Annotated in this window: 52 protein-coding genes and 7 tRNA genes (2 of these 59 cut by a window edge); 38 read left to right on the plus strand and 21 right to left on the minus strand. The window is 73.9% G+C overall.

Features of this window, described 5'->3' with window-relative positions:
• On the minus strand, window positions 1-56 hold the beginning of the coding sequence (locus HCC30_RS03105; RefSeq protein WP_169440374.1) for a DUF1905 domain-containing protein. It extends 250 nt beyond the left edge of the window; only the first 56 of its 306 coding nucleotides appear in the window; it begins with the start codon at window positions 54-56; its stop codon lies off the left edge, out of view.
• Between the two features lie 73 nt (window positions 57-129).
• Window positions 130-831 carry a TetR/AcrR family transcriptional regulator gene (locus tag HCC30_RS03110; RefSeq protein WP_169440375.1) on the minus strand — a complete coding sequence of 234 codons (702 nt, stop codon included), beginning with the start codon at window positions 829-831 and terminating at the stop codon, window positions 130-132.
• A 107-nt stretch (window positions 832-938) separates the two neighbouring features.
• On the opposite strand from HCC30_RS03110, the gene HCC30_RS03115 reads away from it, so the two are divergent.
• Both HCC30_RS03115 and HCC30_RS03120 read left to right on the plus strand, forming a co-directional pair.
• On the plus strand, window positions 939-1,847 hold the full coding sequence (locus HCC30_RS03115; protein ID WP_169440376.1) for an alpha/beta hydrolase: 909 nt from the start codon (window positions 939-941) through the stop codon (window positions 1,845-1,847).
• A gap of 241 nt (window positions 1,848-2,088) precedes the next feature.
• On the plus strand, window positions 2,089-2,481 hold the full coding sequence (locus HCC30_RS03120) for a DUF4345 domain-containing protein (protein WP_169440377.1): 393 nt from the start codon (window positions 2,089-2,091) through the stop codon (window positions 2,479-2,481).
• A 7-nt stretch (window positions 2,482-2,488) separates the two neighbouring features.
• On the opposite strand, the gene HCC30_RS03125 is transcribed toward HCC30_RS03120, so the two are convergent.
• On the minus strand, window positions 2,489-3,229 hold the full coding sequence (locus HCC30_RS03125) for a VOC family protein (RefSeq protein ID WP_169440378.1): 741 nt from the start codon (window positions 3,227-3,229) through the stop codon (window positions 2,489-2,491).
• Window positions 3,230-3,250: 21 nt separating this feature from the next.
• Window positions 3,251-3,856 carry a dihydrofolate reductase family protein gene (locus HCC30_RS03130; protein ID WP_169440379.1) on the minus strand — a complete coding sequence of 202 codons (606 nt, stop codon included), beginning with the start codon at window positions 3,854-3,856 and terminating at the stop codon, window positions 3,251-3,253.
• 162 nt (window positions 3,857-4,018) lie between these two features.
• Here HCC30_RS03130 and argC point away from each other — a divergent pair, with 162 nt between their 5' ends.
• The 5 genes from argC to HCC30_RS03155 all read left to right on the plus strand — a co-directional run bounded on the left by argC (window position 4,019) and on the right by HCC30_RS03155 (window position 9,001).
• A complete protein-coding gene (argC, locus tag HCC30_RS03135) occupies window positions 4,019-5,047 on the plus strand; it encodes an N-acetyl-gamma-glutamyl-phosphate reductase (RefSeq protein ID WP_169440380.1) in 1,029 nt (342 codons plus the stop codon).
• Window positions 5,044-6,198, plus strand: coding sequence for a bifunctional glutamate N-acetyltransferase/amino-acid acetyltransferase ArgJ (gene argJ, locus HCC30_RS03140; RefSeq protein ID WP_169440381.1), 1,155 nt, complete (start codon window positions 5,044-5,046; stop codon window positions 6,196-6,198). The genes argC and argJ overlap by 4 nt, the downstream gene beginning before the upstream one ends.
• Window positions 6,195-7,136 (plus strand): acetylglutamate kinase, encoded by a 942-nt coding sequence (gene argB / locus HCC30_RS03145; protein ID WP_169440382.1) that lies wholly within the window; start codon window positions 6,195-6,197, stop codon window positions 7,134-7,136. Before argJ ends, argB begins: the two co-directional genes overlap by 4 nt.
• Window positions 7,133-8,368, plus strand: a complete 1,236-nt coding sequence (locus tag HCC30_RS03150) for an acetylornithine transaminase (protein WP_169440383.1) — start codon at window positions 7,133-7,135, stop codon at window positions 8,366-8,368. The genes argB and HCC30_RS03150 overlap by 4 nt, the downstream gene beginning before the upstream one ends.
• Before the next feature lie 66 nt (window positions 8,369-8,434).
• A complete protein-coding gene (locus HCC30_RS03155; RefSeq protein ID WP_169440384.1) occupies window positions 8,435-9,001 on the plus strand; it encodes an arginine repressor in 567 nt (188 codons plus the stop codon).
• Between the two features lie 470 nt (window positions 9,002-9,471).
• On the opposite strand, the gene HCC30_RS03160 is transcribed toward HCC30_RS03155, so the two are convergent.
• Window positions 9,472-10,467: a bile acid:sodium symporter family protein gene (locus HCC30_RS03160; RefSeq protein WP_169440385.1), complete on the minus strand. Its 996-nt coding sequence runs from the start codon at window positions 10,465-10,467 to the stop codon at window positions 9,472-9,474.
• Window positions 10,468-10,591: 124 nt separating this feature from the next.
• Between HCC30_RS03160 and HCC30_RS03165 the strand changes: the two genes are divergently transcribed.
• The 6 genes from HCC30_RS03165 (at window position 10,592) to HCC30_RS03190 (ending at window position 17,344) form a co-directional block, all read left to right on the plus strand.
• Entirely contained in the window at window positions 10,592-10,969 is a 378-nt protein-coding gene (locus HCC30_RS03165) for a DUF488 family protein (protein ID WP_169440386.1), read from the plus strand.
• Window positions 10,970-11,062: 93 nt separating this feature from the next.
• Window positions 11,063-12,256 (plus strand): argininosuccinate synthase, encoded by a 1,194-nt coding sequence (locus tag HCC30_RS03170; protein WP_169440387.1) that lies wholly within the window; start codon window positions 11,063-11,065, stop codon window positions 12,254-12,256.
• A 96-nt stretch (window positions 12,257-12,352) separates the two neighbouring features.
• Window positions 12,353-13,780, plus strand: coding sequence for an argininosuccinate lyase (argH, locus tag HCC30_RS03175; protein WP_169440388.1), 1,428 nt, complete (start codon window positions 12,353-12,355; stop codon window positions 13,778-13,780).
• Between the two features lie 141 nt (window positions 13,781-13,921).
• Window positions 13,922-14,986 (plus strand): alpha/beta hydrolase, encoded by a 1,065-nt coding sequence (locus HCC30_RS03180; protein ID WP_169440389.1) that lies wholly within the window; start codon window positions 13,922-13,924, stop codon window positions 14,984-14,986.
• A 134-nt stretch (window positions 14,987-15,120) separates the two neighbouring features.
• On the plus strand, window positions 15,121-15,684 hold the full coding sequence (locus HCC30_RS03185) for a TetR/AcrR family transcriptional regulator (protein ID WP_206323235.1): 564 nt from the start codon (window positions 15,121-15,123) through the stop codon (window positions 15,682-15,684).
• Between the two features lie 73 nt (window positions 15,685-15,757).
• Window positions 15,758-17,344: an MFS transporter gene (locus HCC30_RS03190; protein WP_169440391.1), complete on the plus strand. Its 1,587-nt coding sequence runs from the start codon at window positions 15,758-15,760 to the stop codon at window positions 17,342-17,344.
• A gap of 223 nt (window positions 17,345-17,567) precedes the next feature.
• Here the strand turns inward: HCC30_RS03190 and HCC30_RS03195 are convergent, their stop codons facing one another.
• The 3 genes from HCC30_RS03195 to HCC30_RS03205 form a co-directional block, all read right to left on the minus strand.
• Window positions 17,568-18,758 (minus strand): FAD-dependent monooxygenase, encoded by a 1,191-nt coding sequence (locus tag HCC30_RS03195; RefSeq protein WP_169440392.1) that lies wholly within the window; start codon window positions 18,756-18,758, stop codon window positions 17,568-17,570.
• Window positions 18,755-19,348: a TetR/AcrR family transcriptional regulator gene (locus tag HCC30_RS03200; RefSeq protein WP_169440393.1), complete on the minus strand. Its 594-nt coding sequence runs from the start codon at window positions 19,346-19,348 to the stop codon at window positions 18,755-18,757. The genes HCC30_RS03195 and HCC30_RS03200 overlap by 4 nt, the downstream gene beginning before the upstream one ends.
• A gap of 223 nt (window positions 19,349-19,571) precedes the next feature.
• Complete coding sequence (locus HCC30_RS03205) at window positions 19,572-20,255, minus strand: lysophospholipid acyltransferase family protein (RefSeq protein WP_169440394.1); 684 nt, start codon at window positions 20,253-20,255, stop codon at window positions 19,572-19,574.
• A gap of 363 nt (window positions 20,256-20,618) precedes the next feature.
• Between HCC30_RS03205 and HCC30_RS03210 the strand changes: the two genes are divergently transcribed.
• Window positions 20,619-21,773: a glycerophosphodiester phosphodiesterase gene (locus HCC30_RS03210; RefSeq protein ID WP_206323236.1), complete on the plus strand. Its 1,155-nt coding sequence runs from the start codon at window positions 20,619-20,621 to the stop codon at window positions 21,771-21,773.
• 294 nt (window positions 21,774-22,067) lie between these two features.
• On the plus strand, window positions 22,068-22,586 hold the full coding sequence (locus tag HCC30_RS03215; RefSeq protein WP_169440395.1) for a GNAT family N-acetyltransferase: 519 nt from the start codon (window positions 22,068-22,070) through the stop codon (window positions 22,584-22,586).
• A 33-nt stretch (window positions 22,587-22,619) separates the two neighbouring features.
• Here HCC30_RS03215 and HCC30_RS03220 read toward each other — a convergent pair whose 3' ends face one another.
• Window positions 22,620-23,066, minus strand: coding sequence for a hypothetical protein (locus HCC30_RS03220; protein ID WP_169440534.1), 447 nt, complete (start codon window positions 23,064-23,066; stop codon window positions 22,620-22,622).
• Window positions 23,067-23,112: 46 nt separating this feature from the next.
• The gene (locus HCC30_RS03225) at window positions 23,113-23,484 is read right to left on the minus strand and encodes a hypothetical protein (protein ID WP_169440396.1); all 372 of its coding nucleotides are present in this window, start codon (window positions 23,482-23,484) and stop codon (window positions 23,113-23,115) included.
• A gap of 147 nt (window positions 23,485-23,631) precedes the next feature.
• Here HCC30_RS03225 and HCC30_RS03230 point away from each other — a divergent pair, with 147 nt between their 5' ends.
• The 9 genes from HCC30_RS03230 (at window position 23,632) to HCC30_RS03270 (ending at window position 36,193) form a co-directional block, all read left to right on the plus strand.
• Window positions 23,632-24,282, plus strand: coding sequence for an HAD family hydrolase (locus tag HCC30_RS03230; protein WP_169440397.1), 651 nt, complete (start codon window positions 23,632-23,634; stop codon window positions 24,280-24,282).
• Between the two features lie 447 nt (window positions 24,283-24,729).
• A complete protein-coding gene (locus HCC30_RS03235; protein WP_169440398.1) occupies window positions 24,730-25,785 on the plus strand; it encodes an ATP-binding cassette domain-containing protein in 1,056 nt (351 codons plus the stop codon).
• Window positions 25,782-26,453: a methionine ABC transporter permease gene (locus HCC30_RS03240; protein WP_169440399.1), complete on the plus strand. Its 672-nt coding sequence runs from the start codon at window positions 25,782-25,784 to the stop codon at window positions 26,451-26,453. Before HCC30_RS03235 ends, HCC30_RS03240 begins: the two co-directional genes overlap by 4 nt.
• A gap of 108 nt (window positions 26,454-26,561) precedes the next feature.
• On the plus strand, window positions 26,562-27,419 hold the full coding sequence (locus HCC30_RS03245; protein ID WP_169440400.1) for a MetQ/NlpA family ABC transporter substrate-binding protein: 858 nt from the start codon (window positions 26,562-26,564) through the stop codon (window positions 27,417-27,419).
• Between the two features lie 212 nt (window positions 27,420-27,631).
• A complete protein-coding gene (locus tag HCC30_RS03250) occupies window positions 27,632-28,300 on the plus strand; it encodes a GNAT family N-acetyltransferase (RefSeq protein WP_169440401.1) in 669 nt (222 codons plus the stop codon).
• Between the two features lie 118 nt (window positions 28,301-28,418).
• Window positions 28,419-29,687, plus strand: a complete 1,269-nt coding sequence (gene cbiE, locus HCC30_RS03255) for a precorrin-6y C5,15-methyltransferase (decarboxylating) subunit CbiE (RefSeq protein ID WP_169440402.1) — start codon at window positions 28,419-28,421, stop codon at window positions 29,685-29,687.
• A gap of 268 nt (window positions 29,688-29,955) precedes the next feature.
• Window positions 29,956-33,807 carry a nicotinate-nucleotide--dimethylbenzimidazole phosphoribosyltransferase gene (gene cobT / locus HCC30_RS03260; protein WP_169440403.1) on the plus strand — a complete coding sequence of 1,284 codons (3,852 nt, stop codon included), beginning with the start codon at window positions 29,956-29,958 and terminating at the stop codon, window positions 33,805-33,807.
• Between the two features lie 270 nt (window positions 33,808-34,077).
• A complete protein-coding gene (cobA, locus tag HCC30_RS03265; RefSeq protein WP_169440404.1) occupies window positions 34,078-35,343 on the plus strand; it encodes a uroporphyrinogen-III C-methyltransferase in 1,266 nt (421 codons plus the stop codon).
• 46 nt (window positions 35,344-35,389) lie between these two features.
• Entirely contained in the window at window positions 35,390-36,193 is an 804-nt protein-coding gene (locus HCC30_RS03270) for an RNA methyltransferase (protein ID WP_169440405.1), read from the plus strand.
• 54 nt (window positions 36,194-36,247) lie between these two features.
• Here HCC30_RS03270 and HCC30_RS03275 read toward each other — a convergent pair whose 3' ends face one another.
• A complete protein-coding gene (locus HCC30_RS03275) occupies window positions 36,248-37,633 on the minus strand; it encodes a serine/threonine-protein kinase (RefSeq protein WP_169440406.1) in 1,386 nt (461 codons plus the stop codon).
• Between the two features lie 804 nt (window positions 37,634-38,437).
• Between HCC30_RS03275 and HCC30_RS03280 the strand changes: the two genes are divergently transcribed.
• The 3 genes from HCC30_RS03280 to HCC30_RS03290 all read left to right on the plus strand — a co-directional run bounded on the left by HCC30_RS03280 (window position 38,438) and on the right by HCC30_RS03290 (window position 40,397).
• Window positions 38,438-38,650, plus strand: a complete 213-nt coding sequence (locus HCC30_RS03280; RefSeq protein WP_169440407.1) for a hypothetical protein — start codon at window positions 38,438-38,440, stop codon at window positions 38,648-38,650.
• 320 nt (window positions 38,651-38,970) lie between these two features.
• Complete coding sequence (locus tag HCC30_RS03285; RefSeq protein WP_346776467.1) at window positions 38,971-40,065, plus strand: phosphotransferase; 1,095 nt, start codon at window positions 38,971-38,973, stop codon at window positions 40,063-40,065.
• 2 nt (window positions 40,066-40,067) lie between these two features.
• On the plus strand, window positions 40,068-40,397 hold the full coding sequence (locus tag HCC30_RS03290; RefSeq protein WP_169440409.1) for a zf-TFIIB domain-containing protein: 330 nt from the start codon (window positions 40,068-40,070) through the stop codon (window positions 40,395-40,397).
• Between the two features lie 155 nt (window positions 40,398-40,552).
• Here the strand turns inward: HCC30_RS03290 and HCC30_RS03295 are convergent.
• The 5 genes from HCC30_RS03295 to HCC30_RS03315 all read right to left on the minus strand — a co-directional run bounded on the left by HCC30_RS03295 (window position 40,553) and on the right by HCC30_RS03315 (window position 41,032).
• Window positions 40,553-40,624: transfer RNA gene (locus tag HCC30_RS03295), tRNA-Val, on the minus strand.
• 43 nt (window positions 40,625-40,667) lie between these two features.
• Window positions 40,668-40,739: transfer RNA gene (locus HCC30_RS03300), tRNA-Val, on the minus strand.
• Between the two features lie 43 nt (window positions 40,740-40,782).
• A tRNA-Val gene (locus HCC30_RS03305) sits at window positions 40,783-40,854 on the minus strand.
• Between the two features lies 1 nt (window position 40,855).
• Window positions 40,856-40,929, minus strand: a tRNA-Cys gene (locus HCC30_RS03310).
• A gap of 30 nt (window positions 40,930-40,959) precedes the next feature.
• Window positions 40,960-41,032 (minus strand) — tRNA-Gly (locus HCC30_RS03315).
• A gap of 190 nt (window positions 41,033-41,222) precedes the next feature.
• Between HCC30_RS03315 and HCC30_RS03320 the strand changes: the two genes are divergently transcribed.
• From HCC30_RS03320 to HCC30_RS03330, 3 genes are all read left to right on the plus strand, one after another.
• Entirely contained in the window at window positions 41,223-42,335 is a 1,113-nt protein-coding gene (locus HCC30_RS03320; protein ID WP_169440410.1) for a chorismate-binding protein, read from the plus strand.
• Window positions 42,332-43,153 carry an aminodeoxychorismate lyase gene (locus HCC30_RS03325; protein WP_169440411.1) on the plus strand — a complete coding sequence of 274 codons (822 nt, stop codon included), beginning with the start codon at window positions 42,332-42,334 and terminating at the stop codon, window positions 43,151-43,153. Before HCC30_RS03320 ends, HCC30_RS03325 begins: the two co-directional genes overlap by 4 nt.
• 106 nt (window positions 43,154-43,259) lie before the next feature.
• Entirely contained in the window at window positions 43,260-44,105 is an 846-nt protein-coding gene (locus HCC30_RS03330; protein WP_169440412.1) for a GNAT family N-acetyltransferase, read from the plus strand.
• Window positions 44,106-44,142: 37 nt separating this feature from the next.
• Here HCC30_RS03330 and HCC30_RS03335 read toward each other — a convergent pair whose 3' ends face one another.
• Window positions 44,143-44,685 (minus strand): DsbA family protein, encoded by a 543-nt coding sequence (locus tag HCC30_RS03335; protein WP_169440413.1) that lies wholly within the window; start codon window positions 44,683-44,685, stop codon window positions 44,143-44,145.
• 101 nt (window positions 44,686-44,786) lie between these two features.
• Here HCC30_RS03335 and HCC30_RS03340 point away from each other — a divergent pair, with 101 nt between their 5' ends.
• Entirely contained in the window at window positions 44,787-45,257 is a 471-nt protein-coding gene (locus HCC30_RS03340; protein ID WP_169440414.1) for a hypothetical protein, read from the plus strand.
• A gap of 136 nt (window positions 45,258-45,393) precedes the next feature.
• Entirely contained in the window at window positions 45,394-45,621 is a 228-nt protein-coding gene (locus HCC30_RS28185) for a hypothetical protein (protein ID WP_206323359.1), read from the plus strand.
• Window positions 45,622-45,633: 12 nt separating this feature from the next.
• Here the strand turns inward: HCC30_RS28185 and HCC30_RS03350 are convergent, their stop codons facing one another.
• Window positions 45,634-46,209 carry a CGNR zinc finger domain-containing protein gene (locus HCC30_RS03350; RefSeq protein ID WP_169440415.1) on the minus strand — a complete coding sequence of 192 codons (576 nt, stop codon included), beginning with the start codon at window positions 46,207-46,209 and terminating at the stop codon, window positions 45,634-45,636.
• 259 nt (window positions 46,210-46,468) lie between these two features.
• Window positions 46,469-46,882, minus strand: a complete 414-nt coding sequence (locus HCC30_RS03355) for an SsgA family sporulation/cell division regulator (RefSeq protein WP_169440416.1) — start codon at window positions 46,880-46,882, stop codon at window positions 46,469-46,471.
• Between the two features lie 190 nt (window positions 46,883-47,072).
• Between HCC30_RS03355 and HCC30_RS03360 the strand changes: the two genes are divergently transcribed.
• Entirely contained in the window at window positions 47,073-47,501 is a 429-nt protein-coding gene (locus HCC30_RS03360) for a TIGR02611 family protein (RefSeq protein ID WP_169440417.1), read from the plus strand.
• A gap of 36 nt (window positions 47,502-47,537) precedes the next feature.
• Window positions 47,538-47,609: transfer RNA gene (locus HCC30_RS03365), tRNA-Val, on the plus strand.
• 286 nt (window positions 47,610-47,895) lie between these two features.
• On the opposite strand, the gene HCC30_RS03370 is transcribed toward HCC30_RS03365, so the two are convergent.
• Window positions 47,896-49,614, minus strand: a complete 1,719-nt coding sequence (locus HCC30_RS03370; RefSeq protein ID WP_169440418.1) for a hypothetical protein — start codon at window positions 49,612-49,614, stop codon at window positions 47,896-47,898.
• 988 nt (window positions 49,615-50,602) lie between these two features.
• On the opposite strand from HCC30_RS03370, the gene HCC30_RS03375 reads away from it, so the two are divergent.
• From HCC30_RS03375 to HCC30_RS03390, 4 genes are all read left to right on the plus strand, one after another.
• Window positions 50,603-51,091 carry an SRPBCC family protein gene (locus HCC30_RS03375; protein ID WP_346776481.1) on the plus strand — a complete coding sequence of 163 codons (489 nt, stop codon included), beginning with the start codon at window positions 50,603-50,605 and terminating at the stop codon, window positions 51,089-51,091.
• 79 nt (window positions 51,092-51,170) lie between these two features.
• Window positions 51,171-51,245 (plus strand) — tRNA-Val (locus HCC30_RS03380).
• 166 nt (window positions 51,246-51,411) lie between these two features.
• On the plus strand, window positions 51,412-53,391 hold the full coding sequence (thrS, locus tag HCC30_RS03385; protein WP_169440419.1) for a threonine--tRNA ligase: 1,980 nt from the start codon (window positions 51,412-51,414) through the stop codon (window positions 53,389-53,391).
• Window positions 53,392-53,483: 92 nt separating this feature from the next.
• On the plus strand, window positions 53,484-54,041 hold the full coding sequence (locus HCC30_RS03390; RefSeq protein ID WP_169440420.1) for an HIT domain-containing protein: 558 nt from the start codon (window positions 53,484-53,486) through the stop codon (window positions 54,039-54,041).
• 118 nt (window positions 54,042-54,159) lie between these two features.
• On the opposite strand, the gene HCC30_RS03395 is transcribed toward HCC30_RS03390, so the two are convergent.
• Window positions 54,160-54,847 carry the 3' end of a hypothetical protein gene (locus HCC30_RS03395; RefSeq protein ID WP_169440421.1) on the minus strand. Its footprint extends 989 nt past the window's final position, so only the last 688 of its 1,677 coding nucleotides appear in the window; the start codon falls outside the window, past its right edge; its stop codon occupies window positions 54,160-54,162.

The following is a 54,847-nucleotide window of genomic DNA, read 5'->3' on the forward strand; positions in this document are numbered from 1 at the left end:
CGCAGCGTCGCGGTGAACTCCGCGTCCAGTGCCTCGCTGTGCGTCTGCGCGGACATGGCGGCCTCCTCCACGGATGACTGACTGCATACGTGGTGACCGCCCGGGGCGCCGGAACTCAGCGGGGCCGCGTCAGGAGGCCGGGGTCAGCAGTCCGGTGAGCATCCGGCGCAGCATGCCGGTGAACGGGTCCGGCTCCCCCGGGTGCTCCGGCGGCCGGTCGCTCAGGGCCGCGTGGGCGTGCGGGTGCCGGCCGTCGGCCGCCGCGGAGGTGAGCCAGGCGGCCTGCGCGGCGGCGCGCGCGGTCGGGGTGCGTCGGCTGTGCGCTTCGGTGCGCGCGAACTGGGTGACGAGGGTGCTGACCAGGGCGACGATCTCGGTCTTGGTCCGGCCCGGCAGCGGGACGCGGGCCATCGCGCCGAGCGCGTGGTCGAGGTAGTCGAGCCCGCGCGGCCCGATCCGCAGCCGCTCCGGCGGGACGTCGGCCAGCCAGGGGTGGCGCAGGTGGACCTCCTTGGCGCGGCGGGCCAGCGCGGTCAGGTCCTCCACCGGGTCCCCGGTGAGCGGGACGCGGAGGTCGATCTCGCCGGTCACCGCGTCCGTCATCAGGTCGACGAGGTCGTCCCGGCCGGAGACGTACCGGTAGACGGAGGCGGGCCCGGTGCCGAGCTCGCCCGCGACCCGGCGCATGGAGACGGCCGCGAGCCCGTGGGCGTCGGCGATCCGGACGGCGGCGGCGGTGAGTTCGGCCCGGCTGTACCCGGGCGCCGGGCCGCGCGCGCCGCGTTCGGGGCGCCCCCAGACGGTCGGCGCTTCCCCCTGCTCCTCGTCCATGCGGTGCGGCCCCTGCCTTCCGTTTCCGTTCGAGGAGGCCTATCGTAAAAGCCGAAACCGAGAACAGCGATCGCGGTTTTCTCGGTGAGGTGCGGAAGGGGTCTGTGATGGAGCAGTCGTCGCCGTGGGGTCCCCTCGGCCGGGCGCGGAGCGGCGTGGTGCGGCTGGCGTACGACCGGCTGCTCCAAGGTGCCGACGGGGAGCCGCTGTTGCTCGTCACGGGGCTGGGCGCGAGCCGCCGCTGGTTCCCCGACGGGCTGTGCCGGGAGCTCGCCGCGCACGGTTTCGCCGTCGCGCGGTACGACCAGCGCGACGGCGGCGAGTCGACGCACCTGCCGTCCGTCTCCCGCCGCTCCCCGCTCTCGGCGCTGCTCCGCGGGCGCGGCGAGGCGTACACCGCCGAGGACGTGGCCGACGACGCGATCGCCGTGCTGGACGCGCTCGGCTGGGAGTCGGCGCACCTGTTCGGGGTGTCGCTGGGCGGCGCGGTCGCCCAGCGCGTCGCGCTCCGGCACCCGGGCCGGGTCCGCAGCCTGACCTCGATGGCCGCGGTCCCCGGCGACGTCGCGGGGCTGCGCAGCCTCCGCTTCCTGCGCCCGGCGACGCTGGCCCGCTTCGCGCGGCTCCGCTTCCCGGACACCCCGGAGGGCGACGTCGAGGCGGGCGTCGCCGTCGCCCGCCTGCTGGCCTCGCCGGCCCGGCCGTTCGACGAGGCGGCGGCCCGGCGGACGGCGGCCCTCAACGCCGACGGCGGCCTCCGGAACGGGCAGACGCAGAGCCGCCAGATCGGCGCCCAGTGGCACGGCCCGGGCATGGAGCGCATCGCCGTCCCCACGCTCGTCCTGCACGGCGAGGACGATCCGCTGGTCCGGCCGTCCGCGGCCCGCGCCCTCGCGGCCCGTGTCCCCGGCGCCCGGCTGGCCCTCCTCCCGCGTACCGGCCACGAGCTGCCGGAGGAGGCGTGGCACCGCATCGCGGCCGAACTGCGCCGCACCGCCGACACGTCGGCGGCCTGACCGGCGACGCGGGGCCCGTCAGCTCCGCGGCCGGTGCCGGGTCCTCGTCCAGCCGGGGGCCGATGCGGGAGCGCGCCGAGCAACCGCTCGCGCACGGTGCCGAGTTGGCCGGCGGCAACGGTCCGGACGAGCGGGTCGCCCGCCGGTACCCGGTTCGCGGCCGGCACGGCGCATGGGGTTTGACACGTGTCCGACAGCGGCGGAGCCTGAGGCACACGTGTCCACTGGCGAGGGAGCCGGCATGGTCAGGGTGAAGATGCTCAGGGTGCTCGTCCCGACGATGGGGTATGCCTGCGTGGCGATCGGCCTCGTCCACGTCCTGCTGGGCAACCTGGCGATTCCGGGGGAGAGTTCGGCGGGTCCGACCGTCGACAGCCTGGGCCGGTTCCTCGGTGCGGCCTTCGCCGGTTACGGCCTCGCCTGGCTCTGGGCGGCCCGGCAGAAGCCGGTCCCGGCGAGCGCGGTGCGCTGGCTGGCCGGGGTGTTCGCGCTCGGGGCGCTGGGCCGCCTGCTCTCGCTCGCCGTGCACGGCTGGCCGCACGGGTTCCAGATCGCGCTGACGGTGCTTGAGGTGGTGCTGTCCCCGCTGCTCTTCTGGCTGGCCGACGCCGACGAGAAGGCCGACGCGGCCTGACGACCCGTCAGTGCGTCCCGAGGACGCAGAACTCGTGCCCCTCCGGGTCGGCCAGGCAGACCCACGGGACGTCACCCTGCCCCAGGTCGACGGGGGTGGCGCCGAGGTCCCGCAGCCGGGACACCTCCGCCGCCTGGTCGTCGCCGGGGTGCGGCAGCAGATCGAGGTGGAGCCGGTCGGGGGTGTTCCCCGCGGCGGGGGTGCGGAGGAATTCGAGGTACGGGCCGGTGCCCCGTGCCGAGCGCAGCACCGCGAGTCCGTCCGTCACCTCGTGCGCGGTCCAGCCCATCGCCTCGCCCCAGAACCGGGCCATGGCCCGCGGGTCCGCGCAGTCGACGACGATCGCCGCGAGCGGCCCGGTGTCCCGGTAGACCTCCCGCGGCTCCAGCACGCAGAACTCGTTGCCCTCCGGATCGGCCAGCACCGTCCACGGCACCTCGCCCTGACCCACGTCCACGCGCCGCGCGCCGTGCTCGGTCAGCCGCGCGACCAGCTCCGCCTGGTGCGCCGCCGAGGTGGTGGCGAGGTCCAGATGCGTCCGGTTCTTCGCCGCCGGTTTGGCCTCCGGCACGGGCACGACGTCGACGCAGATCTCCACCGGGTCCGGCCAGACGGGCCCACCGGCGGGCCCCACGTACGTGGTCACGCCCGGGCTGTACGCCGTCCACCCGAGCGCCTCCGCCCAGAACCGCCCGACGGCCGGGGGATCGAGGGCCTTGATGTTCACCTGGACGGGGCGCAGCGGCATGCGGTGATCCTAGGGGCGACGTCACGCAGGGGCGCCGAGCGGCGGGTGCTCCAGCACGCGGGGCTTGTACTCGACCAGTTGGATGCTGCCGTCGAAGGTGCGGTGCTCGGTCATTTCGAGAGCGACGTCCGGATAGCCGTCGTAGATGCGCTCTGCGCCCGTGGCTCCGGTGATCACCGGGAACATCACGACCCGGAAGCGGTCCACGAGTCCGGCTCGCAGCAGGGACCGGCACAGGGCGAGGCTGCCGATCGTACTGAGGAGCCCCGGGCCGCCCGGCTTCATGGCGCGGACCGCCTCGACGGCGTCCTCGCGGACGAGCGTGGAGTTGGCCCACGTCAGCGGCTCCTGGAGCGAGGAGGAGAACACCACCTTGGACGCTTGCGTGAGCCCGTCGACAGACGCTTCTTCCTCGGGTCTGAGCTCGTCCTGGGCGGTCGGGACCTCGCCCGCGGCGAAGCCCGACATCAGGCGGTAGGCGTTCGCTCCCATCAGGTAGGTGGCCTCGGGCTGTTCGCCCAGCCAGGCGAGGTACTCCGGGCCTTCGAGGCCCCAGAATCCGGGCCATCCCTCACCCGACGCGCAGCCGTCGAGGGAGGTGATGAAGTCGACGAGAAGTTCCGGCATGGCGGTGCCCCTTCCTCGGGTGTCACCAGCTTGGACCGGCCGCGCGCCACATACTCATCGGCTTCGGAGCGCCCGGTCACCGGAGTCCCGGCCGTCACCCGTTCGTGATTGCATAAAACTGTGGTGCTGCGTATAGTCATGCCATCGACTTTGGAGGGTCCGATGGCAGTGCGAGCAGCAGTGGCGGGAGCGAGCGGCTACGCGGGGGGTGAACTGCTGCGTCTGCTGGCCGGGCACCCGGGGGTGGAGATCGGCGCGCTCACGGCGAACTCCAACGCCGGGCAGCGCCTGGGGGCACTCCAGCCGCAGCTGCTCCCGCTCGCCGACCGGGTGCTGGAGCCGACCACCACCGAGGTGCTGGCCGGGCACGACGTCGTCTTCCTCGCCCTCCCGCACGGTCAGTCGGCCGCGGTCGCCGAGGAGCTGGGGGACGGCGTCCTCGTCGTCGACTGCGGCGCCGACTTCCGGCTCACCGACGAGGCCGCCTGGGAGAAGTTCTACGACACCCCCTACGCGGGCTCCTGGCCGTACGGCCTGCCCGAACTGCCCGGCGCCCGCGAGGCGTTGCGCGGTGCGCGGCGGATCGCCGTCCCCGGCTGCTACCCCACGTCCGTCGCGCTCGCGCTGACGCCCGCGTACGCGGCGGGGCTGGCCGAGCCGGAGGCCGTGATCGTGGCCGCCACCGGGACCTCCGGCGCGGGCAAGGCACTCAAGCCGCACCTGCTGGGCAGCGAGGTCATGGGCTCGATGAGCCCGTACGGCGTCGGCGGCGTCCACCGGCACACCCCGGAGATGGCGCAGACCCTCTCGGCCGCCGCCGGTGAGCCCGTCACCGTCTCCTTCACGCCGACCCTGGCGCCCATGTCCCGCGGCATCCTCGCCACGTGCAGCGCGAAGGCCGCGCCCGGCGTCACCGCCGAGGGGCTGCGCGCCGCGTACGCGAAGGCGTACGGGGACGAGCCGTTCGTCTCGCTGCTGCCCGAGGGGCAGTGGCCCGCAACGGCCTCAGTGCAGGGCGCGAACGCGGCGCACGTCCAGGTCGCGCACGACGCGGCGGCGGGCCGGATCGTCGTCGTCGCCGCCATCGACAACCTGACCAAGGGCACCGCCGGCGGCGCGGTGCAGAGCATGAACATCGCCCTGGGGCTCCCGGAGGAGCAGGGCCTTTCCGCGATCGGAGTCGCACCATGAGCGTGACAGCCGCGAAGGGTTTCACCGCGGCCGGAGTCGCCGCCGGGATCAAGGACAGCGGCGGCCTCGACCTGGCGCTCGTCGTCAACCAGGGGCCGGGCACCGCGGCGGCCGGGGTCTTCACCGCGAACCGCGTCAAGGCCGCGCCGGTGGTCTGGTCCGAGCAGGTGCTCAAGGGCGGCAGCGTCGGCGCCGTCGTCCTCAACTCCGGTGGCGCCAACGCCTGTACGGGCCCGCTCGGCTTCCAGGACACGCACGCCACGGCGGAGCGGACGGCCGGGGCGCTCGGGCTGAGCGCGGCCGAGGTCGCCGTCGCGTCCACCGGGCTGATCGGCGAGCGGCTGCCGATGGACAAGCTGCTGCCGGGCGTCGACCGCGCCGCCGGTGAACTCTCCGCGCACGGCGGCGAGAAGGCGGCCCTCGCCATCAAGACCACCGACACGGTGCACAAGACCTCCGTCGTGGAGAGCCCGGCGGGCTGGACGGTCGGCGGCATGGCCAAGGGCGCCGGCATGCTCGCGCCCGGCCTGGCCACGATGCTCGTCGTCCTGACCACGGACGCCGAAGCCGACGCGGACACGCTGGACACCGTCCTGCGCTCCGCGACCCGCACCACCTTCGACCGGGTCGACTCCGACGGCTGCATGTCCACCAACGACACGGTGCTGCTCCTCTCCTCGGGTGCGTCCCAAGTGGAGCCGGACGAGGCCGAGTTCGCCGAGGCCGTACGGGCCGTCTGCGACGACCTGGGGCAGCAGCTCATCCGGGACGCGGAGGGCGCCTCGAAGGACATCCGGATCGAGGTCGTCGGCGCGGCCAGCGAGGACGACGCCGTCCTGGTCGGCCGCAGCATCGCCAGGAACAACCTGCTCAAGTGCGCGGTGCACGGCGAAGACCCGAACTGGGGCCGGGTGCTGTCCGCGATCGGCACCACCTCGGCCGCCTTCGAGCCGGATCAGCTGAACGTCGCCATCAACGGCGTCTGGGTCTGCAAAAACGGCTCCGTCGGCGAGGACCGCTCCGGCGTCGACATGCGCTTCCGCGAGGTACGGATCACCGCCGACCTCGCCGCGGGTTCCGAGTCGGCGGTCATCTGGACGAACGACCTCACCGCCGACTACGTCCACGAGAACAGCGCGTACAGCTCATGAGCGCCGCCGACGCACGGGCCGGAGCGGCACCGCGGAAGAACACCGCGCTGCCCAAGGCCCAGACGCTCATCGAGGCCCTGCCCTGGCTGACCCGGCACCACGGAAAGACCGTCGTCATCAAGTTCGGCGGCAACGCCATGGTCGACGAGCAGCTGAAGGCCGCCTTCGCGCAGGACGTCGTCTTCCTCCGGCACGCCGGGCTGCGGCCCGTCGTGGTGCACGGCGGCGGCCCGCAGATCAGCAGCCAACTGGAGCGGCTGGGGCTGGAGTCGGAGTTCAAGGCGGGCCTGCGGGTCACCACGCCCGAGACCATGGACGTCGTACGGATGGTGCTCGCCGGGCAGGTGCAGCGCGAGCTGGTCAACCTGCTCAACCAGCACGGCCCGCTCGCCGTCGGCATGACCGGCGAGGACGCGCACATCATGACCGCCACCAAGCACTTCGCCGAGATCGCGGGCGAGCGCGTGGACCTGGGCCGGGTCGGCGACATCGCGTCCATCGACACCGGCGCGATAGAGGCCCTGCTGGACGACGGCCGCATCCCCGTCGTCTCCTCCATCGCCCGCAGCGCCGACGACGACCACATCTACAACGTCAACGCGGACACGGCCGCCGCGGCCCTCGCGGCCGGACTCGGCGCCGAGACGCTGATGGTGCTCACCGACGTCGAGGGCCTGTACGCGGACTGGCCGCACAGCGACGAGGTCATCAGCCGGCTCACCACCTCCGAACTGGAGCGGCTGCTGCCCTCGCTGGCCAGCGGGATGGTCCCGAAGATGCGGGGCTGCCTGCACGCGGTGCGCAACGGTGTGCGCACCGCGCGGGTGCTCGACGGCCGGGTGCAGCACTCGATCCTGCTGGAGATCTTCACCGACGAGGGCATCGGAACGATGGTCGTCCCCGACGGGGCCGAGGAGAAGGAGACATCCGCATCATGACCGGCACGAGCGGCACTGCGAGCGACGAACCGTCCGGCACCGCCAACGCCGAGCTGACCCGGCGCTGGCAGGACGCGCTGATGGACAACTACGGCACCCCGCGCGTCCCCCTCACCCACGGCGAGGGCGCCACCTTCTGGGACGCGCAGGGCAAGGCGTACACCGACTTCCTCGGCGGCATCGCCGTCAACGCGCTCGGCACCGCGCACCCCGCCGTGGTCCGGGCCGTCTCCGAACAGATCGCGACGCTGGGCCACGTGTCCAACCTCTTCGTCGCGGAGCAGCCCGTCGCGCTCGCCGAGCGGCTGCTCGGGCTCGCCGGCCGGCCGGGGCGGGTGCTGTTCACCAACTCCGGGGCCGAGGCCACCGAGGCAGCGTTCAAGCTCGGACGGCTCACCGGCCGCCGGCACATGGTCGCCACGCAGGGCGGCTTCCACGGCCGCACCATGGGCGCGCTCGCGCTGACCGGCCAGCCCGCGAAGCAGGAGCCGTTCCTGCCGCTGCCCGGCGACGTCACGCACGTCCCGTTCGGCGACGCGGACGCGCTGCGCGCGGCCGTCACCGAGGAGACCGCGCTGGTCATCGTCGAGCCGGTGCAGGGCGAGAAGGGCGTCGTCGTCCCGCCCGAGGGGTACCTCGCGGCGGCCCGCGAGATCACCCGGGCCACCGGCACACTCCTCGTCGTCGACGAGGTGCAGACCGGCATCGGCCGCACCGGCGACTGGTTCGCCTGCCAGGCGCAGGGCGTCGAGCCCGACGTCATCACCCTGGCCAAGGGCCTGGGCGGCGGGCTGCCGCTGGGCGCGGTGCTCGCCTTCGGCGAGGCGGCGCAGCTGTTCGGGGCTGGATCGCACGGCACCACCTTCGGCGGCAACCCCGTCGCCTGCGCCGCCGGACTGGCCGTCCTCGACACCATCCAGGACGAGGGGCTCCTCGCGGACGTCAAGCGGACCGGGGCCCGGCTGCGGGACGGCGTGCTCGGCCTTCAGCACCCCCTGGTCGGACAGATGCGCGGGGTCGGGCTGCTGCTCGGTATCGTTCTCACCGAATCCGTCGCACCGCAGGTGCAGCAGGCGGCCCAGGAAGCGGGGTTCCTGGTCAACGCGGTGGCACCGGACGTCGTCCGGCTCGCCCCGCCGCTGATCATCAGCGAGGAGGAGGCGGACGCGCTCGTCGCGGCCCTGCCCGGCGTCCTGGACGCCGCGGCCGAGGCCGCGCGCACGGAAGCGTGACCACCGGCCGCACATGACGAACAGCCGAAGACGCCCGAGGGCGAACCGAGAGAGGGTACGGGGACGATGAGCGAGGACCAGGGACAGCGACCGGGTCCGGGGCAGGTGCCGGGCGGCGACCAGCCGGGCCAGGCGGTGCCGCAGACGCGCACCGCCCGGCACCGGCGCATCGTCGACATCCTCAACCGGGACCCGGTGCGCTCCCAGAGCCAGCTCGCCAAGCTCCTGGCCGACGACGGGCTCAGCGTCACCCAGGCCACGCTCTCGCGCGACCTCGACGAGCTCGGCGCCGTGAAGATCCGCAACACCGGTGGTGAGCTGATCTACGCGGTGCCGGGCGAGGGCGGCGACCGGACGCCGAAGGCGCCGCTCGGCGAGTCCGCCAGCGAGGCGCGGATGGCGCGGCTCGCGGGTGAACTCCTCATCTCGGCCGAGGCGTCGGCGAACCTGGTGGTGCTGCGGACGCCGCCGGGGGCGGCGCAGTTCCTGGCCTCGGCCATCGACCAGGCGGGCGTGCACGAGATCATCGGCACGATTGCGGGGGACGACACGCTGCTGCTCATCAGCCGCGCGCCCGACGGGGGGCAGGCCCTCGCCGACCACTTGCTCACGCTGGCCCAGCGGGCGCGGTAGGGGGTCTTGCCGTCACGGGCCGGCCCCGGCGCGGGGGTGCTTGCTGCCGTCGCCGGTCCGCCCCGCCGTCGTGGCTGGGGTTTGCGCAGTTCCCCGCGCCCCTTTCGCGGGGTCACCCCGCTTGGGAGGTTTGCGCCTAGGCGTAGGGCTGGCAAGCGCGGCGCGGTCACCCCGGCGCGGGGGTGCTTGCTGCCGTCGCCGGTCCGCCCCGCCGTCGTGGCTGGGGTTTGCGCAGTTCCCCGCGCCCCTTTTTCGCGGGCCCGCCCCGCTTGGGAGAACTGCGCCGTAGGCGTAGGGCTGGCAAGCGCAGCGCGGTCACCCACGCGCGGGGTGCTCAACTGCCGTCACCGGGCCACCCCGTACGCCGTGGCCGTTCGCGCAGTTCCCCGCGCCCCCAAGAGGCGCAGTTCCCCGCGTCCCCAAGAGGCGCCGTTCCCCGCGTCCCCAAGAGGCGCCGTTCCCCGCGCCCCTCACGGGGCGTGGCGGTCGCGGTGGGCGAGCCAGGCCGCGGCGAGGGCGCCGGAGATGTTGTGCCAGACGGAGAAGACCGCGGCCGGCAGCGCGGCGAGCGGGCTGAAGTGGGCGGCGGCAAGCGTCGCCGCGAGCCCGGAGTTCTGGAGTCCGACCTCGAACGTCAGCGCCCGGCTGGCCGGTTCGCCGAGCCGCGCCAGCCGTCCGGCCGTGTAGCCCAGCGCCAGGCCGAGCCCGTTGTGCAGGACGACGGCGAGGAAGACGAGGGCGGCCGCGCTCTTGATGGCCGCCGCGCTGCCCGCGACGACGATCGCCACGATGGCCCCGATCGCCACCACCGACAGCCACGGCAGCGCACCGAGCACCCGCCCGATGAACCGCCCGGCGGTGAGCCGCAGGACGAGTCCGGCCAGGACGGGCAGCAGCACCGTCTTGAGGATGTCCCCGACCATCGAGCCCGCGTCCACGGGCAGGAACTGGCCCGCGAGGAGCAGCGTCAGCGCGGGGGTGACGAAGGGCGAGACGACCGTCGACAGGCTGGTGACGGACACCGAGAGCGCGACGTCGCCGCGTGCCAGATAGGTGACCACGTTCGAGGCGGTGCCGCCGGGCGCGCAGCCGACGAGGATCAGTCCGGCCGCCAACTGCGGTGACAGCCCGAGCAGTTGGGCGATCAGCCAGCCCAGGCCCGGCATGATCAGGTACTGCGCGGCGAGGCCCAGCGCGACGGCGCCGGGGCGCTGGAGCACGCCCTTGAAGTCGGGCGGGGTCATCGTCAGGCCCATGCAGAACATGACCACGCCGAGCAGGTACGGCACGGCCTCGGACCAGCCGGTGAAGGTGCCGGGCGTGAGCAGCCCCGCGGCTCCGGCCAGCAGGACGAGGACGGGGAAGACGGTCACGGCGCGGCGCGCGCCCCGCGTCTCGGCGGAGGCGGTCCCGGCGTTCCCGCCCTCGGGCCCCTGGGGTTCGGTCTGTTCGGTTTCGGATCGCACCGCGCGATCGAACGCCCGTCTGTCCGGCCGGCGCAAGACCGTCTCACGATCCGGCACGCGGCCCCGGCCGGGAGATCGTCCCGTCCGCCTGCGCGCCCGCGCGCGGGCGCGCACCCTGGGGGGCATGGCGGAGAAGAAGCTGCGGGTGCGGGTGAAGCGGGTGTACGAGACGGCGGAGCCGGCGGACGACGGGGTGCGGGTGCTCGTCGACCGGCTCTGGCCGCGCGGTCTGGCCAAGGAGGACGCGCGGCTGGACGCCTGGGACAAGGAGGTGGCGCCCTCGCCCGAACTGCGCAAGTGGTACGGCCACGACCCGGACCGCTACCGGGAGTTCGCCGAGCGTTACCGCGCCGAGCTGTCGGGGGAGGACGGCCGGGAGGCGCTGCGCGGGCTGCGGGAGCACGCGGAGAAGGGCCGTCCGCTGACGCTGCTGACGGCCACCAAGGACCTGGAGCACGCCCACACGACGGTGCTGGCGGAGGAGCTGCGGGGCCTGGGGTGAGCCCTGGCCCCCGTCCTGACCTGGGGCTTTGACGAAACATACGGTGCAGTGCATACTTATACCCATCAGCGTTTGCACCGTAAGGAGAATCCCGTGACCGAGCGCGTCGTACTCGCCTACTCCGGCGGCCTGGACACCTCCGTCTGTATCGGCTGGATCGCCGAGGAGACCGGTGCCGAGGTCGTCGCCGTCGCCGTCGATGTCGGCCAGGGCGGCGAGGACCTGGACGTCATCCGCCAGCGCGCGCTCGACTGCGGTGCCGTCGAGGCCGAGGTCGCGGACGCCAAGGACGAGTTCGCCGAGGAGTACTGCCTCCCGGCCGTCAAGGCCAACGCGCTCTACATGGACCGGTACCCGCTGGTCTCCGCGCTCTCCCGGCCCACGATCGTCAAGCACCTCGTGGCCGCCGCCCGCAAGCACGACGCGGGCACCGTCGCGCACGGCTGCACCGGCAAGGGCAACGACCAGGTGCGGTTCGAGGCGGGCATCTCCTCCCTCGCCCCCGACCTGAAGTGCATCGCGCCCGTCCGGGACTACGCCATGACCCGGGACAAGGCCATCGCCTTCTGCGAGGAGAAGGGCCTGCCCATCGCGACGACCAAGAAGTCGCCGTACAGCATCGACCAGAACGTCTTCGGCCGCGCCGTCGAGACGGGCTTCCTGGAGGACATCTGGAACGCCCCGATCGAGGACGTCTACGAGTACACCCAGAACCCGGCCACGCCGCGGGAGGCGGACGAGGTCGTCCTCACCTTCGAGAAGGGCGTGCCGGTCGCGATCGACGGCAAGAAGGTCACCGTCCTCCAGGCGATCCAGGAGCTCAACGAGCGCGCCGGCGCCCAGGGCATCGGCCGGATCGACATGGTCGAGGACCGGCTCGTGGGCATCAAGTCCCGCGAGGTGTACGAGTCGCCGGGCGGCATCGCGCTCATCGAGGCGCACCGCGAGCTGGAGGCGGTCACCGTCGAGCGTGAACTCGCCCGCTACAAGCGGCAGGTCGAGCAGCGGTGGACCGAACTCGTCTACGACGGCCTGTGGTTCTCCCCGCTCAAGCGCGCCCTGGACGGCTTCATCGAGGAGGCCAACCAGCCCGTCTCCGGCGACATCCGGATGACCATGCACGGCGGCCGCGCCGTCGTCACCGGCCGCAAGTCGGACCAGTCGCTCTACGACTTCAACCTCGCGACGTACGACACCGGCGACACGTTCGACCAGTCGATGTCCAAGGGCTTCATCGAGATCTTCGGGATGTCCAGCAAGATCGCGGCGAAGCGCGACCAGGCGTAACCGCCGGACGCTACCGTCTTCCCACCGCGCCGCCCCGGCCACAGCGCCGGGGCGGCGCGCGCACACCCGACGCACCACGCACAGGAGCGAACGCACGTGAGCAGCGACAACAAGGACGTCCGCCTCTGGGGCGGACGGTTCGCGGACGGGCCGGCCGAGGCCCTGGAGAAGCTCTCCGCCTCCGTCCACTTCGACTGGCGGCTGGCCCCGTACGACATCGCCGGCTCGCGCGCGCACGCCCGCGTCCTGCACCAGGCCGGGCTGCTCACCGAGGACGAGCTGACCCGCATGCTCGCCGGGCTCGACCAGCTCGAGAGGGACGTCGCCGACGGCTCGTTCACCGGGACCGTCGCCGACGAGGACGTGCACACCGCCCTCGAACGCGGCCTGCTGGAGCGCCTCGGCGCCGACCTCGGCGGCAAGCTGCGGGCCGGACGCTCGCGCAACGACCAGGTGGCCACCCTCTTCCGGATGTACCTGCGCGACCGGGCCCGCGTCCTCGGCGGCCTGCTCGCCGACCTCCAGGAGGCGCTGACCGGCCTCGCCGAGGCCCACCCGGACGTCGCCATGCCGGGCCGCACCCACCTCCAGCACGCCCAGCCCGTGCTGTTCGCGCACCACGTCCTCGCGCACGCGCAGGCGCTCTCGCGGGACGCGGAGCGGCTGCGGCAGTGGGACGAGCGGACGGCGGTCAGCCCGTACGGCTCGGGTGCGCTCGCCGGGTCCTCGCTCGGCCTGGACCCCGAGGCCGTCGCGGCCGACCTCGGCTTCGAGGGAGGCAGCGCCGCCAACTCCATCGACGGGACGGCCTCGCGGGACTTCGTCGCCGAGTTCGCGTTCATCACGGCGATGGTCGGCGTCGACCTGTCGAAGATCGCCGAAGAGGTGATCATCTGGAACACGAAGGAGTTCTCCTTCGTCACGCTCCACGACGCCTTCTCCACCGGCAGCTCGATCATGCCGCAGAAGAAGAACCCGGACATCGCCGAGCTGGCGCGCGGCAAGTCCGGGCGGCTCATCGGCAATCTGACGGGCCTGCTCGCGACGCTGAAGGCGCTGCCGCTCGCGTACAACCGCGACCTGCAGGAGGACAAGGAGCCCGTCTTCGACTCCTGCGACCAGCTGGAGCTGCTGCTCCCCGCGTTCACCGGCATGATGGCCACGCTCACCGTCAACGGGGAGCGGATGGCCGAACTGGCGCCCGCCGGCTTCTCGTTGGCCACGGACATCGCCGAGTGGCTGGTGAAGCAGGGCGTGCCGTTCCGCGTCGCGCACGAGGTCGCGGGCGCCTGCGTCCAGGTGTGCGAGCGCGAGGGCATCGAGCTGGACGAGCTGACGGACGAGCAGTTCGCCGAGATCTCCCCGCACCTCACCCCGGAGGTCCGCACCGTGCTCAACGTGCCCGGCGCGCTGGCCTCGCGCAGCGGCAAGGGCGGCACCGCGCCGGCGGCGGTGGCCGAGCAGCTGCGGGGCCTGAAGGCCGATCTGGCGCTCCAGCGGGAGTGGGCCGGCGCGCGCGGCTGACCTGGCACGTTTCGGAGGAAGGTCCGGTTCCGCCTCGGCGGGACCGGACTTTTCGCTGAGCATGCCAACGGGCTTTCTGGGCAGGGTCTGTGCCGCACATCCCCGAAGTGCGCATCCCCGAGCATGGAGAGAACGCGAAAAATGAAAAAGGCACTGACAGGTGTGGCGGCCCTCGCGCTGGCCACCACGGCGGCCGTCGGGCTGACCGGGTCCACCGCGGCGGTGGCGGACAAGCGTCCCGAACCGGTCGTCCAGGACGAGTTCGACGCGCTCGGCCCGGCCATGCACGAGCTGGAACGGGACGGCCGCACCGTCCACTTCAGCGACACCGGTACGCAGGAGGGGCGGCCCGTGGTGTTCATGGGCGGCACCGGCACCACGGCCCGGGCCTCCGGGATGACCGAGTTCCTGCGCACCACCAGGGAGAACCTGGACCTGCGGATCATCTCCGTCGAGCGCAACGGTTTCGGCGACACCGAGTACGACCCCGAGCTCGGTTTCGACGACTACAGCCAGGACGTGGAGGCCGTCCTCGACCGCCTCGGCATCGAGCGGGCCCCCGTCGTCGCCATCTCCGGCGGCGGCCCCTACGCGGCGCACTTCGCCGAGCGCGCGCCCGAGCGGATCTCCTCGCTCCACCTGGCCGCCGCCGCGCCGCCGTACGGGGCGACCTCGCCGTTCTGCGCCCTGGGTGAGGACGCGCAGCGCAAGCAGGTCGCCGAGCAGATCCGGGACCCGCGCGCGTGGTGGGGCTTCGAGAAGGACAGCCCCGTGCACGGCATACCCGGCTTCACCGACAACGCCGAGGAGGACGGCGGCCGTTCGTACTACCTGCGCGGACAGAAGGGCGACCCCTCGGCGCAGGTGCACGAGCAGCGGCTGTACTGCGAGCGTCCCGGGCCCGGCCTCTCGGGCCTGAAGGCACCGGCGTACCTCTACACCGGCATGAAGGACAAGACCGTCCCGCCGGCGGTGCAGGCGGAGTGGAAGAAGGCGCTGCCCGGCGAGCCGACCGTGCGGAAGTACGCGGACAGCGGGCACGACGTGCAGTACCGGCACTGGGACCAGATCCTGCTCGACCTCGCCGGGTACGCGGACCGCACCGTCGTCTGCGCGGACGGCCGGACGCAGGTGCCCCCGGCCGCGCGTGCGGCGAAGCTGCTGAAGAACGGTGCCACGACCGGCAGTTGCGCCTGGCGCGACTGACCGGCCGACACCCGGAACGGGCCGGGCACCCACGGATGGCCGTGGGTGCCCGGCCCTTCGCGTGCCCGCACCGCCGGTGAAACGTCGAGGTTTCCCGTGAGACAAAGATGTCTCATGTGGCGTACGCTCGTCTCATGAGCGTCGACAGTGAGCGGGTGCTGACCCGGGTCGCGGATCTGCTGACCCGCAGGCCCACCGCGTCCATGGACGAGATCGCCCGGGCCGCGGGCATGAGCCGGGCCACCCTGCACCGCCAGTTCGCCGGGCGGGACGCGCTGATCCGCGCCCTGGAGGAGCTGGGGCTGCGGCAGCTGACGGACGTGCTCGACGCGGCCCGCGTCGAGGAGGGGCCGGCGGACGACGCCGTCCGCCGGGTCGTCGCGGAGGCCGAGCCCGTCGCCGGGTTCCTCGCCTTCCTGCTCACCGAGAACCAGCTCTTCGAGTCCGGCGCGGTCAACGAGGGCTGGCAGCGGATCGACGAGCGCTTCGAGGCGCTGTTCCGGCGCGGCCAGCAGCAGGGCGTCTTCCGTATCGACCTCACCGCCGCCTGGCTCACCGAGGCGCTCTACGCGCTGATCACGGCGGGCGCCTGGGCCGTCCAGGACGGCCGGGTCGCCGCCCGCGACTCCGGCCGGATGACCGCCGAGCTCCTGCTCGGCGGCGCCCTGCGCGGAAGCGCACGCGACGGCGCCACCTAGCGGCCGGAGCGCCCCGGGCACACGAGAAACCCACGGAACGAGCGCGGCCCGCACGGCCGCAGAGCGAGGAACGATGAACGGCGAGAATCCCGTCCCGGAGCAGGGCCGCGTCCCCCGGGAAGCGGGAGCAGGAGCGGGGCCGGGAGCGGCGCGTTCCCGGTGGCTGGCGCTGTCCGTGCTGGTCCTGGCCGTGCTGCTGGTCGGCGTCGACGCCACGGTGCTCGGCCTGGCCACCCCCTTCCTCAGCGAGGACCTCAACCCCTCCAGCACCGAGCTGCTGTGGATCGGCGACGTCTACTCCTTCGTCATCGCCGGACTGCTGGTCTCCATGGGCAGCCTCGGCGACCGGATCGGACGCAAGCGGCTGCTGCTCGCCGGTTCCGTCGCCTTCGGCGTCGTCTCCGCGCTGACGGCGTACGCGCACAGCGCTGAACTCATGATCCTGTGGCGGGCGTTGCTCGGCGTCGCCGGTGCCACCCTGATGCCCTCGACGCTCGCGCTGATCCGCAACATCTTCCCCGACCCGCGCGAGCGCAGCATCGCCGTCGGCATCTGGGGCGCGATGGCCTCCGCCGGCGCCGCGCTCGGGCCCGTTCTCGGCGGCTTCCTGCTGGAGCACTTCTGGTGGGGCAGCGTCTTCCTGATCAACCTGCCGGTGATGGCCGTGCTGGTGCTCGTCGGCGCCAAGCTGCTGCCCGAGTCCCGCAACCCGGCACCGGGACCGTGGGACCTGCCGAGCGTCGGCCTCTCCATGGCCGGGATCGTCGCCGTGGTGTACGCGGTCAAGGAGGCGGCCGCGTACGGCTTCCGCTGGGACATCCTCGCCGCGGCCGTGCTGGGGCTGCTCGCCGGCACCGTCTTCGTCCGGCGCCAACTGCGGCTCGCCGCACCGCTCCTGGACATGCGGCTGTTCAAGCACCGCGGGTTCTCCGGCGCCGTCCTCGCCGACCTGCTCACCATCCTCGGCCTGTCCGGACTGGTCTTCTTCCTCTCGCAGTTCCTGCAGATGGTGCAGATGCGCTCGCCGCTGGAGGCCGGGCTCGCCGAACTCCCCGCGGCGCTGGGCGCGGTGGCCACCGGACTCGCCGCCGGGTACATCGCCCGTCGCACCTCGGTGCGCGCCTCCGTCGCGGGCGGGCTCGCCGCCGTCGGACTCGCGCTCGGCGCCTGCGCGACGCTGCGGGCCGACACCGGCTACTGGATGCTGGGCCCGGTACTGCTCGTCGTCGGCTTCGGCGCGGGCCTGGCCTTCACCGTCACCGCCGACGTCATCCTCTCCAGCGTCCCCAAGGAACAGGCGGGCGCGGCCTCGGCGGTCTCCGAGACGGCCTACGAGCTGGGCGCGGCGCTCGGCATCGCCCTGCTCGGCTCCATCGTCACGGGCATCTACCGCGGCTTCCCCGTGCCGGACGGGGTGACGGCCGCGCAGTCGGCGGCGGCCCACGACTCCCTGGGCGGGGCCGTCCGCACGGCCGCCTCGCTGCCGGCGGACGTGGGGGACCGGCTGCTGGCCGCGGCGCAGCACGCGTTCACCGGCGGGCTGCGGGTGGCTGCGGCGGTGGGGGCGGTGATTCTGCTGAGTGCGGCGGTGCTGGCGTGGAAGCTGTTGCGGGGGCAGCGGCTGGAGGATGCGGCGGAGGCTTCTCCGGTCGGCGTGTAGGTCCCGGCGTGCGGCGCCGTTGTGGCTCGGGGGTTTGCGCCGTTCCCCGCGCCCCTTTTTGCGCAGTTCCCCGCGCCCCTTTTCCCGGGCTCGCCCCGCTTGGGAGAACTGCGCCGTAGGCGTAGGGCTGGCAAGCGCAGCGCCTCAGCCCCGGCGCGGGGTGCTCCATGCCGTCACCGGGTCACCCCGCCGCCGTGGCCGTTCGCGCCGTTCCCCGCGCCCCCTAGAGGGCGCTCAGCTCGGTGACCGGGGTGCTGGACTTGGGGAGGAGGGCGTTGCCGAGGAGGCGGTCCGCGCCGGGGACGTTCATCGCGCGGAACCCCCAGCGCCGCAGCACCAGTTTCGTGCGCGAGCGGGGCAGGAACCACTCGCCGACCCGGTCCCGCGCATGCTCCTGCACCGCGCCCACCACCGGCCGCCAGCGCCGCTCGTACTCGGCGAGTGCGGCGCGTACCGAGTCCGCCGCGGCCAGCCGGCCGGCGAGCAGGTACGCGCCGGCCACCCCGAGCGAGGCGCCCTGCCCGGCGATCAGCGAGACCGCGTGCGCCGCGTCCCCGACCAGCACCGTGTTCCCGGCGGACCAGCGCGGGGCGACGATCTGCGCGACCTCGTCGTAGTACACCCGCTCGCCGGGCGGGCAGAGTTCGAGCGCGCGCCGGGTGGGCCCGCCCGCGTCCCGGTACTCGCGGCGCAGCGCCTCGCGCGGGTCGGCGGGGAGCGCGGTGTCCCCGGAGCGGTGGACGGTGAAGACGGCGACGCGGTCCCCGTCCAGCCCGTAGAAGCCCATCTGCCGGTGGGTGGTGTCGGTGAGCGTGAAGCGGCCGCGCATCCGCCGGAACAGCTCCGCGTCCTCGAAGACGAAGGCACCGGTGTGCATGCCCAGCCGGCGGAGGAAGTCCCGCTCGGGGCCGAGGACGAGGGAGCGGACGCGGGAGTGGATGCCGTCCGCGCCGACCAGCACGTCCGGGCGGTGCCGGGTGCCGTCGGAGAGGGTGACCTCCCCGTCGGCGACCGCGTCGACGGTCGTGCCGTACCGCAGCTCGACCGGGCCGCGCCGCCGCGTGACGTGCTCGCGCAGCAGCCGCTCCAGGTCGGGGCGCATGATGCTGACGAGCCCGCCGCGCGCGGCCCGTTCGAAGCGGGCGTAGTCGACGGCGGCGCGGGTGCGGCCCCGCTCGTCGACGTAGCGGAACTCGCTGGTGCGGTGGCCGAGCCGGCGCAGTTCCGGTTCCAGGCCCATGTCCGTCAGGGCCTCGAAGCCGGGCCCGAAGAAGTCGATCATGTAGCCCTGTTCGCGCGGCCCGGGGGCCGCGTCGACGACCAGGACCTCCCAGCCGTGGTGCCGCAGACGGGCCGCGAGTGCCAGTCCGGCGATTCCCGCGCCGCAGATCAGCGCGCTCCTCGGGGTGCTCATCGGTGCTCTCCTTCCGGTCCGGTCCGCCCCTCGACGAGGGAGCGGACGAGGGGGACGAGCGGGGCGCAGGCGAGTTCGGAGTTCAGCCCCCGGTGCAGGACGAAGCCGTCGAGGACGGTCATCAGCGCGGTGGCCGCCGCCTCCGGCGTGGGGTGTCCGGCGCGGGCGAGGGAGTCGGTGAGGCGGCCGTGGAAGGCGGCGACCAACTCGGCCAGCGCGCCGCGCAGTTCCTCGTCCCGGGTGGCGGTCAGGTACGCCTCGGCGACGAGCAGGGAGGCCGGGTCGCGGCCCGAGTACCGGTCCAGGTGCCGCAGCAGCGCCTCGGCGCCGTCGGCCGGGGTGGCCGCGGCCGCGAACAGGGCCGCGGCCTCGTCCAGCATCGGGCGCATGGTGCCCAGCGCGGCCTGGCGCAGCAGCGCCGGGAGCGAGGCGAAGTGGTAGTGCACGAGCCCGGGCCGCACCTCCGCGCGCTGCGCGAGGACGCGGGTGCTCACCCCGTTCCACCCGAGCTCGCCGATGAGGACGCGGGCCGAGGCCAGCAGCCGCTCCCGCACCGCCCCGCCCCGCTCGGCCGCCGGTCGCTGCGCCATGGAACCTCCGTACGCCGTTTGGTCACTCGCCTTGGACGACTGCCCAAACATAGCGCGCCCCGCCCGGCTCTGTCTCCCGGGAGCACGGAAAAGCCCGGGCGGGACGGTTCATCCGAACCGTCCCGCCCGGGCGACAAGGGGCGCGGGGAACTGCGCGATCAGCCACGACGCACCCGCGGACAGGTGCGCACGGGCACGCGAACGGCGCGCCCCCGAAGGGGAGTTACGCGGCCCGCGCCTTGGTGGCGTACATGTCGACGTACTCCTGACCGGAGAGCCGCATGACCTCGCTCATGACCTCGTCCGTCACCGCGCGCAGTACGTAGCGGTCGCGGTCCATGCCCTCGTACCGCGAGAAGTCCAGCGGCTCACCGAAGTGCACGGAGACGCGGCGGCCGCCGCCGACGCGGGGGAGTCCCTTGCCGCCCGGCTGGATCTCGTCCGTGCCGATCATCGCGAACGGCACCACGGGCGCGCCGGTCATCAGCGCCAGGCGGGCGATGCCCGTGCGGCCGCGGTACAGGCGGCCGTCGGGGGAGCGGGTGCCCTCCGGGTAGATGCCGAACATGTGGCCCTCCTCCAGGACCCGGCGCCCGGTCATCAGGGCGGCGACGCCGCCGCGCCCGCCGTCCCGGTCGACGGGGATCATGCCGGAGCCGGTGAAGAACCAGGCCATGAGGCGGCCCTTGAGGCCCTTGCCGGTGACGTACTCGTCCTTGCCGATGAAGAACACCTGCCTCTCGCCCGTCACCAGCGGCAGGATCATCGAGTCGATGAACGTCAGGTGGTTGCCCGCCAGGATCACGGGCCCCGAGCCGGGGATGTTCTCGGCCCCTTCGACGCGTGGGCGGAACAGCAGACGCAGGAGCGGGCCCAGTGTTGCCTTGATCAGCACGAAGCGGGACAACGGTTCCTCCGGTCGGTGATGTCGGGGCGCGTGCGCCTCGCCGGCCGCCGTGCGGCTCCGCCGGGTGGCGGTGCCGTGGCCGCCCTGCGGTGTCGGCGCGTGCTCGCGCAGGTGGGGACGATACTCGCCGTTGCCGCCCGACGGCACACCGGGTTCATTGAGCCGATACAGAAAGTTGACACCGGTTACGGCCCTTGTGCCGGGTTTGCCGCCGCCCTGTCCCGGGCCGACGCCCGTACGCCCCGACCGGCCGCTGTTTCCCGCGTGTTCGGTCACGTGTCGTATTCCCGTCGCCCGTCTCCGCATACGATCACCCTGAGTCACGCCGGGGGCAGACCCGGTGCCGCCTACCAAGGAGAGCCCATGGGACGTCAGCAGCAGCCGGGGCGCAGAACCCTGCTCGGAGCGGCAGTGCTGGGCGCAGCGGGCGCCGCCACGCTCGGCGCGGCCGGTCCCGCGTCGGCCGCCTCGCCGGCCGCCGCCGGGAAGCGCCGCCGCGGCGGCGACGAGCTGCCCTTCCCCGCCGTCGTCGCGCACCGCGGCGCCAGCGGATACCGCCCCGAGCACACCCTGGGCGCCTACCAGCTCGCCCTCGACATGGGCGCGGACGTCATCGAGCAGGACCTCGTCCCGACCAAGGACGGGCACCTGGTGTGCCGTCACGAGAACGACATCACCGGGACCACCGACGTCGCCGACCATCCCGAGTTCGCGGACCGCAGGACGACGAAGACCGTCGACGGCGTGCAGCTCACCGGCTGGTTCACCGAGGACTTCACCCTCACCGAACTGCGCACCCTGCGCGCCACCGAGCGCATCCCCGAGGAGCGCGCCCGGAACACGCTCTACGACGGCCGCTGGCAGGTGCCGACCTTCGAGGAGGTCCTCGACTGGGCCGAGGAGCAGGGCCGCGAGCGCGGCCGCCCGGTCTGGCTGCACATCGAGACCAAACACCCCACCTACTTCCGCGGGCTCGGCCTGGCCACCGAGAAGCCGCTCGCGAAGCTGCTGCGCCGGTACGGGCGGCACCGCGAGGACGCGCCGAACTTCGTCCAGTCCTTCGAGCCCACCAGCATCCGCACGCTCTCGAAGCTGGTCGACTGCCCCGGCGTCGTCCTGCTGGACGCGCCCGACACCCGCCCCTGGGACTTCGTCGAGTCCGGCGACCCGCGCAAGGTCGCCGACCTGATCGAGCCCGAGGGCCTGGCCTGGATCGCCGGCTTCGCCGCCGGTATCGGCCCGGGCCTGGACTCGGTGATCCCGCGCAAGAAGGACGACAGCCTCGACAAGCCGTCCACCCTGGTCCGGGACGCGCACCGGGCCGGCCTGCTGGTGCACCCGTACACCGTGCGGAACGAGAACACCTTCCTGCCGCGCGACTTCCGTCGCGGCTCCGACCCGGCCGCCTACGGCGACGCCTTCGGCGCCTTCAAGGCGTACCTGGAGACCGGCATCGACGGGATCTTCTCCGACAACCCGGACACCGCCCTCCTCGCGGCGGCCGACTTCCGGAAGTAACGGAGCAGCCCCCCCCCGGTGGGAGGCCGCCCGTCCGCGGGGGGCGGGCGGCCCCGCAAACCCGGGCAGGGCAGGCGAGTTGGGAATGTCACGGGGCCGTGCGCGGCCGCTCCGTTCCCGATGTCGCAAATGCCCGCGCGGATCGCTCACGGCAGAGGTTGCGGGGGTGCGCGCCGGGGGAATGGTGCGATAGCAATCGGGCGTTCAGGGCAGACACGTCCGTGACGCGACACCCCGGCCGGCCTTCGTGCCGGCCCGCGCGCGGACGGGACAGACATGGAGAGGCATACGCACATGGGCATGAGCGTGACCATCTCTGCGGCGGACGACAGCGACGCCGAGCAGATCCTCAAACTGCAGTACCTCTGCTTCCAGCGGGAGGCCGAGGTGTACGGCGACTACGCGATCGCGCCGCTCACCCAGACCCTCGACGCGCTGCGCGGCGAACTCGACTCCGGATACGTGCTGGTGGCCCGGCTCGGCACCGAGGTCGTCGGTTCGGTACGGGCCGTCGTCGAGGCCGACGGGACGGCGCGGATCAGCAGGCTGTGCGTCCACCCGCGGATGCAGCGGCACGGGCTCGGCAGGCGGCTGCTGTCCGGCATCGAGGCGAGCATCGCCGCCGAACAGGCCGCCACCCGCTACCACTTGGTGACCGGCGACCGCAGCGACGGCAACCTGCGGCTCTACCGGCAGTGCGGCTACACGCCCGTGGGCACCGAGAAGGACCGCAAGGTCACCCTCGTCGCGATGGCCAAGGAGGCCCGGGCGCAGGGCGGTCCGGCCACCGAGCAGTACGCCACCAGCGCCTGACGGCCCGCGCACGCGAGGCGGCCCGTGCCGGGATCAGCTCCCGGCGCGGGCCGTCGCGCTCTTCCCCGAACGCCGCAGCCACAGCAGGCCCGTGACGGGCAGGATGACCGGGATGAACAGGTACCCCATCCCGTAGTTGGACCAGACGGTCGTGTCCGGGAAGTCGGCCGGGTCGAGCAACGCCCAGGTCCCGACGGCGAGTACGCCCACCAGCTCCACGCAGCAGCACACGAACGCGGCCCGGCGCGCCCGCTCCCCGCCGCGCACCAGCGAGACGGTGATGAACGCGTAGACCACGGCGGCCAGCGCCGAGAGCAGGTACGGCAGCGGCGCCTCGTGGAACCGGGTGCTCAGCTGCACCGCCGAACGCGAGGCGGCGCCCACGGTGAAGATCCCGTACAGGGTCAGCAGCAGCTTGCCGGGGCCGGAGCCGATGCCGGTGCGGGCGCCGGACGCCCGCGCGTCGCGCCGCCGTGCCAGCCGGTCGGCGAACCGCCGCCCGGCGGGAGCCTCGCGCTGTTCCGTCTCAGGCACCGCTGCCGCCTCCCCAGATGTCGTGCAGCCGCACCTGGAGCACGGCCAGCACCACGGCGCCCGCGACCACCGTCAGCGAGCCCCACTTCGTCCGTTCCGTCAGCGAGATCAGCCCGACCACGGGCACGCAGGCCGCGACGCCGAGCAGATACGAGACGAAGATCACCGCACCGTCGGCGGGGTCCTCGCCGCGGGCCAGCATCACGATGCCCACCACCAGCTGCACCAGCGCGAGCAGCGAGACCACCGCCATGCCGATGAAGTGCCAGTCCTTCGTGGGCTGGTCGCGGTACGCGGCCCAGCCGCACCACGCGGCCAGTGCGAGCGCGGCCACGGCGAGCGTGACCGTCAGGGGGGTGAGCATGCGCACGATTCTAGGAGGCGGGCCGCCCCCTCCGGCGCGGGGGCCGGGAAGGGCGGAATCCGGGGCAACCGGGACGCCGGGGGAGCGGCCGGACGGCACCGGCGGGCGCGATCCGGCCCCGATGGCCGAGAAGTACCCTGGAGCACCATGAAGATCACCGCTGATGCCCTGCTGTTCGACAACGACGGCACGCTCATCTCCTCCCTGGACTCCGTGATCCGCTGCTGGACCCGCTGGGCCGAGGAGTACGGCATCAGCGAGGAGGAGTTCGCCCGGGTCGAGCTGCACGGACGTCCCGCCGCCGAGATCCTCGCCGACCTGCTGCCGCCCGAGCGCATCCCCGAGGCGCTCGCCCGCGTCGAGCAGCTGGAGGTCGAGGACGTCACCGAGGGCGGCGTACGCCTGCTCCCCGGCACCGCCGAGCTGATACGCGCCCTGCCCGAGGGCGGCTGGGCCGTCGTCACCTCGGCCACCCGCGTCCTGGGCGAGGCCAGGCTGCGCCAGGTGGGCATCGAGGCCCCGCTGGTCATCGCGGCCGACGACATCGTCCAGGGCAAGCCGCACCCCGAGCCGTACCTGCTGGCCGCCGCCAAGCTGGGCGTCGACCCGTCCCGCTGCGTCGTCTTCGAGGACGCGCCCGCAGGGCTGGAGGCCGGCCGTGCCGCGGGCATGCGGACCGTGGCATTGGCCACAACGCACACCGCCGACGAGCTGCGCGCCGACGTCGTCGTCGACGACCTCTCCGCCGTATCCGCGCAGGTCACTTCCGCCGGAGTGGAGATCACCGCCGGGGCGTGAGGACCAGTGGCCGAGCGGCGCGGCGTCCAGCATGCGGACAGCGGAGTTCACTCCCTGGGGGCCGGCGCCGCTGTCTGGTTTACTGACCCTCATGGACACGACGAGCGACCGCATCCTTGCGACCGAGGCGAAATCCGCCACCGGTGCTCGTTGCCGCATGCGCATGCGCGACATGCGAATGTGTGCCCGCTGAGGGCCCCCGCTTGAGCCGGCGGCTCGCGCCCCGAAGTGAGCCCGGATGCCAGAGCTCGCACCGCAGAGCCCCGCGCCCCCGGCGCGGACTGCCCGCCGCGGCCCCGCGGTACCGCACCGCACCGCGGACGGTTCCCCGCATCCGCCCGCCGGACGATCCCCCCAAGCCGCTCCGCAAGGAATGCCCGGTGCCCGGGCGGGCCCACCCGCGCGCGCCCGGAAGTCCCACCAGTCCCAGACAGTGACGGAAATCCTGTGATTACCACTACGGACCTGACCAAGGTCTATCGCACCCGAGACCGCGAGATCACCGCGCTCGACGGCGTGAATCTGCACGTCCGCGAGGGCGAGGTGTTCGGCGTCGTCGGTCAGAGCGGCGCCGGGAAGTCCTCCCTGATCCGCTGCGTGAACCTGCTGGAGCGCCCCACCTCCGGCACGGTCACCGTCGACGGCCAGGACCTGACCGCGCTCGCCGGGCGCGGCCGGCGGGCCGGCGCCGAACTGCGGCAGGCCCGCAGCCGGATCGGCATGGTCTTCCAGCACTTCAACCTGCTCTCCTCGCGCACCGTCCAGGGCAACGTGGAGCTCCCGCTGGAGATCCTCGGACTCAGCGGCAAGGAGCGCTCCCGCAAGGCGCTGGAACTGCTCGACCTCGTCGGCCTCGCCGACAAGGCGAAGGTGCACCCCGGCCAGCTCTCCGGCGGCCAGAAGCAGCGCGTCGGCATCGCCCGCGCGCTCGCCGGCGACCCCAAGGTCCTGCTCTCCGACGAGGCCACCTCGGCGCTCGACCCGGAGACCACTCGCTCCGTCCTCCAGCTCCTGCGCGACCTCAACCGCCAGCTCGGCCTGACGGTGCTGCTCATCACGCACGAGATGGACGTCGTCAAGGCCGTCTGCGACTCGGCCGCGCTGATGCGGGACGGCGGCGTCGTCGAGTCCGGAACCGTCTCCGAGCTGCTGGCGACGCCCGGCTCCGAGCTGGCCCGCGAGCTGTTCCCCGTCGGCGGGGAGGTGGCCGACGACAGCCGCACCGTCGTCGACGTCACCTTCCACGGCGAGACCGCGACCGAGCCGGTGATCTCCCAGCTCTCGCGCACCTACAACGTCGACATCTCGATCCTCGGCGCCGCGATGGACACCGTCGGCGGCAAGCAGGTCGGCCGGATGCGGATCGAACTGCCCGGCCGGTACGACGACAACGTCGTGCCCATCGGCTTCCTGCGCGAGCAGGGCCTCACCGTCGACGTCGTGGGCCGGTCCGAGGACCGCGGCTCGCGTCCCGCCGAACTCGTGAAGGAGGTCGCCAAGTGACCTGGGACGAGATACAGCCACTGCTGTCGCAGGGCCTCATCGACACCGTCTACATGGTCGGCTGGTCGACCCTGATCGCCGTCCTCGGCGGGCTGCCGCTCGGCGTCCTGCTGGTGCTGACCGACCGCGGCGGGCTGCTCCAGAACACCGCCGTCAACAAGGTCGTCGGCGCCGTCGTGAACGTCGGCCGCTCGCTGCCCTTCATCATCCTGCTGATCGCGCTGATCCCGCTCACGCGGGTCCTCGTCGGCACCTTCATCGGCCCCACCGCCGCGATCGTGCCGCTCGCCATCGGCGCCATCCCGTTCTTCGCGCGCCTGGTCGAGGCCGCGATCCGGGAGGTCGACGGCGGACTCGTCGAGGCCGTGCAGTCCATGGGCGGCGGTACGCCGACCATCGTCTTCAAGGCGCTGCTGCCGCAGTCGCTGCCCTCCCTCATCGCCGGCCTGACCACCACCGTCATCGTGCTGATCGGCTACTCGGCGATGGCCGGCGCGGTCGCGGGCGGCGGACTCGGCGCCGTCGCGCTGCAGTACGGCTACCAGCGCTTCGAGACCGGCGTCATGCTCACCACCGTCGCCGCCCTGATCGTGATCGTCACGCTCGTCCAGCTCCTCGGCGACGGTGTCGTCCGGCTGCTGGCCCGGCGCGAACGGTCCGCCGCCTGAGGCCCACGGCCCGCGGCACCCCGCCGCCGGACCCGCTCGTCCGGCAGCACCCCCCACGCCAGAACTCCTTGTTCACAGGCTGCATCACTCCAGAAAGAGGCACTCTTCGTGCGTAACGCCATCAAGCTCACCACCGTCGCCGCCGCGACCGCCGCGCTCGCCCTGGGCCTGTCCGCCTGCGGCACCGCCTCCGACCCGGGCAACGCGGACGGCGCCACCGCCGACCCCAAGGAACCGCTGACCGTCGCGGCGAGCCCCACGCCGCACGCCGACATCCTCAACTTCGTCAAGAAGAACCTGGCGGCGAAGGAGGGGCTGAAGCTCCAGGTCAAGGAGTTCTCCGACTACGTACTCCCGAACACCGCCACCGAGAGCGGCGAGGTCGACGCGAACTTCTTCCAGCACAAGCCCTACCTCGACGACTTCAACAAGAAGAAGGGCACCAGCATCAAGCCCGTCGTCAACGTCGAGCTGGAGCCGCTGGCCCTCTACTCGAAGAAGGCGAAGAGCCTCGACGACATCAAGAGCGGCCAGACGATCGCGGTGCCCAACGACGCCACCAACGAGGGCCGCGCCCTGCACCTCCTCGACGAGCACAAGGTCATCGAGCTCAAGAAGGGCACCGGCCAGGACGCCACCCTCGGCGACATCGCGGACAAGAAGGGCCTCAACTTCAAGGAGCTGGAGGCCGCTTCCGTGCCCCGCTCCCTCAGCGACGTCGACGCCGCCGTCATCAACGGCAACTACGCGATCGACGCCGACCTGAAGCCCAAGGAGGACGCCCTCGTCGCGGAGAAGGCGGAGGGCAACCCCTACGCCAACTTCCTCGCGGTCAAGGACGGCAACCAGGACGACCCGCGGATCAAGAAGCTCGCCAAGCTGCTGAACTCGGACGAGGTCAAGAAGTACATCGAGGACACCTACCAGGGCGGCATCGAGCCGGTCTTCGGTCCCGTCAAGTCCTGACCCCGCCAAGTCCCGCACGGGCGCCCGCCCTTGCGGCGTGACGCGTCCTCCGGCGCCGGGCCCCGCACACCCAGGGGCCCGGCGCTGTGCGTCCCGGGTGCCATGCGGCATGCTGTTGCCAGCCGCAAACCCCTCCGGACGCGCCCCGGGCCCGGGCCCCGCACCGCCCACGGGCCGGGCCCCCGGACCCCCGAACCGGTATGGAGCGCCGCATGACACCGACCTTTCCGGACGTCTCGATCAGTACGGACCGGCTCGTGCTGCGCCCGTTCGAGGAGGCCGACGTCCCGGCGCTGACCGACATGATGGCCGACGACCTGGTCGCGGCCTGGACGGACGTCCACACGCCCTACCGCGAGGTGGACGCCCGCGACTTCGTGCGGCGCGCCGCCCCGGCCGTGCGGACCCGCGGCGAGGGCATGGTCTTCGCCGTCACCGAGTTCCTCACCCAGCGGCTCGTCGGCCTCGTCCGGCTCGCGCACCCAGACTGGCGCCTGCTGGCCGCCGAGATCCGGTACGTCACGGCGCCCTGGGCGCGCGGCGAGGGGTACGCCTCGGAGTCCGCGCTCGCCGTCGCCCAGTGGCTCTTCCGCGACCAGCGGTTCGAGCGGCTGGAGCTGCGCACCGCGGCCGACAACACCGCGGCCCAGCAGGTCGCCCAGAAGCTCGGCTGCATCAGCGAGGGCGTGCTGCGCAACGCGTGGATAGCGCGCACCCGCACCGAGGACGGCGGCTGGGCCGACATCCGCACCGACCTGATCGTCTGGAGCCTGCTGCCGGAGGACCTGGACGACGCCGGCGAGGAGCGCGAGGAGCCCGGCGGCTTCGCGGCCTACGGCGGCTACGCCGCGTACCCGGACTGGCTGCACTCGCCCCGCTGAGACCGCGCGCACCGGCGCCCGGGGGCGCGGACCCGGGCGGGCGGAGGGCGCGCGAGGAGGGGGTACTCTCGGTGGACCCCTGCCCCCGACCCGCGACGAGCCCAGGAGAGACCCACCGATGGCCGACCGCGTCACCGTGATCGGATGGGACGGCTCCCCGCTGACCGGTGCGGCGCGCGCGGCGCTCGGCGCCGCCACCCTCGTCGCCGGTGCGGGACACCACCTCGCGCTGCCGGAGATCCCGCCCGGCGCCGAACGGGTCCGGCTCGGCAGCCTCTCGCTGGCGGCCCGCCGCATCGTGCGGCACCGCGGCACGGCCGTCGTCCTGGCCGACGGCGACCCCGGCTTCTTCGGCGTCGTCCGCACGCTCCGCGCCCCCGAGTTCGGCCTGGAGGTCGAGGTCGTCCCCGCCGTCTCGGCCGCGGCCGCCGCCTTCGCGCGCGCCGGGATGCCCTGGGACGACGCACAGGTCGTCGTCGCCAATTCCCGTACGCTGCGCCGCGCCGTCAACGTCTGCCGGGCGCACGGCAAGGTCGCCGTCCTCACCTCGCCGGGCGCGGGCCCGGCCGAACTGGCCCTGCTGCTCGGGCCGGTGCACCGCACGTTCGTCATCTGCGAGGCCCTGGGCACGGACCAGGAGCAGGTCACCGTGCTCACCTCGGACAAGGTCGCCGACCACACCTGGCGTGATCCCAACGTCGTCCTCGTCGTCGGCGGCGGACCCTCCGCCTCCGGCGGGGTGCCGCCCGAGGGCCAGGGCTCGGGCGGTCCCGGCGGCGGCCAGGGCAGCGGCTGGATCGCCGGACGCGACCCCAACTACCCGCCGGCCACGCGCGGCTGGGCCCTGCCCGCCGCCGCGTACGAGCCCCGGCTGCCGGGCGCTCCCGCGCGGGCGAGCGAGTCCGTGCAGCTGCGCGCCGCGCAGCTGGCCCGGCTCGGCCCGCGCGTCGGCGACCTGGTCTGGGACATCGGCACCGGCGGGGGCGCGCTGGCGGTGGAGGCGGCGCGCTTCGGCGCCGCGGTCATCGCCGTCGACCGGGACGCGGACGCCTGCGAGCGCGCCGCCGCGGCCGGGCGCCGGTTCGGCGTCCAGCTCGACCTGGTGCACGGCACGGCGCCGCAGGTCCTGGAGGACCTGCCCGAGCCGGACGTCGTACGCGTCGGCGGCGGAGGCGTGGCCACCGTCGAGGCCGTGGCGGCGCGCAGGCCCGGCCGGATCGTCACCCACGCGGCGACGCGCGACGAGGCGGAAGCCGTCGGCAGGGCGCTCGCGGAGGGCGGATACGCCGTCGAGTGCGCCCTGTTGCAGTCGGTGGAGCTGGACACCGTGGCCTGGGTGGAAAGTGAACGAGCCGTTGTGTTCCTGCTCTCGGGCGTCCGGATCTGAATCCGGAGTGATCCGCCGCGTGAGGAACCGCGACGGACCCGGACGTCTCGCCCCTTCCCGGCCTCCCCATGGACGGGGGACGGCTCCGTGCCGGGTAGGCTGAGCGATCGTTGTGCCGCCGAACGAGGTTGACGGTTCGTCCGTCAATGTCCGATTGGCGTAGGCGGAGGCACGTGCCGCACCGTGCGCATGCTCGTTCTTCATCTACGGGGGCGCGGCGGTCCTCCGCCGGGTTGGAAGAAGCACTATGGATGGGCGAGGGGTACGCATGACCGACACCGGCCAGATCCCGGGTCAGGGACAGCCGGAGAACGCAGGCGCACAGCCGGGGGGTCAGCCGGTCGACCCGGCCTCCGGCACGTACACCTTCGCGGACCCCGGAGACACCGTCACCGAAACCGCACCCGAGGACGACGAACTGCTCATGCCGAGCGCGCAGGGCGGCTGGGGCGACGGCCCGACGACGGTGCCCCCGCAGCCGCAGCCCGCGCAGCAGACGGCCGAGGCCTCGGACCGCACCCAGCAGCTCACCGTCCCGCAGGCCCCGGCCCAGCAGCTCCCGGCCGAGCAGGCGGGGCAGCCGCTGCCGCCCGCCGCCGAGGGCGCCGAAGTGGCGCCCGGCGCGCACGAGTCGGACGGCCGCGACACCGGCTCCCTGGACCACGGGGCGGTGCGCACGCCGTCCCGCGAGACGACCCCCGCGCACGGCACCCCCACCGGCGACGCGGACCAGCCCCCGCGCCGCCCCCTGCACCTCGGCCCGCCCGAGCCCGAGCAGTCCGGCATGGTGCGCCCCCTCTCCGACCGCAGCCAGAACGTTCCGACGGGCCCCGCCGCCGCCCAGGCCACCGCAACACCTCCGGCCACGGCGCCGGTTCCGCAGGCGGAGCAGGAGCGCCAGGAGGGCCAGGAGCAGGGCGGGCAGGAACTTCCCGTTCAGGAGCAGGCGGTTCAGGAGCAGGCGGTTCAGGAGTCCGGTCAGGAGCAGCCGGTTCCGGAGCAGGCCGGGCAGGAGTCCGGTCAGGAGCAGTCCGGGGCGGAAGAGTCCGGGGCTGTGCAAGACGGTGTTCAGCAGGACGGTGCGGAAGGCTCCGGTGCTGAGCAGTCCGGCGCGGAAACCCCCGGCGTTGAGCAGCCCGGCGCCGAGCAGGCCGAGGCGGCGCCGGAGGGCGCGGCCGGGCAGCCCGGTGCGGGCGAGGCGGCGGACGACGCGCAACTCGGCGCTCTGCCGCCGGAGTCCGGTGAGCAGCCGCAGGAGCAGGCGGCCGGTGAGCAGCCGGAGGCCGCCCTCGCAGAAACGGTCGGGCAGGACGCGGCCGACGGCGCGCTGCCCGCGGCGGCGCAGGAGCCCGCGGCGGCCGCGGACCAGGAGGCCCCGGCGACGCGGATAAGCGAGGACGGCCCGGCCGCTGACGCCGCGCCGTCCCCCGACGGCACGCCCGCGGACGCCGGAGTGACGCCGGACAGCGGGCACCAGGAGCCCGCCCAGGAGCAGAACCCCCAGGCCGAGGCCCCGGAGCAGGACGCCACGGCCCCGGAGCCGGCCGGTGACGAGCCGGCGGCCGCCAACTCCCAGGAGACGCCCGCCACTCCGGCCCCCGAGCCCGCACAGGCCGAAGCCGAAACGGCATCGCAGGCCGCCCCCGAGCAGGCCGCCCCCGAGCAGCCCGCCCCCGAGACGGCCGCGTCCGACGCCCAGGGTGAGCCCGCGACGGAAGGCCGGCCGGAACCGGCCGAGGCCACCGCGCCCCCGGAGCAGACGGCACTGTCCGAGACCGACCAGCCCGCGGAGCAGGCCGCACCCTCCGAGGAGGCCGGCCAGCCCGCGGACGCCGAACAGCCCCAGCAGCCCGAGCAGTCGGACACGGCCACTCAGCCCGAGCCGACGACCGACGAGTCGGCCCCGGAGGCGGCCCCGCAACCGGAAGCCACCCCGGCGGACGCGACGGCCCAGCCGGAGCAGCAGCCCGAACAGCCGGAGCAGCCGGAAGAGCCGGCCCCGACGGCTCAGCCCGAGCAGCCCACGGCCGCCGAGCAGCCCGAGGCCGCTGATCAGTCCGAGGCGGCTGAGCAGTCCGAGTCCCCCGAGCAGCCGGAGCCCGCCAAGGAGTCCGAGGCCCCGGAGCAGTCCGAGCAGTCCACGGCCGTCGAGCAGCCGGAGGCCGTCGAGCAGCCGGAGACCTCCGAGGAGCCCGAGGCCGCCCAGCAGCCCACGGCCGCTGAGCAGCCCGAGGTCACCCCCGAGCAGCCCGAAGCCGCCGAACACCCCACGGATTCCCCGGAGTCGGACCCGGCGTCCCCCGAGAACACCCCGGACGCGGAGAACACCCCGGACCCCGCGGAGTCCCCCGAGCCCGAGGCCGCCGAGACCCCCGAGCCCCAAGGCCCCCCCGCCCCCGGTTTCGCGGAGGCGGACCGGGAGGCCGTGCACCGGCTGATGCGGGAGCGGCGGGACATCCGGAACGGTTTCCGTGCCGACCCGATCCCGGACGAGGTGCTGCTGCGGGTGCTGGAGGCGGCGCACACCGCGCCGAGCGTCGGCCACTCGCAGCCCTGGGACTTCGTCGTCATCCGGTCCGAGGAGACCCGCGAGGCGATGCACGAACTGGCCCAGCGCCAGCGCGAGGAGTACGCGGCCTCGCTGCCGAAGAGCCGGGCGAAGCAGTTCAAGGAACTCAAGGTCGAGGCGATCCGGGACACCCCGGTGAACATCGTCGTCACCGCCGACCCCACCCGGGGCGGGCGGCACACGCTGGGCAGGCACACGCAGCCGCAGATGGCGCCGTACTCCTCGGCGCTGGCGGTGGAGAACCTGTGGCTGGCGGCCCGGGCCGAGGGCCTCGGCGTCGGCTGGGTCAGCTTCTTCGACGAGCGGGAGATGGTGCGGGCGCTCGATCTGCCCGAGCACCTGGAGGTCGTGGCGTACCTGTGCGTCGGGTACGTCGACGAGTTCCCGCCCGAGCCGGAGCTGATGCAGGCGGGCTGGGCGAAGCGGCGTCCGCTCTCCTGGGTCGTCCACGAGGAGGCGTACGGGCGGCGCGTGCTGCCCGGGGCCGAGCTGCACGACCTGCTGGCCGAGACGGTCGACGCGATCCGTCCGCTGGACGCCAAGGCGCTGGGGGAGGCGTGGGAGCGGCAGAAGCGGATGACGAAGCCCTCGGGCGCGCTCGGCATGCTGGAGATCATCTCCGCGCAGCTGTGCGGACTGTCCCGCAAGTGCCCGCCGCCGCTGCCGGAGCCCGCCGCCGTCGCGGTGTTCGCCGGTGACCACGGGGTGCACGCGCAGGGCGTCACGCCGTGGCCGCAGGAGGTGACCGGCCAGATGGTCGCCAACTTCCTCGGCGGCGGCGCCGTCTGCAACGCCTTCGCGAACCAGGTCGGCGCCGAGGTCTGCGTCGTCGACGTCGGCGTGGCCGCCGAACTGCCCGCCACGCCGGGCCTGTTGCCGCGCAAGGTGCGTCCGGGCACGGCCGACATGTCGACCGGCCCCGCGATGAGCCGCGAGGAGGCGCAGCGCGCCGTCGAGGTCGGCATCGAGACGGCGCGCGACCTGGTCACGGCGGGCAACAAGGCGCTGCTCACCGGCGAGATGGGCATCGCGAACACCACCGCGTCGGCCGCGCTGATCTCCGCCTGCACCGGGGTGGACCCGGCCGAGGTCACCGGCCGCGGCACCGGCATCAACGACGAGACGCACACCCGCAAGGTCGAGGTCGTACGCCGCGCGCTGGAGCACCACCAGCCGGACCCGGCCGACCCGATCGGCCTGCTCGCGGCCGTCGGCGGCCTGGAGCACGCGGCCCTGGTCGGGCTCATCCTGGGCGGCGCCTCGCTGCGCACCCCGGTGATCCTCGACGGGGTCAGCGCCGGCGCCGCCGCGCTCGTCGCCCGCGAGCTCGCACCGGAGGCGCTCGCCGCCTGCATCGCGGGCCACCGCAGCGCCGAACCGGGCCACATGGCCGCGCTGAACAAGCTCGGCCTCCGCCCGCTCGTCGACCTCGACCTGCGCCTGGGCGAGGGCACCGGCGCGCTGCTCGCGCTGCCGATGGTGCAGAGCGCGGCGCGCGCCATGCACGAGGTCGCCACCTTCGACGCGGCGGGCGTCACCGAGAAGGGCTGACGCCGCACGGGGTGCGGCCGGGACATCCGGCCGCACCCCGGCCCGTACCGCCCCCCGTGCCCGTGATCCGGTGAACCGTACGGATACGCGTCGCGCCCGCGTGATCCCGGGAACAGCACCGTGCGCTGCGGCGCTCTAGGCTGTTGCCCCGAACCGCACGCCCCGCGGCCGCGGTCGACCGCACGCACCAGCACCGCACCTGCCACACCGTCCACGCATCGCCGCTCCACCGCCGCAGCGGCCCCGCGCACTCCAAGGAGCCGCACCGTCATGCCCGAATCCCTGACCGAGCACCCCGCGTACCCCGTCGGACTCCGGCTCGCCGGACGCCGGGTGGTCGTCGTCGGCGGCGGCACCGTGGCCCAGCGCAGGCTGCCCGCGCTGCTCGCGGCGGGCGCGGACGTCACGCTCGTCGCCCCCGAGGCCACCCCGTCCGTCGAGGCCATGGCCGACGGCGGCGAGATCGCCTGGGAGCGCCGCGCGTACCGGGACGGCGACTTGGCCGAGGCGTGGTACGCGCTGGTCGCCACCGACGACCCGGCGACCAACACCGCCGTCTCCGCCGAGGCCGAGGCCCGCCGCGTGTGGTGCGTACGCAGCGACGACGCGCAGGCGGCGACGGCCTGGACGCCGGCCACCGGGCGCAACGAGGGCCTCACCGTCGCCGTCCTCACCGGCAACGACCCGCGCCGTTCCGCCGCCGTGCGCGACCGCATCGTCGAGGAACTGCGCGAGGGCACGCTCGCCGCGCCCCGCCACCGCTCCGCGGGCAGCGCGGGCCCCGGCGGGGTCGCCCTGGTCGGCGGCGGACCCGGCGATCCGGATCTGATCACGGTGCGCGGCCGCCGCCTCCTCGCCGAGGCCGACGTCGTCGTCGCCGACCGGCTCGGCCCGCGCGACCTGCTCGACGAACTCCCGCCGCACGTCGAGGTGATAGACGCGGCGAAGATCCCCTACGGCCGGGCCATGGCGCAGCAGGCCATCAACGACGCGCTGATCGAGCACGCCCGCGCGGGCAAGTCCGTGGTGCGGCTCAAGGGCGGTGACCCGTACGTCTTCGGGCGCGGCATGGAGGAGGCCCAGGAGCTGGCGGAGCAGGGGATTCCGGTCACCGTGGTGCCGGGCATCTCCAGCGCGGTGAGCGTGCCCAGCGCCGTCGGCATCCCCGTGACGCACCGCGGGGTCGCGCACGAGTTCACCGTCGTCAGCGGACACGTGGCGCCCGACGACCCGCGCTCCCTGGTCGACTGGGAGGCACTGGCCCGGCTGCGCGGCACGCTCGTGCTGCTCATGGCCGTCGAGAACATCCCCGCCATCGCCGACACCCTCGTCCGCCACGGACGCCCGGCCGACACCCCCGTCGCCGTCGTGCAGGAGGGGACCATGGCCACCGAGCGCCGCATCGACGCGACGCTCGCCACCGTCGGCGAACGCAAGCGTGCCGAGGACATCCGCCCGCCCGCCGTCATCGTCATCGGCGACGTGGTCGGCGTCGGCTTCCCCGCCACGGCGGCGCCGGGCAAGCCCGGCGACTGAGCCCGTACGCATTGGCACTTCACGCGCGAGAAGGCACTATCACCCCGTGGCTGAACTCATCACCGTCGACGACCCGGACGACCCCCGGCTGAGCGACTACACCGGACTGACCGACGTCGAGCTGCGCCGCCGTCGCGAACCCGCCGAGGGCCTCTTCATCGCCGAGGGCGAGAAGGTCATCCGCCGTGCCCGGCACGCCGGTTACGAGATGCGCTCGATGCTGCTCTCCTCGAAGTGGGTCGACGTCATGCGCGACGTCATCGACGAGGTGCCGGCCCCGGTCTACGCCGTCACCCCCGAACTCGCCGAACGCGTCACCGGCTACCACGTGCACCGCGGCGCCCTCGCCTCCATGCAGCGCAAGCCGCTGCCCGGACCCGCCGAACTCCTCGGCGGGGCACGCCGGGTGGCGGTCATGGAGACGGTCAACGACCACACCAACATCGGCGCGATCTTCCGCAGCGCGGCCGCGCTCGGCATGGACGCGGTCCTGCTCTCCCCGGACTGCGCCGACCCGCTCTACCGCCGGTCGGTCAAGGTCTCGATGGGCGCGGTCTTCTCCGTCCCCTACGCGCGGCTGGAGGGCTGGCCGCACAGCCTGGAGACGGTACGCGAGGCCGGCTTCGGCCTGCTCGCGCTCACCCCGGACGAGAAGGCGGCACCCATCGACGCCCCCGGCCACCGGGAGCGGGAGCGCGTCGCGCTGATGCTCGGCGCCGAGGGCCGCGGACTCTCGACGCGGGCCCTGCGGGCCGCGGACGAGTGGGTCCGCATCCCGATGTCGCACGGCGTCGACTCGCTCAACGTGGGCGCGGCCGCCGCCGTCGCCTTCTACGCGATCACTCGCTGAACGGGCGCACGCGGCGCCGACGGCCCGAACCCGGGCCGGGCGCCGCCCCGTTGGTCACCGGCCCGGCCCGTCGACAACCGGGCGCTCCCCGTCCGCCGGCGCCGGGTGCTCGGCCGTCACCTGCGCGTCCCGTACCGGAGCGTGCGGCGGGCCGCCGAGTCCGCGCGAGGGGCCCTGGCAGCCCTGCGCCGCGGCGATGCCCAGCGCGACGAGCAGCGTGACCGTCACGAACACCACCAGCCGCTGCCGCAGCAGCCGCCGGTTCGGCCCCGGCCGCCCGGGACGCCGCACGGGCGCACCGCGCCCGCGCTGCCCGCCACCGGTGCGCGGCGCCGGACGGCTGCCCGAGGCGGTACGCCCCAGGCCGCGGCCGCCGCCCGTCGACGGGCCCGTGCGCGGCGTCGAGGCGCGGGGCGAGCTCGGGGCGCCGCCGGCGGCCTCCCGCTCCCGTCCGTCCGTCTGCTGGCGCGCGTACTCCTCGGACCGGCGGCCGCGTACCCGGCCCGCGCCCGGCCGCGCGCCGCGCGCGCCCTCGCCGCCGGAGGTCCGCGGTCCGGCGGCGCGTGCCGAGCCCTGCGGCCCGGCCAGCGAGGCGCCGCCCGCGCCCTCGGCCACCCCGCGCGCCTCCCGCGCGGCGATCTCCTTCAGCCGCAGCGACAGCTGGAGCGTGCTCGGCCGCTCCTCGGGCGCCTTCACCAGACAGGCGTGGATCAGCGGGGCCAGCGCCGCGTGCACCTCGTGCAGCTGCGGTTCCTCGTGCACGACCCGGTAGAGCATCACCTCGGAACTGCCCTGCCCGAAGGGCGAGTCGGCGGTCGCCGCGTACGCCAGCGTCGCGCCCAGCGCGAAGACGTCCGTCGCCGGGGTGACGCTCGCGCCGCGCACCTGCTCGGGTGCGAGGAAGCCGGGGGAGCCGACGGCGGTGCCGACGTGCGTGAGGGTGCTCGCGCCGGTGGCCCAGGCGATGCCGAAGTCGATGATGCGCGGGCCCTTGGGCGAGAGCAGGATGTTCGACGGCTTCAGGTCGCGGTGCACCACGCCCGCCTCGTGCACGGCCACCAGCCCCTCGGCCAACGCGGCCCCGATGGAGGCCACCTGGCTCGCGGGCAGCGGCCCGTTCTCGTTCACCTTGTCGTGCAGCGAGGGGCCCGGCACGTACTGGGTGGCGAACCACGGCCGGTCCGCGTCCAGATCGGCGGCCACGAGCCGGGCCGTGCAGCCGCCGCGGATCCGCCGCGCGGCCGACACCTCACGGGCGAAGCGCGAGCGGAACTCCTGGTCCTCGGCGAGGTCCGGGCGGATCACCTTCAGCGCGACCCGCTGGCCGCGCCGGTCCGAGCCCAGGTACACCACGCCCATGCCGCCCGCGCCGAGCCGCCGGTGGAGTCTGAACGAGCCGACGACTCGCGGGTCCTCGCGTCGGAGCCGCATCATCGCCATCTCGTTCCCCTACCTCCGGTGGGGAGGCCCCGCCCTCGCGGCCCTCGCGCTCGCGAGGCGGCCTCGTCCGCTGCCCGGTCCGTCTGACGAGCACAGCTTACGGACTGCTTCCGTGTAGCGACGATAGGCCGCGCACGCGCCACTCGACGGGATGTCAGTGACAGGCGTGACGCGGGAGAACGCCGCCGCGCGCCTCACCTCGCACGCCGATCACGTCACGCTTGTCCCCAATGCCCGGTCACAGCAGGCGTGTTGGCCCTCGCGCACGCCCCCGCGGGCACCACCGAAGCGCCCCCGGAGGCGCCCCCTTCCGGCCCGCCGAGGCCACAACAGCCGGGCGCCGAGGGGGAGATGCGCCCCGCCGGACGGGCACGGTACGTGAGTGAAGTCACCCGTTCCGCATCCACCGGTGACTCGTTGCGAGGGCGCTGGGACGACTGTGGCCCCCCTGGCCGAAAGTCGTACACGGCCCCCGGCCGCCCGCCGGAAGTCGGACGCGGGCCCCTGCGCCGGAAGTCGGAGGCAGGCGGCTTCCCGGAGTCCCGCGCGCGGCCGGGAGCGGGCCCGTACGGTGGGTCCGGGCGTACGGACCGGGGGATACCCCGACCTTCCGGCGCCCCGGCCTCCACCCTGGGGAGTAGTCGGAGGGCACGGGAGTCATCCTCCGGGAGGCCCCGAAATCAGTACGCGGGCATGAGGGCGTCCCCGCCCGCGCGCGCCTAGTGTGGTGGCAAGCGGTGGGCGCAGCACTCGTCCCCCGAGGTCAGACGCCCGCCGCCCCAAGGACACGACAGGGAGCGGGCTATGGCGGACACCGCACGGCGCACGGCATCCAGGGTGCAGGAACGACTGGCGGCGCTCGCCGCCGTCGGCACCCGGCCGGGCAACGGCCACCGCCACCCGCTGGTGGCAGCCGCCATGGTGCTGCCCCTGGCCGTCGTGCTCGCCGTCGTCTTCGGAGCGGTGGACATGATGGCCAATCAGGCGTCGTCCGTGGCTGGACTGCTGGAGCGCTGAGCGGCGCTCCGGAGCCCGGGAGAGCGGCCCGGGCTGGGGACATCCGGTCATCAACCCCGTGGGGACGGGGGTGCGGCGGACGGCATGGAGGCCCGGGCGGCTGGGGAGCTGCCCGGGCCTCCCGCATGTCCGACCCCCGCACGGCAACCCGCCGCCCCCGCCCACCGATTGAGCCGCCGGCCCCTCCCGTGACCCCCGTCACGCCCCCCTCGCGCACCACTGCCCCCGCACCGCTGTCGGCGCCGCCGCGTACGATCGCTGCCGGTCGGGGGGAAGCACGAGCCGCGGGGCCCGGAGTCGCGCGCGTACGAGGGGGAACGGTGGAGCCGACGCTCACGGAGCAGCTGGCGGCGCTGGCGCGTGCCGCCACGCGCCCCGTCGTACTCGCCGACCGCCCCGACGGCACGGTCGTCCGCGTCGGAGAGGCGGTCGCCAAGGCCCACGCCCCCGGCACCGCCCCGGACGCACTGCGCCTCCGGCTCGCCGTGGCCGCCTCCCCGCTCCTCGCCGGCACCCTGCTGCCGCCCCTCACCCCCGACGACGGGCCCGTCCCGCTCGCCGACGGCAGGCCCGCCAGCGTGTGGCCCCTCGGCAGCGCCGTCGACCCCGACAACCCCGACTCCGCCCCCTGGGAGGCGGCCGGCGAACTCCTCGGCGAGCTCCACTCGGTCCCCCTGACGGCGCTCGCCCGCCAACTCGGCGCCCCCGTACCGCCGATGAGGGGCCCGGTGAAGGCGGCCACCGCCGTGGCGCGGATGCGCGCGGCCCTGCGCCACGGCCGCCCGTCCCCGGCGCACCTGGCCGCGGCCGAGGCCGCCGAGCGCGCCTGGTCCGGCCTCCCGCCCCGCTGCCGGGACGAGCACCCGGACGCACCCGGGGGAGCGGAGCACGGCCCGCACGGCTACCCGTACACGGAGCGCCCGGTCCCCGCCGCGCTCTGTCACGGCGACTTCCACCTCGGCCAGCTCGTCCGTTGGCCCGCGCCGGACGGCCCGTGGCGCCTGATCGACATCGACGACCTCGGCACCGGCGACCCGGCCTGGGACCTGGCCCGCCCCGCCGCCTGGTTCGCGGCCGGCCTGCTGGCGCCCGAGGCGTGGAGCCGCTTCCTGGGCGCGTACCAGCGCACCCGCGGCACCGAGGGCGAGGACCCCTGGCCCGGACTCGACGCCCCCGCCCGGGCGTTGACGGTGCAGACGGTCGCGCTGGCCGTGACGAAGGCGCACACGGCCGGACGTCCCTTCGACGAGGCGGAGGAGGCGTGCGCCGATTCCTGCGCCCGTATCGCCGCGCTCACCCCGGAGCCCGCCCGGGAGTTGGCCCGTAGTCTGGAGAGCTGTGAGGCCGCCGGAGGCGATCCGGCGCCACGACGAGTGACACGGCCGGCCAACCGGCCGGTGGGAAGAGGGAACTGACAATGCGTTGTCCCAAGTGCGGTGCGCCGATGCAGACGTTCAACCGCAGCGGAGTGCAGATAGAACAGTGCGGCGGTTGCCGGGGGATCTTCCTCGACTACGGCGAGCTGGAGGCCCTGACCAACCTCGAGTCCCAGTGGCAGCAGCAGGCCCCGCCGCCCCCGCCCGCACCGCACGCCCCCGGCCCGGCGGCCCCGCCGCAGGCGTACCCCGCGGGCCCGGCCTGGGGCGCCGCACACCACGGCCACCACGGCCAGCCGCACTACGGGCACCACGGCCACCACGGTCACAAGGGCAAGCGCGGCTTCGGCCACATGCTCTTCTCCTCCTGACCGGGCCTGACGGGGGCCTGACCGGCCGGGCCCCCGTCCCCGTCCGCACCGCGTAAGCCGCCGCGTACGGGGACGGGCCGCCGCTCACGCGCGACGGCCCCCGGGAACGCCGAAGGCCCCGGCCGCTGTGATCAGCGGCCGGGGCCTCGTTGCTGTGGACGATACTGGGATTGAACCAGTGACCTCTTCCGTGTCAGGGAAGCGCTCTCCCGCTGAGCTAATCGTCCTCATGTCCGCCGTGACGGACCGGACACCCTGGGGTGTCCGTCGTGCGCGATACTGGGATTGAACCAGTGACCTCTTCCGTGTCAGGGAAGCGCTCTCCCGCTGAGCTAATCGCGCGGGTCTCCGGCCGGAGCCGGGGTTCGGGTCCTCGCGGACCCAGTGGACGATACTGGGATTGAACCAGTGACCTCTTCCGTGTCAGGGAAGCGCTCTCCCGCTGAGCTAATCGTCCTTGGAGGTGGAGACGGGATTTGAACCCGTGTACACGGCTTTGCAGGCCGTTGCCTCGCCTCTCGGCCACTCCACCTTGCGCGGGGATTCGGGAACCCCCACTCAGAGCGGACGACGAGACTCGAACTCGCGACATCCACCTTGGCAAGGTGGTGCTCTACCAACTGAGCTACGTCCGCAGGTGTTGTCCTCCGGGGCGGCTGTGCGTCCCGGCGACGTGTTGAACTCTAGCGGATTCTGGTGCCAGCTCAAATTCCGTATCCGGACGAGCGGCCGGTCAGCGCGGTTGCCCCGCCGTTCACCCGTCCTGTGCGCGCCTGTTCACGGGCCCCGGGCCGGGCCGGTCCGCCGCCTCCTAGACTCGCTTCCGTGTACGAGCCGTCCCCACTTGCCCGCTTCGGCGGCCTCCTTGCCACCGACCTCCGCGAGGTCACCGACGATCCCTCCGCGCTGGAGAAGGGCGGCTGGTGGGCGGTGGTCGCCGACTTCGAAGGCGGCCTGACCTGCGCCCGCTTCGGCGACGTACGCGAGAGCGCACGCGCCGGCGAGGAGGCGGGAGGCGGCGCCTGGCGCGGCCCCGCCCGCGCGGACTGGACCAGTTCCATGGACCGCGCCGCCTACACCGCGGGCGTGCGCCGCATACGCGAGCACATCGCGGACGGCGAGGTGTACCAGGCGAACCTCTGCCGCGTGCTGAGCGCGCCGCTGCCCGACCCGCGCCCCGAGTCCTCCGACGTCGACTCCCTCTCCGCGCTCCTGGAGAGCGGCAACCCCGCCCCGTACGCGGGCACCGTCCGGCTCCCGGCGCACGGCGTCGAAGTCGCCACCGCCTCACCGGAGCTGTACCTGCGCCGGGACGGCCGCACCGTCGGCTCCGGCCCGATCAAGGGCACCGGCCGGACGGAGGCGGACCTGCTGGAGAAGGACCACGCCGAGAACGTGATGATCGTGGACCTCGTCCGCAACGACCTCGGCCGCGTCTGCGCCACCGGCAGCGTCACCGTCCCCGCACTCTGCGCGGTCGAACGGCACCCGGGCCTGGTCCATCTCGTCTCCACCGTGCGCGGGGAACTGGCGCGCGGTGCGGGCTGGGCCGATCTGCTGCGCGAGACCTTCCCGCCCGGTTCGGTCACCGGCGCGCCCAAGTCCAGTGCCCTGCGCATCATCCGCGAGCTGGAGCCGTCCCCGCGCGGCCCGTACTGCGGCGGCGTCGGCTGGATCGACGCGGACCGCGGCACCGGCGAGCTGGCCGTCGGCATCCGCACGTTCTGGATCGAGCGGGACGCCCCCGGCGGCCCCGTCCTCCGCTTCGGCGCCGGCGCGGGGATCACCTGGGGGTCCGATCCCGAACGGGAGTGGGACGAGACAGAACTCAAGGCGTCCCGCCTGCTCGCGGTAGCGTCGGGCACGTACGCCGGACACGGCGCGGACCGGACGGAACCCGGGACACAACAGTGGGACGAGACGGAGGTGGGCCCGTGAAGATCTGGCTCGACGGTGAACTGCGGGACGCGGACAGCGCCCGGATCTCGGCGCTGGACCACGGACTGACCGTCGGCGACGGGGTGTTCGAGACGGTCCAGACCGGCGACGGCCGCCCGTTCGCGCTCAACCGCCACCTCGACAGGCTCGCCCGCTCCGCACGCGGCCTCGGCCTCCCCGAGCCCGACCGGGACGAGGTGCGCCGCGCCTGCGCCGCCGTCACCGAGGCGCTGCCCGTGCCGCTGGGCAGGCTCCGCATCACCTTCACCGGCGGCCTGGCGCCGCTCGGTTCGGGCCGCGGCGACGCCCCGCCCACCCTGCTCGTCGCACACGACGAGGTGCACCGCCGCCCGGACACCACCGCCGTGATCACCGTCCCGTGGACGCGGAACGAACGCGGCGCCCTCACCGGCCTCAAGACCACCTCGTACGCCGAGAACGTCGTCGCCCTCGCCCGCGCGCACGAACAGGGCGCCACCGAGGCGCTGTTCGCCAACACCCGCGGCGAACTGTGCGAGGGCACCGGCTCCAACGTCTTCGTCGTCCTCGACGGCACCCTGTACACCCCGCCGCTCTCCTCCGGCTGCCTCGCGGGCATCACCCGCGCCCTCACCGTCGAGTGGACCGGCGCCCAGGAGGCCGTGCTCCCCTGGGACGTGCTGGAGCGCGCCGAGGAGATCTTCCTGACCTCCACGCTCCGCGACGTCCAGGCCGTGCGGCACGTCGACGGCCGCCAACTCCCCGCCGCCCCGGGCCCGGTGACGGCCAAGGCCATGCGCGTCTTCGCCGAGCGCGCCGCCGCCGACCCGGAGCCGTGAGCCGGGGCGCACGCGGGCGCCCCGCAGCGAGCGCGCGTACCGGGCGCGCGGGCGGACACTCCGCGCACGCGTGACGTACGGCCGCGCAGCCGGTAGAAATCAGTCGATGACGACCACGCTGCGACCCACAGGGCCCGAGGAACGCGAGGACGACGGCGCCCGCTCGCGCGCCTACGACATCTGCGTCAACAGCCGCCCCGTCGGCCTCGTCCGGCTCACCACCGACCCCGAGTACGGGCCGACGGTCGGCCGCATCGGGCAGCTCGTCGTCGAGGAGCGCGAGCGGAAACGCGGCCGCGGGTCCGTCGCCGCGCTCGCCGCCGAGGAGGTGCTGCGCGACTGGGGCTGCCGGCGCGCCGAGTGGGCCGTCCCGGCCCGCGCCGCCGCCGGGCTCCGCCTCGCCACGGCACTCGGCTACCGGGAACGCAGCCGGCACATGCTGCACGAACTGCCGCCCCTCGACGAGCTCCCGGAGCTCCCCGCGAGCAGCACACCGCGCGCCATGGACGAGGCGGAGTTCACCGCCTGGCGGGAGTACGAGCGGGCCCAGTACGCCCGCGCGCTGGGGGAGCGCGGCGTCCCGGCCGACCAGGCCGAGGGGCGGGCCGAGGCCTCCGAACGCACCCGCTTCTCACGCGGGCTCGCCACCCCCGGCGTCGTCGTCCGCGTCCTCGCCCACGAGGGGACGGACGTCGGCCGGACCTGGCTCGACCTGCGCCGCAGCCCGCGCGAGGACACCGACGCCTGGATCTTCAGCATCGAGGTCGACGAGCCGTACCGGGGCCGGGGCCACGGCCGGACGCTGATGCTCCTCGCCGAGCGCGAGGCGGCGGCAGCGGGCGCCGAGATCCTCGGACTCAACGTCCACGCCGACAACGAGCCCGCCCAGCGCCTCTACACGTCCCTCGGCTTCCGCACCGTGGAACACCACCTGTACAAGCCCCTGCTCTGAGCCCGCCGGTCAGCTTCCTTCGCCGCCCAGCTGCGCGTCAGTTTCCCTCGCCGCCCAGCTGTGCGTCGACGAGTTCCTCGATCCGCTCCCGCAGCCCCTCCTGGCTCTTGCTGCCGTCCAGCAGCTCGCCCGCGACGAGGTAGGTCGGCGTGCCGGTGACCCCGAGTGCCTTGCCCTCGGCCTCGTCGGCGTCGACCATCAGCAGGTGCCGGCCGTCGATCAGCGAGGTCTCGAACTCGCCCGCGTCCAGGCCGAGTTCACGCGCCACCTCCAGCAGCAGCTTCTCGCCGCCCCTGGCGAGCTCGTCGACGCGTTCGAGGACGGCGGCCACGTAGGTGTCGCCCTTCCCCTGCATGTACGCCTCCTCCGCCGCCTGCGCCGCGGTGTAGGCATGCTTGTGCTTGGCCAGCGGGAAGTGCCGCATCCGGATGTCCAGCCGGTCCCCGTACCGCTCGCGGAGCGCCCGCAGATCGGCGAGCGCGTCCCGGCAGTCGGGACACTGCAGCTCGCACCAGTAGTCGAGGACGGGGCGGACGGGGCGGGAGGAACCGGAGGGGCCGGCAGGGGAGGACTCGTTCATGCCGCCCAGTGTCGCAGCGCGCGGCCCGTGCCCCGAAGCCGTACCCCGGGCCGTCGCGGAGGCCGTGGCCGATCCGTACCGGAACGGTGCACGATGGAGGCATGCTCACCACCACTGTCTGCGCCGCCCTCTCGGCAGCCGGTCTCGCCGTCGCCTTCCTGACGGCCTACCGCCGCCGCTTCACCGCTGCCACGCGCATCGCGGCGTTCGCCCTGGTGCCCGTCGGCCTGGCGATGTCCGGACTGATCGGGCTCGTGGGCCGGGTCGGACAAGCCGTGGGCTCCTGGGCCGCCGACCTCGTGCTCAAGCCCACCGTCTGGGCGGGCTTCGGGGTGCTGGCCCTCGCCGTCGTGCTGTACGTCGTCGCCCGCTTCGCCTCCCGCCGCGGCGCCTCCCGCGCCGACACCTCCGGGAAGGCCGCCACGCCGCAGGGCGTCACGGGCGCCTCCGCCGGAGCCCTGGCCACCCGGAAGGAGAGCACCCCCGCGGCCAAGCCCGGCAGCTCCGCCGGCTCCGGCGACGGGGACGACTTCTCCGACATCGAGGCGATCCTGAAGAAGCACGGCATCTGACGCTTCCACCGCGCACCGGGGCAGACGCGTCCATACCACAGCGGCCGCCCCGGGCGCCCGAATCCGACCAACTCCCCGCCGGAACGAGCGTCTTGGCGGACGGCCCCTCCCGCGGCTGGGTCATGATCGCCGCGAGATGGACATGCCGAACACCACCGTCGAACCCGCGGCACCCACCGCTCTCGACGGCCAGCCCGCCGCGCCCAGTGAGCCCCCCGCCTCCGTACCGCCCCCGCCCCCACAGGCCCCGCCCGAGCCGCGCGGCTGCCTCTACGCCCTGTCGCAACCGCCGCTGATGCTCTTCCTCTCGGTCATCGCCGTACTGCTCGCGGTGACCGGCGCCTACGACCTGTTCGTGCTCTGACCGGACGGCCCGTCAGCGGGCCGGGGCACCGTCCCCGGAGGACTCCCGCTGCCGTGCCCGGTACGCCGCGACGTGCAGCCGGTTCCCGCAGGTACGGCTGTCGCAGTAGCGCCGCGAACGGTTCCGCGAGAGGTCGACGAACGCCCGCCCGCAGTCCGGCGCCGCGCACCGCCGCAGCCGGTCGCGCTCGCCGGAGACGATGACGAAGGCCATCGCCATCCCGCCGTCCGCGGCCAGCTGCTGGGCCAGCGAGGCGCCGGGCGCGAAGTGGTGCACGTGCCAGTCGTAGCCGTCGTGGTCGGTCAGCTGCGGCGTCGTCCCGGCCTCGGCGACCAGCGAGTTGATCAGCCCGGCGGCGGTCCGGGTGTCCGGCGCCGCGAACGCCTCGGCCAGACGCTCGCGCACCGCGCGCACCTCCCGCAGGTCGTCCTCGCCGAGCCTGCCGGAGTGGCTGATGCGGTTCCGCTCGACGTAGGCGCGCAGCTCCTCGACGGAGGTGAGCGTGTCGGGCGCCTCGCCGTCGGGCGCGGTGTTCAGCAGGTCGACCACGTCGTCGAGCGCCCACCGGGTGTCGTGATTGAGCTGCACGGGGTCGCTCCTCGGCATCGCGTCCGGGTCCGGTGCGCCCAGAGCCTAGCGCCTGCCCCGCGCCGCGGGCCCCGCCCGTCACCCGGCGCGAGCGGCCCCGCGCGCACGGTCGCGCCCGGGGCCGCACACGACGAAGCCGCCGCCGCGCTGTGCAGGCGCGGCGGCGGCTTCGGCACGGCTACGGCTTCGCCGTGGTGCCGTTTCCGGTCGCCGGTCCACGGTCGTCGCCCCGAGTCGGACGACCGGTGACCGGCGGATCTCAGCTCTCGGCGAGGATGTGGGACAGCTCCGCGTCGAGATCGAAGTGACGGTGTTCGGTGCCGGGCGGCACGGCCGCGTCGGTCCGTTTGAGGAAGGACTCCAGGGCCCGCGCAGGGGCCTCGAGCAGGGCTTCGCCCTCCGGGGAGCTGAGGGCGATACAGGCGACTCCTTGACCGTGACTGCGGGACGGCCAGACCCGCACGTCTCCGGTGCCGGTGGGGCGGTGGAGACCCTCGGCCAGGAGATCGCGGGCGAATACCCACTCGACGGTCTCCTCGGCACCGGTGTGGAAGGTGGCGTGTACGGCGTAGGGATCGGCCGTGTCGTACCGCAGTCCCGCGGGTACAGGCAGTGACGACTCGCTGGAGACAACGAGGCGCAGGTGCAGCTCGCAGCTGACCGTGGTGTTCATAAGCGCCAGGGCCTTTCGCTCAGTGTGCGCTCGGGGATTCGCACGTCGGCGAAATCGACATGCCACATACCCGTCGGTTGTAAACCCCTCTGACGGATTTGTCGGCGATAGGGCCCTTCATGTGGGCGAGCGGTAATTCACCACGTACGGCCATTCCGGTGAGCGGCCCGGGTTCGGGTACCTTTGCGGCATGAGCGCGGAGAGTGCGGAGCGTACGGAGAGGCACGCGGAGAGTGCCGGGGCGACCGCGGACAGTGCGGTGCCGGAGGCCGGTTCGACGGCGACGGGGGGTACGGAGAAGCCGCTGGGGTCGAGGGCCCCGCACTTCATCAAGCGGTCCAGGCCGCTGCACATCAGCTGGCAGGTCGTGATCTTCGTGATCGGGCTGGCGATCGTCGTCGGCGGCGTGATCATGCTGCCGCTCCCCGGGCCCGGCTGGCTGGTGATCTTCGCCGGCATCGGTGTCTGGGGCACCGAGTTCCCCTGGGCACAGCGGGTCCTGCGGTGGACCAAGCAGAAGCTCCAGGAGTGGACGCACTGGGTCAAGCGCCGCCGCGAGGAGCGGCTGCGCCGCAAGCAGGAGCGCAAGGCGGGGGCCGAGGAACGGCCGCGGTCATGAGCACCCGCTGACATGGGGTAATGTTGTCCGCGCAGCGGGCGATTAGCTCAGCGGGAGAGCGCTTCGTTCACACCGAAGAGGTCACTGGTTCGAACCCAGTATCGCCCACGCGCCGGACCGGGGTCCGAGACATGAAGTCTCGGACCCCGGTCCTTATTCATGCCCTTCTCCGGTCACCCGGGAGCGGAATTCGACGCGTCCGACGGAACGCCGTGCACGGTGTATCGGCGGATATGCGCCGGGAGTTCGCGGGGTGCCGAATGCGGGTGCCGGAATTCCGTCCCGGTGCTTGTCGTGAAGAACTCGTGCGAGAAATAGAGTTCACGGCGCGTCAGTTCCGGCGCGGGCGGAATATGTGGCAACACCCGAGCCCGCGGGGGCGGCTGCCGGGGCGTCAGCTCATCCGGCCGATCCGCGCGCGCAGCCGCCGCACCTCCCGCAGCCGCTTCTCGTACGTCGCGCCCACCGCGAGCAGCAGGGCGCCGGCCACGGCCAGCGGCAGCCAGCGGGGGAGGACGCCCGCCATCCGGGCCAGGTACGGGGCCAGTTCGTGGAGCGCCACGGCGGCCAGCGTCGCGCCGCCCAGCAACAGCGGTGCCTGGAGCGCGAGACGGGCGCCCCACAGCGTCACCGCGAGCGCGGCCGCGCCCAGCAGCAGTGGCCTGAGCCAGCCCGGGTCGCCCCACACGGCGACGGTGCCGGGCAGCGCGGTGGCCGCGAGGCCCGGCGCGTACGCGGTCCAGGAGGAGGCGCGTTCCGCGCCGCGGCGGCGCAGGTGGCCCAGGGGAAGCGCGAGCAGCGTGACGGGCAGGGTGTACGCCTCGGGCACCGTCACCTCGGAGGCGTACAGCCGGGCCCATGCCGCGCACAGCAGCAGGACGGCCGAGACGACGGCGGCGACGGGGCGGCGGTCGGCGCGGAGCGCCAGCGCGCCCGCGGCCAGTCCGCACAGCGCCAGTGCCAGGGACAGCCAGGCCGCGCTGCCCGACGCCGCGAGCAGACCGGTGGCGGCCACGCAGGCCGCCGCGCCCTCCAGCGGCCGGCACAGCTCCGGCCGCCGGCGGGCCGCCGAGGCGGCGCCCAGTACGGCGAAGGCCACCGCCAGCAGGGCGAACGCGGCGTGCCGGGGCGGGAGTTCGGCCGTCATGGCGAGGGCCCAGCCGAGTCCGGCGGCCGCCGCGACGGCCGCGCAGGCGGGGACGGCCGGGAGCCGCCCCGGGGTGCCCGAGCGCACCGCGGCCAGGGCGGCGCCCGCGAACGCGAGGGTCAGGACGGCCAGGACGAGCAGCGTCGCCGTCCGCCCGGCCAGGGCCAGGCCCAGCGGAGCCGGGGTGAGGGCGAGGGCGGCGGCCGGGCAGGCGGCGGCCGCCGGGCCGCGCCAGGAGGCGGCCGCGGCCCGGCCGTTGGGGCGGCCGAGGACGGCGTAGCCGGCCAGCGGGGCCACGGCGAGCGCGAGCAGCCAGGCCACGGCGACGGCGTACCCGAGGTCCAGGGCGGCGGGGAGGAGGGCGGCCGTCACCGCGGCCGCCACCGGGGCGGTGCCGCGCGCGGGCGCCCGCCAGGGGTGGGTGCGGGGGAGGAGGCGCCAGGCCGCCGCGGCCGTGGCGGCGACGAGCGCGGCCACCGCCGCCACGGAACCGCCGCCCAGCCAGGGCACCCCGGGCGTCAGCGCGTCCCGTACCCGCTCCGGTGCCCCCGTCCAGATCCCCGCCGACCAGGACAGCGGCCCGTACAGGGCCTGGAGGGTGGCGGGCGTCGTCCAGAGGACGGCCGCGCCGCCGACGGCGAGCGCCGCGAGGCGCAGCCCGCGGGCGAGCGGTGCCAGGGCGCGGAGCCGGCCGCGCCGCGTCCGGCGAGCGACGGCGGCGGTCAACAGGGCCGCGGCGCACAGCAGATGGGCCGCGGGCCACCACTGCGGCGAGGGCGTCACCGTCCGCAGCACCCCGCCCGTCGCGGCGAGCAGGGCCAGTCCGCCGGCGCACGACAGGACCGTGCGCGGCCCGTCGCCCGGCAGCCGGTACGCGGCGTACAGCGCGGTCGCCGCGCAGGCCAGCAGCAGTGCGGCGGGGCCGGCGGCCGCGCCGGGGGACGCGGCGGTGAGCGACAGCCACAACGCGGGCGGCAGCGCGGCGAGCCCGGCCGCCGTGGCCGTACCGGCGGCGGTCGCGCGCAGCGCGCGGGCCGCGCCGGAGCGCCGGGCCGTGCAGCGCGGCCACGGTGTCGCCGGCCGCCGTCACGAGCAGCGCCCAGGCGAGGCCCTGCGCCCCGGCGCCGGCCGCCACCGCGCCCAGCAGCGGCGCCGGTTGGGCCACCGCGAGGGCCGTGGGCACCGGCAGCCGCAGCCCGGGCAGGCAGACCCCGTACCCGGCCCACGCGGCGGCGACGAGGACGCAGCAGGCGGCGGCGTACGCCCAGCCGTCCGCGCCCGGCAGTGCGACCCGGTGCAGCGCGTACCCGTCGAGCAGCAGCAGGAGCAGGCCGAGCGCGGCGACGCACTCGCCGGTGGCCCGCAGCCCGCGCCGCAGCAGCGGCAGCGGGGCGGCCAGCGCGGCCAGGGTCAGCGCGGCGAGCACGGCGGCGCGGCCCGCGATGCCGAGGCTGCCCCAGCTGAGCAGCGTGAACGCGGTCGCCGCGACGGCGAGCAGCACACCGCCGAGCGCCAGCAGGACGTTCCGCGCCGCGGGCGGCGAGGTCTCGGCGGGCGGGGCCGGGACGGGGGCCGCCGGGGGAGCGGCGGCGCGGAGCCCGGCGAGCAGCCGCTCGCGTTCGGCGGCCAGTTCGCGGGTGTGCGCCGCCAGCCGGTTCAGCTCCGCGTTGACCTCGGTCAGGCGGCGGGGGAGCGGGCCGTCCAGCGGGAGCGCGCAGGCGCCGCACCGCGCGGGGCCGGGGTCCGGGGCCCGGAGGCCGCTGCCGCAGGCGGGGCAGACGGGCGGGGTGTCCGCCGTCCCCCACCGGGGATGTTGCTCGGTCATACGCGGAGTGTGCGGTGCCGCGTCGCGCGGGCCATGCGCGGGGATACTCAGAGCGGGTACTCAGACGCGGTACCCGGCCGGCGTGAGTACCGGACGCTCATCCGGCGGCGGCGGGATGGGGGCGAGAGCGTGCGGGTCAGGGACTGGAACCACTACCGCTTCCGCAGCAGCTGGCGGCTCGCCGCCCCGGTGGCGGAGGTCTACGCGGTGCTGGAGCGGGCCGAGGAGTACCCGTCCTGGTGGCCGCAGGTCCGGCAGGTGCGCGGACTGGACGCCGCCTCGGGGAACGCGCGCTTCCGCTCCGTCCTCCCCTACGACCTGACCGTCACGGCGCGGGTGCAGCGGCGGGACCGGGAGGCGGGCGTGCTGGGCATCGTCATGACCGGGGACCTGGAGGGGTGGGCGCGCTGGACGCTCCGCGACGACGGGACGGGCGGCGGTACGACGGCGCTCTTCGAGCAGGAGGTCGAGGTGCGGAAGCCGTCGCTGCGGCGGGTGGCGCTCCCCGGCCGGCCGCTGTTCCTCGCCAACCACGCGCTGATGATGCGCTCGGGGCTCAGGGGGCTGCGCAGGCTGCTGGAACAGGGGCCCGGTGACAAGCATTTTGATGATGGGTGAGCGGCACTGTATGGTTCTGGCGTGCCGCGGCGCGGGGACGGGAGTTCCGCTCCGAAACCCCCATGCGGCAGCACCACAAGGGCGATTAGCTCAGCGGGAGAGCGCTTCGTTCACACCGAAGAGGTCACTGGTTCGAACCCAGTATCGCCCACCAGCCAGTTGAGGCCGGTCCGTCAGCACGACGGACCGGCCTTCTGCGTATCCGGCCCCTCCGCGTCCCGGCCGGACAACCGTTTCGCGGTCAGGGGGCCCGGCTCGATACCATTCGAGCTGCGCTCGGCGTTCGCCGACGCGTCCCAGTGAAGAGTCAGGAGAGACCGGTGTCAGATGTCCGTGTAGCCATTCGACGCGATTCCGAGCGGGAAGAGCGCGTGGTGACGACGGGCACTACGGCCGCCGCTCTCTTCGACGGCGAGCGCTCCGTCGTCGCCGCCCGCGTCGCGGGTGAGCTGAAGGACCTCGCGTACGAGCTCACCGAGGGCGACGAGGTCGAGCCCGTCGAGATCACCAGCGACGACGGCCTCGCCATCCTGCGGCACTCCACCGCGCACGTCATGGCCCAGGCCGTGCAGGAGCTCTTCCCCGACGCCAAGCTCGGCATCGGCCCGCCCGTGAAGGACGGCTTCTACTACGACTTCGACGTCGAGGAGCCCTTCACCCCGGACGATCTCAAGCGCATCGAGAAGAAGATGCAGCAGATCCAGAAGCAGGGCCAGCGCTTCTCCCGCCGGCTCACCGACGACGAGGCGGCCCGCGAGGAGCTCGCCGACGAGCCGTACAAGCTGGAGCTCATCGGCCTCAAGGGCTCGGCCGCCGACGCCGCCGAGGGCGCGGACGCCGAGGTCGGCGCGGGCGAGCTGACGATCTACGACAACCTGGACCCGAAGTCCGGCGAGCTGTGCTGGAAGGACCTCTGCCGCGGCCCGCACCTGCCGACCACCCGGAACATCCCGGCGTTCAAGCTGATGCGTTCCGCCGCCGCCTACTGGCGGGGCAGCGAGAAGAACAAGCAGCTCCAGCGGATCTACGGCACCGCCTGGCCGTCGAAGGACGAGCTGAAGGCGTACCTGGAGTTCCTCGCCGAGGCCGAGAAGCGTGACCACCGCCGTCTGGGCTCCGAGCTGGACCTCTTCTCCGTCCCCGAGCAGATCGGCTCGGGCCTCGCGGTCTTCCACCCCAAGGGCGGCGTGGTGCGCCGGGTGATGGAGGACTACTCGCGCCGCCGGCACGAGGAGGAGGGGTACGAGTTCGTCTACACCCCGCACGCCACCAAGGGGAAGCTGTTCGAGACCTCGGGCCACCTGGACTGGTACGCCGACGGCATGTACCCGCCCATGCAGCTCGACGAGGACGTCGACTACTACCTCAAGCCCATGAACTGCCCGATGCACAACCTGATCTTCGACGCGCGCGGGCGGTCGTACCGTGAACTGCCGCTGCGGCTCTTCGAGTTCGGCACGGTGTACCGGTACGAGAAGTCCGGCGTGGTGCACGGCCTCACCCGGGCCCGGGGCTTCACCCAGGACGACGCGCACATCTACTGCACCAAGGAGCAGATGGCGGAGGAGCTGGACACCACGCTCACCTTCGTCCTGAACCTGCTGCGCGACTACGGCCTGGAGGACTTCTACCTGGAGCTGTCCACCAAGGACCCGGAGAAGTTCGTCGGCTCCGACGAGGTGTGGGAGGAGGCCACCGAGACGCTGCGGCAGGTCGCCGAGAAGCAGGGCCTCCCGCTGGTCCCGGACCCGGGCGGCGCCGCCTTCTACGGCCCGAAGATCTCCGTCCAGGCGCGCGACGCCATCGGCCGGACCTGGCAGATGTCCACCGTCCAGCTCGACTTCAACCTGCCGGAGCGCTTCGACCTGGAGTACACCGCCGCCGACGGCAGCCGGCAGCGTCCGGTGATGATCCACCGGGCCCTCTTCGGCTCCATCGAGCGCTTCTTCGCGGTGCTGCTGGAGCACTACGCCGGCGCGTTCCCCGCGTGGCTGGCCCCGGTGCAGGCCGTCGGCATCCCGATCGGTGACGACCACGTGCCGTACCTGGCGGAGTTCGCCAAGGAGGCGAAGTCCCAGGGGCTGCGCTTCGAAGTCGACTCCTCCTCGGACCGGATGCAGAAGAAGATCAGGAACGCGCAGAAGAGCAAGGTGCCGTTCATGGTCATCGCCGGTGACGACGACGTCGCCAATGGCGCGGTCAGCTTCCGGTACCGCGACGGTTCGCAGAAGAACGGCATCCCGAAGGCCGAGGCGATCGCCGAGATCCGCGAGGCCGTGGAGCGCCGCGTCCAGGTGTGAGCCGCGAAGGCGTGTGCGGAGGGCGGTTCCGGTTCCGGGACCGCCCTCCGGCGTCTTCGGGGTCTCGTCGTCGCCGTGCGCGGCGGGAGAATATGCTGGCACGCATGACGAGCGAGCCGGAGCAGCAGATCGGAGTGGGGACGCAGGACGCGTTCCAGCGCCTGTGGACACCGCACCGCATGGCGTACATCCAGGGCGAGAACAAGCCGAGCGGGCCCGGGGCCGAGGACGGCTGCCCCTTCTGCACCATCCCGTCCAAATCCGATGCGGACGGGCTCGTCATCGCCCGCGGTGAGCACGTGTACGCGGTGCTCAACCTGTACCCGTACAACGGCGGCCACCTCATGGTGGTGCCCTTCCGGCACCTGGCCGACTACACCGAGCTGAACGCCGAGGAGACCGCCGAACTGGGCGAGTTCACCAAGCGCGCGATGACGACGCTGCGCACGGCGTCCGGTGCGCACGGCTTCAACATCGGCATGAACCAGGGCTCCGTCGCGGGCGCGGGCATCGCCGCGCACCTGCACCAGCACGTGGTGCCGCGCTGGGGCGGGGACACCAACTTCATGCCCGTCGTGGGCCACACCCGCGTCCTGCCGCAGCTCCTCGCCGACACCCGCGCGATGCTCGCGGAGGCCTGGCCGGCCTGAGCAGGGGGCACCCCGCGCCCCGAAAGGGGCGCGGGGAACTGCGCGATCAACCACTGCGGGCCGCAGTCGGCCACGCACCTGCCGGGGCAGCACGGAACCCGCGAAGCAAGCGCAGCGCCTACGCGTCGTACGCGTCCGCCTTCCGCGGTTCCGCGCCCTGGACGAGGCCGCTGAGGACGCCGGAGCGGTTGCCGAACGACTCGGTGTCGCAGTTGTTCTCCTCCAGCAGCCGCATGGTGGCGGAGTGCACCACCCGCAGCACGGGAGTCGCGGCGCGGAGCGCGTCGTCCGCCATGAAGCGGTGCCGCCACGGCTTGTCCGCCCAGGCGTGCCGCAGGCCGAACGGCTCGGGCAGGACGAGCTTGCCGCCGAGGAAGTCCAGCACCGGCGGGAACCAGGTGAGCGGGGCGCGGGCCGCGAGCCGTACGACCTCCTTCGCCTCCACCAGCGGCAGGTTGATCTTCTTCGTCTCCCAGAACTTCACGCTCTTGGAGACTTCCTTCGTCTTCGGCGAGGGCTTCGTCGTGAACAGCGGGTGGACGGGGCCGAGCGCGTGGCCGGTGACCTCGATCCGCAGGGTGTGGTGCAGCACCGTCACCGTGATCAGCAGGGTGATCACCAACTGGCCGTCCCACAGCACGAACTGGACGCCGAGGTAGTGGCGGTTGCCGCTGCCGAACTGCTGCTCGTTGCAGATCCGCTGGATCTCGAAGTCCTTGATCCGGTACCCCTCGACCTCCTGGCCCTCGGGCCGGGAGACCTCCTTGGCGCCCTCGCCGACCGGGGAGACGATCCAGTGCCCGATG

The sequence above is a fragment of the Streptomyces sp. HNM0574 genome (assembly GCF_012726235.1).
Classification (GTDB): Bacteria; Actinomycetota; Actinomycetes; order Streptomycetales; family Streptomycetaceae; genus Streptomyces.

Excerpts from the sequence above, each read along its gene's own strand:
- HCC30_RS03275 (WP_169440406.1), bottom strand. The coding sequence starts at position 37,633 with ATGGCGATGATGCGGCTCCGACGCGAGGACCCGCGAGTCGTCGGCTCG.
- HCC30_RS03225 (WP_169440396.1), bottom strand. The coding sequence starts at position 23,484 with ATGCTCACCCCCCTGACGGTCACGCTCGCCGTGGCCGCGCTCGCACTG.
- HCC30_RS03195 (WP_169440392.1), bottom strand. The coding sequence starts at position 18,758 with ATGAGCACCCCGAGGAGCGCGCTGATCTGCGGCGCGGGAATCGCCGGA.
- HCC30_RS28185 (WP_206323359.1), top strand. The coding sequence starts at position 45,394 with ATGGACATGCCGAACACCACCGTCGAACCCGCGGCACCCACCGCTCTC.
- HCC30_RS03330 (WP_169440412.1), top strand. The coding sequence starts at position 43,260 with ATGACGACCACGCTGCGACCCACAGGGCCCGAGGAACGCGAGGACGAC.
- HCC30_RS03210 (WP_206323236.1), top strand. The coding sequence starts at position 20,619 with ATGGGACGTCAGCAGCAGCCGGGGCGCAGAACCCTGCTCGGAGCGGCA.
- cbiE (WP_169440402.1), top strand. The coding sequence starts at position 28,419 with ATGGCCGACCGCGTCACCGTGATCGGATGGGACGGCTCCCCGCTGACC.
- HCC30_RS03190 (WP_169440391.1), top strand. The coding sequence starts at position 15,758 with ATGAACGGCGAGAATCCCGTCCCGGAGCAGGGCCGCGTCCCCCGGGAA.
- argB (WP_169440382.1), top strand. The coding sequence starts at position 6,195 with ATGAGCGCCGCCGACGCACGGGCCGGAGCGGCACCGCGGAAGAACACC.
- argJ (WP_169440381.1), top strand. The coding sequence starts at position 5,044 with ATGAGCGTGACAGCCGCGAAGGGTTTCACCGCGGCCGGAGTCGCCGCC.
- HCC30_RS03125 (WP_169440378.1), bottom strand. The coding sequence starts at position 3,229 with ATGCCGCTGCGCCCCGTCCAGGTGAACATCAAGGCCCTCGATCCCCCG.
- HCC30_RS03120 (WP_169440377.1), top strand. The coding sequence starts at position 2,089 with ATGGTCAGGGTGAAGATGCTCAGGGTGCTCGTCCCGACGATGGGGTAT.
- HCC30_RS03110 (WP_169440375.1), bottom strand. The coding sequence starts at position 831 with ATGGACGAGGAGCAGGGGGAAGCGCCGACCGTCTGGGGGCGCCCCGAA.
- HCC30_RS03360 (WP_169440417.1), top strand. The coding sequence starts at position 47,073 with ATGAGCGCGGAGAGTGCGGAGCGTACGGAGAGGCACGCGGAGAGTGCC.
- HCC30_RS03155 (WP_169440384.1), top strand. The coding sequence starts at position 8,435 with ATGAGCGAGGACCAGGGACAGCGACCGGGTCCGGGGCAGGTGCCGGGC.
- argC (WP_169440380.1), top strand. The coding sequence starts at position 4,019 with ATGGCAGTGCGAGCAGCAGTGGCGGGAGCGAGCGGCTACGCGGGGGGT.
- HCC30_RS03280 (WP_169440407.1), top strand. The coding sequence starts at position 38,438 with ATGGCGGACACCGCACGGCGCACGGCATCCAGGGTGCAGGAACGACTG.
- HCC30_RS03290 (WP_169440409.1), top strand. The coding sequence starts at position 40,068 with ATGCGTTGTCCCAAGTGCGGTGCGCCGATGCAGACGTTCAACCGCAGC.
- HCC30_RS03115 (WP_169440376.1), top strand. The coding sequence starts at position 939 with ATGGAGCAGTCGTCGCCGTGGGGTCCCCTCGGCCGGGCGCGGAGCGGC.
- cobA (WP_169440404.1), top strand. The coding sequence starts at position 34,078 with ATGCCCGAATCCCTGACCGAGCACCCCGCGTACCCCGTCGGACTCCGG.
- cobT (WP_169440403.1), top strand. The coding sequence starts at position 29,956 with ATGACCGACACCGGCCAGATCCCGGGTCAGGGACAGCCGGAGAACGCA.
- HCC30_RS03355 (WP_169440416.1), bottom strand. The coding sequence starts at position 46,882 with ATGAACACCACGGTCAGCTGCGAGCTGCACCTGCGCCTCGTTGTCTCC.
- HCC30_RS03180 (WP_169440389.1), top strand. The coding sequence starts at position 13,922 with ATGAAAAAGGCACTGACAGGTGTGGCGGCCCTCGCGCTGGCCACCACG.
- HCC30_RS03215 (WP_169440395.1), top strand. The coding sequence starts at position 22,068 with ATGGGCATGAGCGTGACCATCTCTGCGGCGGACGACAGCGACGCCGAG.
- HCC30_RS03130 (WP_169440379.1), bottom strand. The coding sequence starts at position 3,856 with ATGCCGGAACTTCTCGTCGACTTCATCACCTCCCTCGACGGCTGCGCG.
- HCC30_RS03165 (WP_169440386.1), top strand. The coding sequence starts at position 10,592 with ATGGCGGAGAAGAAGCTGCGGGTGCGGGTGAAGCGGGTGTACGAGACG.
- HCC30_RS03185 (WP_206323235.1), top strand. The coding sequence starts at position 15,121 with ATGAGCGTCGACAGTGAGCGGGTGCTGACCCGGGTCGCGGATCTGCTG.
- HCC30_RS03200 (WP_169440393.1), bottom strand. The coding sequence starts at position 19,348 with ATGGCGCAGCGACCGGCGGCCGAGCGGGGCGGGGCGGTGCGGGAGCGG.
- HCC30_RS03390 (WP_169440420.1), top strand. The coding sequence starts at position 53,484 with ATGCTGGCACGCATGACGAGCGAGCCGGAGCAGCAGATCGGAGTGGGG.
- HCC30_RS03250 (WP_169440401.1), top strand. The coding sequence starts at position 27,632 with ATGACACCGACCTTTCCGGACGTCTCGATCAGTACGGACCGGCTCGTG.
- HCC30_RS03230 (WP_169440397.1), top strand. The coding sequence starts at position 23,632 with ATGAAGATCACCGCTGATGCCCTGCTGTTCGACAACGACGGCACGCTC.
- HCC30_RS03335 (WP_169440413.1), bottom strand. The coding sequence starts at position 44,685 with ATGAACGAGTCCTCCCCTGCCGGCCCCTCCGGTTCCTCCCGCCCCGTC.
- HCC30_RS03150 (WP_169440383.1), top strand. The coding sequence starts at position 7,133 with ATGACCGGCACGAGCGGCACTGCGAGCGACGAACCGTCCGGCACCGCC.
- HCC30_RS03340 (WP_169440414.1), top strand. The coding sequence starts at position 44,787 with ATGCTCACCACCACTGTCTGCGCCGCCCTCTCGGCAGCCGGTCTCGCC.